A 57,671-nucleotide genomic window follows, 5' to 3' on the forward strand; every position below is an offset into this window, starting at 1 on the left:
GTTTCTGGCCTGTTCTTGCAAAACAAACCTGAAACGGGCGCTGCTACCAGAAATAAATTACACGTCTGTTGGCCTTCTTCTAACACCGTACACCACGGCACCAATCAAGCCAGCAAACAATAAAAGTGAGGAAACCAGCGCCACGGTGTTGCCCAGGCTGTATTCCTGCGGTTCAAACTTGAATTCTACCACGTGGTTACCGGCTGGCAGGTTCATGGCGCGCAGGATGTAGTTAGCCCGGAAATGGTCTACCGGTTTGCCATCCAGGTACGCTTGCCAGCCGTCTTTGTAGTAAATCTCGGAGAAGACAACCACGCTAGGCTGGGCCACCACCGCCGTGTACTTGAGGTAGTTAGGCTGGTACTCAATCAGTTTAATGATAGAACCTGTGATGGTGTAGGTCTGCGGCTTCACGTTGGGGAACTTGGATACGTCCACAATAGCCTCGTGCTTGGCGTCAATGCCTTTAAGGGCAGCCAGTTCCTCGTCTGGGGAGTTCACAGCGCGCACTTCATCCACGTACCAGGCATTACCCAGATACCCCGGGATGATCTGTACTGGCTGTTGCTCCTGCCCGGTGATGGCGTACTTGGCGTTGAGCATGTTCAAAACCTGCACGTTTCCTTGGGCAATGTGCTGCTCAATCACATCCTGATAACGGCGCAGTTTGGCACCGTGGTACCCGCCAATAGACTTGTGGAAGTAAGACGTACGAGCATCGTTGAAGGCATTTGGCACATTGAACACCCGGTAGCTTAGGTCTTTGTCTTGCAGGATGGCTAAGTCAGCGGGGGTTGGCTGGAAGTAGGTCTTGCTGTAGTCTTTCTGGAAATCGTCGTTATTGAGGTACCGTTTGTCCACGGTCCAGAGGTCTACCAGAATAAGCAAGCCAATCACGGCAGTGGCCATGAAAGAAGTTACTTTGCGTTTGGTGTACAGATACAACGTACCGGCAGCAAGCACAATGAAGATCAATGAACGCAAGGCATCGCCACGGAGCATAGAAGCTCTATCGGCGCGGATGGCTTCCAGCGGGTATTGGTACTGGGCTAATTGCTCGTCTACCGGACCTACGTAGTCAAAGGTGCCGCTCAAGAGCACCAGCAGCAGGCAAACGCCCCCGGTAGCCGCCAGCGCAATCATCAGTTTCTTCTGGAGGTTTTCTACCGGTTCATTCTGCAGCACGCGGCCCAAGGCCAAAGCGGCCAGTAATGTCATGGTTACCTGGGCAATCACCAGCGCCATACTTACCGCCCTAAACTTGTTATAGCCCGGGAAGTAGTCAAACATGAAGTAGTTGAAGGCCTCGAAGTTCTTCCCCCAGCTTAATATGAACGACAGGATGGTGGCGCTCAACAGCCAGATCCAGAGGCGGCGCGGGGCTACCAGCAGGCCCAACACAAACAGGAAGCAGACAATGGCGCCCATGTACACGGGCCCGCCCACAAACGACTGATCACCCCAGTAAAACGGCATGGTGGCGTTTTGCAATTGGGCCTCAGGCACACCGCCCTGGGCTAATTGCTTATAGGTTTCAGAGTCTTTTTCCAGTGGCCCTTGCGAAGCCCCACCGTAGAAGTTGGGTACCAACAGGGTCATGGTTTCGCCCACGCCATAGCTCCACTGGAAGGCATATTCGCGGTCCAGACCAGTTCCAACCTCGGCGGCGTCTTTGCCTTGGGTTAACTCAGAAGCACCCCTAATGGAATACTTGCCATACTCGGCAGTGGTGTAGATACGTCCAAAGCTTACCCCAGCAGCCAAGGCCGCTCCTAGGGCCAGAATAAGGGTCCGTTTAAAGAAATCGGCTACGCGACCTTCTTTGGCCCAGGTCACCAACTCTACCAACCCGAAAATAAGCACGATGAAGAGCAGGTAATAGGTGATTTGTAAATGGTTCATCCGGATGTGCATGGTCAACCCGAAGGCAAACAACGCCGCACCCAACCACAGGTTTTTACGGTACGCGTACCACAAACCCGCCAATACCAGCGGCAAATAGGCAATAGCCAGTGATTTAGTGTTGTGCCCGGCTTCCAGAATGGCGAAGTTGTACGACACAAAGGTGTAGGCGATAGCTCCTACCGCTGCCAGCATCGGCCGCAGGCCAAACACCACAAACATGATGTAGGCACACACCAGCGTGATGAAAATGTTAGACGCTACCAACGGCAAACCGGCGGTGAAAAGCGAATGCACGTACTGGAACAAATCGCCGGAGAACTGCACGCTGATCAAGTAAGCGGGCATTCCGCCGAACATGGAGTTGGTCCAGAGGGCTTCATCGCCGGTTTTCTCTCTAAAGTCGGCAATCTCTTTGGCACCGCCCTGGAACTGCACCACATCGTGCTGCATCAGGGTTTTGCCGTCAAAGAAAATGGGCGAGAAATAGGCTACTACCAGCAGCACAAAAAACAGAAGCACCAGCAGGTGCGGCAACACGTGGCGGTTGAAATCGATTTTAGAAGAGGCCATGAGGTTTAATTGCAATAAAAAACCCGACGCGGAGGCATCGGGCTTGAAAGATACTCAGTTTATTTCACTTCTTCATAATCTACGTACTCGCCACCGGGGAAGTCTTTTCGCGGTCGCTTGTCATCGGGCACGTAGGCGACCTTCACCTTGCCGCCACCGGAAGAAGTCTGGCTTCTGTTCTGCTGCTGGTATTGCTGGTTGTACGATTGCTGCGCGTGCGGCTGGCCCTGGAAAGCTGCGTACTCCTGGGCCTTGCGCATTTGTTTCTGGACAAACGTTTTGAGTAAGAAGCGGATGATGTACGGCATCAGGTACCGCAACAACAACATCACCGCCAGCATGATCAAGAAAAATTTCACTAGGCGTTGGGGTTTGGTTTAAAATAAAAATCGCCGCCCTGGTATTGGTTTATCTCCTGCGGGCTACAGGCAGATAACGTCTGTTTATCGGTTAGCGTGTACACGCCGTAGTTTAAACGGGTTAAAGTTTCCACCACGGCGCGGCGGTTTTCTGTCCCGTTCAACTCTGTCTGAATCAACGGCCTATACTTCTTTATAGTTTCCTGCAGGTGGGCAAACACTTGGTGTTCATAGCCTTCTACGTCGCATTTGATAAAGTCCAGGCGGTCCAGATCTGCAAACAGCTCATCTGGTACGCGCATTTCTACCTGGTAAGTCTGGGCATATTCCTCTTTGGCTGAGCTGGCAATTTTGGTCATGCCGTGGTGCACCAACCCGTCTCTTACCGGCGTGCCCATCTCAATGGTGGTGTTTTCGCCACCTAATGCAAAGGGCAACAGCGTGAGGTTGTCCACGCCACTGGCCCGCACGTTGTCTCGCCAGATCCGCCCGAAAAGCGGTACCGGCTCCACGGCCAACACTTTGCCGTTAGGTCCCGCCAACCGAGACAGAAAGGTGGAGTAGTAGCCCAGGTTCGCACCGATGTCAATACAGGTAGCTCCCGGACGGATGATTTTGCGCAGGAAGAACAACTCTGGGTACTTTTCACGGCCCCGGCCCGAGCCCACCATGATGATGTACATCCGGCTGACCAGCCTGAGATAGCCCTCAAACCCGAGCGCCTTGACCAATAATTTGCGGAGAAGTTTCACGCGGTAAAGTTCTGCAATCTGGGGGGAGAAAACAAAGGGGTGCGTTTTAGAGGTGTTTACACAACCAATAAATCTCAAAAATATTTAAATAAAATATACACCTAACTATACTTACAATTCAAATACACCTAATTCAAATTGCAATAAATCTTTAAAACTTTTGAAAGAATTAATATACAAAATAAATTATAAACAAATAATATTTATAAAGTACTTAAACTTAGCCTTCAACAATTTCCTTCATTCTAGTCTTTTTATAGTTGTTTCCATTATTGATACTAGTGAATATTGTTGAATAGAATTCTATATCTACTAGCCTCCAACTTATCCATCCTTTTTCTGCATTACCGTTATTTATATCTGTATACAAAATACATTTATTTTTTTCATCATTACCAAATTGAATAATACAAAAATCTCTATTATTATATGCCAAACCATTATCATCATTTATCAATATAATTTCAAAATCTGCTTGGACTAGGAAGTTCTTATCTTCATTAGATAAGTTGTTATAAAATGCATTAAATTCTCTATTCCTATTATCAATTATAATATACCTTTTTTCTACACTTATACCTAAGGCATCTTGGAGTTTATTTTTTTTATGAAGATTTTTTAAAAACTCTAAACTACATAAAGCATTTACATTACTACTCCCATATAGTTTTTCAATAATCTCCAAATTATTTTCAAAAACAAATTTTCTATTATCATAAGAAACAAACTTGTGATAAAAATCTTTAATTTTTGGCACCTTATTCAAGAAATCCTTAATTTCATCTTGGCTTTCATTTTTTTGATCTAGATCAATAACCAAAGTACCTTCTTCACTTTTAAGAATATGGTTTTTCAATATATTATTTATGTAAGGATTACTAGCAGAGGAATTCCAAAAAAGTACAGTATGTTGTAAATCATCTTTCCCATTAAGCCAAAGAACTTCAACCAAGCCTACTTGTGAATTGTCAGAAGCCTTATTCACTTCCCAAACTTCAACTGCTTTTAAGTTTTGATCTTTTCTAATACTTAAATCAAAAACTTTCCTAAAATCAATTTGGGTTCCATACTCCTTTGTTTTTGTAGATTGGAATTGATTATTGCCAGAAGCTTCAATTTGGCCAATAGGGATTACCTTTGTGCTTATAGCCCATGCAACACCTTCTGCTCTTACATTTTGAGATTGTAATGTAGTCTTAATTGAATGACTAATTGTTACATTGTCATGTCCAGGCCAACCAACAACTTTCCTATCCACTCTTTTTAATTTATACAATCTACTTGCATTGACAACTCTAGGTTTATAGGCATTTCTTACAAAAAATATTACAAGGAATATAGCCGACAATATAGTAATAGTACCAAGAACAATATTCTTTATATTTAAATAACTTTTATCATGCACACTATCAATTAAAAAATCTATACATATGATATAATCTTTTTGATTTACTGAAAATTTAAACCAGAACGTCCTAACAAGATTTACAACTTTTGTCTCGACATTTATATCTGTATAAATACCTGTCAAACCGGAAGTATTATTTAAACCAGATGTATTATTTGTATATTCAGACGGGAAAGACTCTTCTATTGTTGTACCATAAGCCGCTTTCCACCAAGGTCTATCCTGAGGAATAAGACTAGGGAAGCTTTGCCTATGACAAGGAAAAATAACCATGCTGCTATCACTGCTAGCCATAAATATTCTTGCAGCTTTCAGGTTTGGAAAAATTTCACTTACATCTTCCAATTCAAATAGATTTCCGAAAACTTTATAAGAATACTCATCAAATTTCGCGTCTTTTTCAAGATTTATTCTACTTCTAATAAATCCAATAAACTCATTAAAAAGTTTTTTAGTATTTAAAAGATCTCTTCTAATTTGATTTGGATTATTATTAATAAATTGGCCATATTCATAATTTACTGGCGGTTCGAAATTGGGAGCAATACGCCAAGGTGTCCAATCTTTCACTTTATTGAATTTGAAATTTTCAGCGACAATGTTTACTGTATCAGCAAAACTAGGGTTAGTTGATACAATAGTGGTCTGAATACCTGTAAGCTTAGTTGATATTTGCGACCACATTTTTTCAATTTGCTGAGATTTTATTGACTGCAAATTAGAATTATACCATTGTTTATTAATTTCACTTAAAGAATTTTGCTTATTAGCAGAATAATTATCGTACCAAATAGTAGAAGTACAAATTACTATCAGGACAATTAGAATTAGTGGATAAATGAGATTTTTCATATTCCCTATTTTATAACACAGTTTTAATAACCCCAGCCTATCTTGACAATTTATTTATAACCTGAACCAAAATAGTAATATTTTATAACCTATCAAAATATTTTGTATGGTATTTAAGTTCCTAGTTTTCTTGGCACAAGAGCTTTCATGATACATACTCTTCATTTTATAATTAAAATTTACCTAGTTTCTACTCAACTTATTAAATTGATAGTGAATCAGGAAAGTTAAAGAAATAATATATTATTGAATTAAAGTAAGCTTCACCGATGTTAATGGCAAGCAATTTTAAACAGACAAGGATTAAGTTTAATTTGCTTTTAAACATTAGCACAATTTGCCAAATGAAAAAAGAAAGCTACTGATTTAATCCATTCAATAACGCTTTATAAAAAATAAGTGTTAGATATTAATTGGCCTGCATGAAAACTTCCTCTACCTTCTACTTGCCCTCACCATTTCCGCTGCTTCCACGCAGCAGGCTTCCACCGGTGCTACCGCCGCCAACTATCCGGCGTCCATTAACATCACTCCCGAACAGGATTATCAACTCACGGTAAAGCAGATAAGTATTAAAGCGTCTTCAACCGGAACCCAGTGGGGACGAGAAAGCGTCTAGTCATAATCTTTGGAGTAAGATTGCTACAGAGCATTCACTTTGGGGCGCTTTGTCTATATGAAACGCTTATCTCTGCTTTTATAATGCTTGAAGGCAAAGCATCTCATCTTCTATAACTAAATACAACAAAAAAACTTGCGCAACCAAATAGTTGCACGTATATTCGCAACCATATGGTAGCAAATTAAGAATAGATGGAGACAAGACGAGATGTATTTCAAGCCATAGCTGACCCTACCCGGAGAGCCATTATTCTGCTGCTGGCCGTTAGTGCCATGACCCCTAACGCCATTGCCGAGCACTTCAACAGTAGCAGACAGGCCATCTCTAAGCACATCCAGGTTTTGACGGAGTGTGAGATTTTAAAACAGGAGCAGAAAGGCAGAGAGATTCACTATCACCTGAATGCCAGCAAAATGAACGAAATTGAGAAATGGCTAGAGCAGTTCAAACAGTTACTGGCTAAGCGGTTTGATCAGTTAGACGATGTATTAAAACAACTTAAATCAGATAAGAAATGAACAAGGCTATTTTATTCAACTTTCTGGTAGACAAGGAAAACAACCAGATCAACGTAGAAAGATCATTTGAGGCACCCCTTGACTTGGTGTGGGCCGCCTGGACAGAAGCCGCCATCCTGGACCAATGGTGGGCCCCCAAACCTTACAGATCTGTCACCAAAAGCATGGACTTTACAGAAGGAGGCCGCTGGCATTACTACATGTTAAGCCCTGAGGGAGACAAACATTGGTGCCTGTTTGACTTTGACGTGATAAAACCCCAACTCTCTTTCTCTGGCTCAGATGCTTTCTGTGACGAATATGCGGTGATAAACAAATCCCAACCGCAGATAAAGTGGGAGAATACATTTAAAGCCCAGGAAGAGAACACGCTCGTAACCATCCAACTTTCTTTTGAGAAACTGGAAGATCTAGAAACCATTGTTCAAATGGGCTTCAAAGAAGGGTTTACCGCCGGCTTAGAAAACCTGGACAAGTATTTCCGGTCCGTTCTGCCACAAAAAGCATAACAACAGAGAGACCAATTCACCAAACACCTAAAACAAAACACGTATGAAGCAGAAGATCTTAACCGGATTTTGCATCCTCTTGGGGTTATTACTCATCAACGGAGGCTTAAACAAATTCTTCCATTACATGCCGGTCCCAAATGATTTGCCAGAAGCAATCATGAAGGATTCTGTTGCCTTGATGGAAGTTTCCTGGCTCATGCCCTTGATTGGCTTAGCTGAAGTTTTGGGAGGAATACTTATCATCTTTCCCAGAACAAGAGCATTAGGGGCATTGATAATCTTCCCGGTCATGGTAGGCATTCTGCTCACGCATCTATTGGTGGACACCAGCGGACTACCCATTGCCATCGTAATCTGGCTGATTCTGCTCTGGATCCTTTTTGAGAACAGAAAAAGATACCTTCCCTTGATCAACCAGGCATAAACAACCTCCAAGAACACAAGAACCTGATAACGCCTTTAACTAATGCCATTTCGGAAGAAGGCATCATTTCAGGAATTCAGAATGGATTGTCTTTTCACAAAACGATTAGAAATCGATTACCTACTTCTCTGATAATCAAGAGTCCTTTATAACTTGTCAGACAGAAATAGCCAGGATGGTAGAAGAGAATATCTACCATCCTGGTTTAGATTTTATAAGTATCTTGAGGCAACAAAGAGCCCTCATGAAAAAACTCTTCTACCTCCTATTTGCCTTCACGGTTTCTTCTGCCTCGGCGCAGCAGGCTACTACGGGAACTGCCGCTAACTATCCCGCTCCGGTGAACTTCACCGCCGAGCAGGACCACCAGCTCATGATGAGGCAGCTGGGCATTAAGGCGCTTCGGCCAGGGCCCAGCGGAGACGAGAAATCCCCGAATGCGGCCAACTACGATGAAGCGAAAGCCAATCCTTACCCCAACCTGCCGGAACTACTCACCCTCAAAAACGGCAAAAAGGTAACTACCCCAGCCCAATGGTGGAACCAGCGGCGGCCCGAAATAGTGGAAGACTTTGAGCGGGAGATTTTCGGCCGAATTCCTAAAAACGTGCCTAAAATAACCTGGAAAACCCTGATCTCGGAACGGGAGATGGTGGGCTGGATCCCGGTGAACGCCAAGCAACTGGTAGGCCAGGTAGATAACTCCCAGTACCCCTTACTGGAGGTGAACATCAACATGACGGTGGTCACGCCCGCTAACGCCAAAGGTCCGGTGCCGGTCTTGATGATGTTCGGGCGTAGCGCCTTGCCTGCCCCGGCGCAGCCGCCCAAAGAAAGCCTGGAGAAAATTAACGCCGCCATGAAGAAACTGCTGGTAGAGGCAGATCCTTCGTTGAAAGCCGTCTTTGAGCAGTACCCGGCCTATACGCCCATTGCGCCACAAGGACCTCCTTCCTTCGGACCGCCCACGGCCGGAGATCCGCCTCCCACGCACCAGTTGCTGGCTGCCGGTTGGGGCTACGTCCTGATTGAACCCGGCAGCATCCAAGCCGATAACGGCGCAGGACTGACAAAAGGCATCATTGGGCTGGTAAACAAAGGGCAGCCACGTAAGCCCGAGGACTGGGGTGCTCTGCGCGCTTGGGCCTGGGGTGCCTCCCGCGGCCTGGATTACCTGGAGACCGACCCCATGGTAGACGCCAAACGGGTGGGCATTGAAGGCGTGTCACGATTTGGGAAGGCGGCGTTGGTGGCGCAGGCGTTCGACCAGCGTTTTGCCGTAGGCCTGATTGGCTCCTCCGGTGAGGGCGGGGCCAAGCTGCACCGGCGCAACTTCGGCGAAGCCGTGGAAAGTCTCACCAGCAGCTACGAGTACCACTGGATGGCAGGCAATTTCCTGAAATACGGTGCCTCTGAGGCTACTTTCGGTTCTAAAACCGCCAACGACTTGCCGGTAGACGCGCACCAACTCATCGCCCTGTGCGCTCCCCGGCCCACGTTCATCAGCTACGGCATTCCTGAGCAGGGCGACGCTAAATGGCTGGACCAGCAGGGCAGTTACATGGCTACCGTGGCGGCCGGACCGGCCTTCAAGCTGTTAGGCGCCCGCGACCTGGGCGTAGAGCATGACTATAAAACGGCCAAAATGCCAGGGGTGAACGTGAGCCTGCTAGACGGGGAATTGGCCTGGCGCCAGCATGACGGCGGCCACACCGATGCTCCTAACTTTAAATTCTTCATTCCATGGGCTAATACCATGCTAAAGCAAAACAGCGCCGCTTCTTCCAAACGTTGACAAAGATTCTGAGCGACAGCCCCGCTCATCGCTATGAAAAGTTTCCGTCTTTGTCTTATCTTTAGAACTGGTTTTTTGTGTTGGTAATTTCAGGTATGGCCTTTCTCAAAGCAAAATTTCTATTGGGCAGATGTCTTACAGCCTCTGTTTGCTGTTTACTCCTCCTTGGTTGTCAGAAATCGGGGAAAGAGACCAAACTATGGGGAGGCGATGAGGAAGAAAAGCAAACAGTGGCCATTCCGGCCTCTTTCACGGCAGACAGCATCCAGAAACTGACCGTGAAGCTAGACTCAGTGTTCAAGCACTTCCATAAGCGGCGCGGTTTTAACGGCACGGTGCTGGTGACCAAATATGACAAGGTCATCTACAAAAACGCCTTCGGCCTAGCCGATTTCTTTAAGAAAGATTCGCTTACCGTGGAAACGGCTTTTCAGTTGGCCTCGGTGTCTAAGCAGTTTACGGCCATGGCCATCATGATGCTGAAAGAAGAAGGCGAGCTCAGTTATGAAGATAGCGTGCAGCAATACCTCCCTGATTTCCCGTATCATGGCATCACCATCCGGCAGTTGCTCACGCACCAGAGCGGTTTGTCTAATTACACGTACTTTAGTGACAAACTGTGGCCAGACCGCAACAAGAACCTCACGAACGAAGATGTCATCAACCTGATGGTGACGCATCAGCCCCGCCCCTACTACCCGCCCAATACTCATTTTGATTACAGCAACACCGGGTACAGCCTTTTGGCCTCTATTGTGGAAAAGGTGTCAGAAAAGCCTTTTGCTACGTTCCTGCGGGAGAAAATCTTTGAGCCGCTGGAGATGAAGCACACCTTCACCTACAGCCCAGACGTGGCCACGCTCACCGGCAAGATTGCCACCGGGCATACCCGTTTCCGGCAGAAGAGAACCTCTGATTACCTGGACACTGTGCTGGGCGATAAGGGCATTTACTCTACCGTGGAAGACCTCTACAAATGGGACCAAGCGCTGTACACCCAGAAATTGGTGAAGCACGAGACCCTGGAAGAAGCGTTTACCGGCGGTATTCTCCATAAAAAGAAAAACCAAACCGAGGACTATGGCTTTGGCTGGCGCATCCGCCCGCTGGAAAACGGGGACACCGCCGTGTACCATGGGGGCCTTTGGCACGGCTTCTCTACCTACTTCCTCCGCAACCCCAAAGAACACAGCGCCCTCATTATCCTCAGCAACCTGCCCAATGGCAGCTTCAGCTACCTGCAGGAACTCCGGAAATTCTTGTACCCAATTCACCCAGACAGCCTTGCTCAACAAAATGGGCAGAAGATTGCAACCCGCACCCGGCGGTAACTTATTTGTGTAATTGGATTTGAGAAACAAGGCGTTACCTGACTTCTACAAGGGATTTAAGGTATTTCCCTTCTCTCCTACTGCTTTCTTCACCGCTGGGGCTACTACGGTTCCCAATAACTCTATGGCGTGCATCACCTGCGCATGCGGCATCGTGCCTACGCTGATGTGCAGCAGGAAACGGGTATTGCCGAATAGTTCATGCTCCCACAAGATCTTGTCTATTACCTGCTGCGGACTGCCCACCAGCAAGGAGCCTTCGGGCCCGCGCATGAAGTCGTACTGCTCGCGATTCATCCCAGACCAACCCCGCTCCTGCCCTATTTTACCCATCAGGTAGGCGTACGGCCCATAGAATTCATTAGCGGCTTTCTGCGAATCATCTGCAATGTAGCCGTGCGAGTTAATGGCGAGTTGCAGTTTGTCTATGTTGTAGCCAGCCTGCAGGTAGGTTTTCTTGTACAGGTCAGTGAAGGGTACAAACCGCTCGGGCATGCCCCCAATAATAGCGAGCGCCATGGGCAAACCATGTTGGGCCGCCCGTATGACAGATGCCGGCGTGCCACCTACCGCCACCCAAATAGGCAGTTCCTTCTGGTACGGCCTGGGGGACACGCCCAGATCATCAATGGCGGGCCGGTGCTTCCCAGACCAGGTGACCTTCTCGCTTTTATTCAGTTGAATAAGCAAATCCAGCTTCTCAGAAAAAAGGGTGTTGTAGTCTTGCAGATCATAGCCGAAAAGCGGAAAAGACTCAATAAACGATCCTCGACCTGCAATAATCTCAGCGCGCCCTTCTGAAAGCAGATCCACGTGCGCGAAATCCTGGAACACCCGCACGGGGTCATCTGAGCTTAACACCGTCACCGCGCTGGACAGCTTGATCTTCTTCGTTTTCACCGCAGCAGCGGCCAACACGACTGCTGGTGAGGAGACTATGAAATCTGGGCGGTGGTGTTCGCCAATGGAAAAGACATCCAGCCCTACCTGATCGGCGAGCTCAATTTCTTCCATCAGGTTGCGCATCCGCTCATGCGGCGCTAACAGTTTTCCGGTGGCTGGGTCTGGGGTGTTCTCTACGAAGGTGGTGATGCCTATTTCCATAATCTCATGTTAAACATCTGTCTAAAACGACAAAAGCCCAAAGGAGTTGAACGGGATTCATCTTCCTGGTGCCCCTTGGGTTTGCAGAGGCGCTCTTGGCAACTTCCTGTTTTAACGCTATCTTCATCAAAACACTTCCAAAACAGGAAATGTGATTTAACGCACCTGCCCCCACAGAGATTACCCCGACGCGGAAATAAGAAGATTCATTCAACTAACGGCAAACAGGTATGACCTACATCACCACTGGGGTGAACCAACCCGGCATTGTGGAACTGCTTTTTTACAAAGGCCCAACAGGCAAAGCCTTGTCCAACTTGGCCCACACCCTGCTGCACGGCCCCTCTACCCTTACCTCGGCGGAGCGGGAACTCATTGCGGCGTACGTGTCTAAGCTGAACAATTGTGAGTACTGCCATCAATCCCACTCAGCGGCGGCAAACGTGCATTTTAAGGACTCTGGCGAAACCGTGAGCTGTGCGGTGGAGAACAAAGATAACGCTCCCATCTCTGAGAAGATGAAGGCCCTGCTGACCATTGCCGGAAAGGTGCAGCAAAGCGGCAAAGCGGTGCAACAAGAAGACATAGACCGGGCCAAAGCCAAAGGTGCCTCAGACGAAGAAATCCATGATACCGTGCTCATTGCCGCCGCGTTCTGCATGTACAACCGTTATGTAGATGGCTTGGGCACGAACGTGGCCGCTCCGCACGAGTACCCCCAGATGGGAATACGGCTGGCAAAGAAGGGGTATAAGTACCCGCCTTTATTTTTACGCAAGGCTATTGTCTGGGTGATGAATAGGAAAAGCAAAAAGTAGCCCCCTTACCTATAGATAGAATATGCTAGATATTGTCATAGAAGCCCGCAAAGCCTCCCTGGCCCCCGGAATGGATGTGCGCAGGATCCTACCTTTTCGTATGCGCCGGATGGTGGGCCCTTTCATTTTCATGGACCACGCCGGCCCCGTAGACGTGCAACCGCCCTTGGTGACCAACCTTGATGTGTTGCCGCATCCGCACATCGGGTTATCTACGGTCAGTTATTTGTTTGGGGGCTCAGTTATGCACCGCGATAGTCTGGGGGTGGAGCAAATCATCAGGCCCGGCGAGGTGAATTGGATGACGGCCGGCAGCGGTATTGCCCACTCAGAACGGTTTGAAGACCCGGCGGCACTGGCAGGCGGAGATTTGGAGATGATTCAGACCTGGGTAGCCCTGCCCGAGAAAGACGAAGAAGCCGCCCCGGCCTTTGACAATTACAAACCAGAGCAGCTCCCCATCTATACCGATGCCGGTGTCTGGATGCGCCTGATTGCCGGTGATGCGTATGGCCTGAGAAACGGCGTGAAAACGCACTCGCCTCTCTTCTACCTGCACGTGGTGCTGGACCAAGGAGCCTGTTTCGGTTTGCCCAAAGAGCATTCAGAGCGGGGCCTGTACATTGCCAAAGGCAGCCTAGAGGTTTCGGGGCGCACCTACACCGCGGGTCAGATGCTGGTATTCACGAAGGGAGTAGATCCAATCCTGCTGGCCAAAGAACCCACCACGCTCATGCTATTGGGCGGCGAGCCGCTGGGCGAACGGTTTATCTGGTGGAACTTTGTGTCTAGCCGGAAAGAACGCATTGAACAAGCCAAAGCTGACTGGAAAGAGGGCCGCATCTTATTACCGCCCACGGATAACCAGGAGTTTGTTCCGCTTCCCGAAGACAAATCCAGACCTGCTGGAAGTCCTTCACCGCAGGCACTTTCTTAGGGTGACTCCTTCTTTGTCTCTTTTCTATAAAATGGCTGAAAACGGATAACCTTTATACCGGCCAATTCCTTCTACTCTTCTCCTACTTTATGGGCAACTTTTCTTTGCTGTAGTTGCTCATTTAACTGGCTAATAAAAGGCAGATGATCTTCCATTTCATTGGGCGTGAGTAGCCTACCGTTTATGTAAAACTTGGGCCTTCTGTCTCCTATCACTACCAATTTGAACTGGGTACTGTCTGGGCCAATGGTCGTCACGGTGTTCAGGTAATTCTCCTCATCTTCTTTGCTCACCTCTTGGAAAGGCACGCTCAATTCTTCTTTGGGTTGCACAGCGTTCATTTGATTCTTAGAGAACTTCCCCTGGTCTGCGAAAAGCAGAAAACCTGTCAATAAAAGTACCAAGCATCCCGCCAAAGACCAGACCCAAGCTTTGTTCTCCCTCTTTTCAACTGGCCGCACTACAGGTTCTTCTGCAGGTTGGGTAATACTCGCGTGCAAGACGTATCCTTTTTTAGGAATGGTCTCAATCATCTTTTTCTCACCATCCAGCAGCACCTTTCTTAGCACCGAAACAGATTGGGTTAAACCATCATCGGCACTGCCGTAGTCATTCCAGATTTCCTTTACCAGCTTCTCTCTAAACACCAGTTCTCCTACCTGGTCAGACAGAATACACAGCAACTGCATGAGCCGTGGTTCAAGTCTGGTTTCTTTCTCCAGCGCTGTATCCTGTACCAGATTGAGGGCAGGATTTATTTTAAATCTCCCATTGATAGTGAATAGCTGCTTCATGTGGTGTCTGTAAAAGCTGATTGCTCCTTAAAGATAAGTACCTAGCCAGCATCCCGCCACATATAAAACCTGAAGAATACCTAAAGCTTTTCTTCATGCATGAACCCAGCACTAAGCAGTAGGTTAGCTTCAGCATTTCACCCTTGATCTACACCTGCTATGAACCACAAGATACTGCTTAGTCTAGTCCTCGTTTCTTTCCTTATGGGGTTCAACACATCAGCCCAACACGCGCCAGTTCTGCTAGACCAGCCTTCCAAAAAACAAGTAGTAGACAGCGTATGTCGGGCCTTGAGCGCCTACTACGTTTTTCCAGAACAGGCCAAACGCATGCAGGCGCATCTGCAAACCAGGGCAAAAAAAGGAGTTTACAAATCCGTTGCTCAAGCTGCTGAACTTGCCAATACCTTAACCAAAGATTTGCGCTCAGTTCACCCAGACCCACACCTCTCTATTCGGTTTGATCCCGATCTAGAGAAAAGAATCCTGAGCTTTACCCAAACTTCAACGCCAGATAAAAACGATTTTATGAAGGAGCAACAGCAGAATTTCTTCTTTCAGAAATCTGAGATATTGCCTGGCAATATTGGATATGTGGTGTTCAACGGCTTCTCTGACACAAGTGCTTCGGCTAGGAATACCATGCGGGCCGCTTTCCAGTTTGTGGCGCACACGGATGCCCTGATTCTGGATTTACGCAATAACTTTGGCGGCACAGGTGTCATGGGGCAGGAAATAACCAGTTATTTCTTCTCTCAACGCACCCTCACTGGCCGAAGCTATAGCCGGCTTACTGATTCCTGGACCGAGAGTTGGGTTGAAAACAAACCTGTCATCACCAACGGGCTGGTACTATCCATGCCGATTTACCTGTTAACCAGTTCCCGCACCTATTCTGCGGCTGAAAGCCTAGCTTACACCTTGCAGCATCTGAAAAACGCCGTGGTAGTGGGCGACACTACCAGAGGCGGGGCCCACCTTACCAGAAGCTTTGCGCTGGGCAACGGCTTTGTGGGTTTTATTCCCTATACGCGCGGTGAAAACGCCGTCACCAAAACCGATTGGGAAGGAGTTGGGGTGCTGCCTACGCTTCCGGTGCCTGAAACCCTGGCCTTACCTACAGCGCAGGAACACTTCTTGAACCAGAGACTCACAAGAACCCAGGATGAGGTAGAGAAGCGTAAGATCACTTGGCTCTTACATCACATAAAAGCCAAAACTGCTGCCCTTGTGGTACCTGCTACTGAACTGCAACCGTATGCCGGGCAGTTTGAAGAATTTGTCTTTACCGTAAAAGATGGGCAACTCATCTGTACCAATACGCACCAGCAAGGTAAAGCAGATAAATTAACTCCTGTAACCAATACCTTATTTCAGATTGACCAACAAGCGCAGGTTGAATTTGTAAAAGACAGCACGGGCCAATTTTCTTCCATTCAATTGCGCTGGAACGATGGCTGGGTAGATACCATTCAAAAGACCAAATAAAGGTCTTTTGACTTCCTCTGTTCTGCGACTGTTTTCTACAAAACAACCCTAAAACAAAACAGACGCAAGTTTGCACCTGCGTCTGTTCTAAAAAAGATCTTAAGAAAATTGATTACAGCACCAGCGTAGCGATGGAGTGCGGCAGACTCTTGGCATCGGCGGCTTTGCCGTTGATCCAAAGTTTGTAGTCCAGCGGTTTGTCGGTGGTGTTGAGCACGATCACGGCTACCTTTCCGTCTGGGTTCAGGAAAGCGGTGGTTTGCAGGGCATCGCGGTTAGACGAGCTGATGATGCGCTTGGCGCCCGGCTTCACGAACTTGGAGAAATGGCCCAGGTAGTAGTAGCTGTTGGTGTAGTACACTTTGCCGTTGCGGGTATCGGCGTGGATAGGCGCGAAGCAGAAATTGCCCACGTGGTTAGGGCCGCCTTTCTCGTCCAGCACCATGTTCCAGTCGGTCCAGGCCACAGTTCCGGCGTTGAAGTCGTTCACCATGGAGTAACCGTAACGCTCGCCCAAAGACCAGTCGTTGATGCGGTTGAAATCGAATTTCTCAATGCAGCCCTCGGTGAAGATGAGGTTGGTCTCTGGGAAGGTTTCTTTTACTTTGCGCAGGTTGTCAAACAGCATGTCAGAGCCGGTCCAGGTCTCATACCAGTGGTAGCCAATGCCCCACACGTATTTAGCAGCCTCCGGGTCGTTCAAGACGGTGCTGGCGCGTTGGTAGATCAGGTCGCGGTTGTGGTCCCAGGCAATCAGCTTTTTGTCTTTCATGCCGCTTTTGTGCAACGTAGGTCCTAAATACTCCTTGATGAAATCGCGCTCTTCCTCACCGGTGAAAATGCAGGACTCCCAGGTTTGTTTCGCCATTGGCTCGTTTTGCACACTCAAGCCCCAGATAGGAATGCCCGCCTGCTCATACGAGTTGATGAACTTGATGTAGTAGTTCGCCCAGTTCTGACGATACTCGGGCAACAGTTTCCCGCCGCGCAGCATGGTTTTGGTGTCTTTCATCCAGGCCGGAGGGCTCCACGGGCTCACGTACATCGTCAGTTTTCCGCCCGCAGCCTGAATAGCCTGCTTGATGAACGGAATGCGGTACTGCTCATCGTGCTTCACGCTGAAGGTCTTCAGCTCTTTGTCGTTGTCCTCCACGTAGGTGTACGAGCCACTAGAAAAGTCTGAGCTGTGAATGGTGGTTCTGCCCAAGGTGTACCCAATGCCGTTGGTTGGGTCATAGTAGGCTTTCATGATCTCCTGCTGCTTGTCCTTCGGCATTTTGGCGAAGGTCTCGGCCGTGGCATCCGTAATGGCGCCGCCAATACCCACCATCGTCTGGAAAGTTTTGTTCGGGTCCACAAACACGCACACCTGCGTCTCCAGCGGCTGCCCAAAATCCTGGAACCGCAGCGTTCCGTTCTGCGACAAACGCAGATCAGTGTCTTTGGCGGTGGTGTACACCGTTACCGAGCGGTTGTCTACCTGAAAGTTGTTATTGCTGATTTTGCTTTGGCTTGTTTTCACCTGCGAGCAGGAAAACGCTACACCCGCGGCCAGCAGGGTAAGGGATGCTAAGGATTGTATTTTCTTCATTTTTGGAATGAGTGATTGAATGATTGAGAGAATGAGTGAATAGAAGCGGTTGTACTGCTAAGGTAAAGCTGTTTGGGGCATGTTTTTCTTAAATCAACCCGAAAACAGTTTTACTCCAGCCGCTGCTCACTCCTTCCAGAAATTTACCACACGTAAGTACCTACTGCGCCGGCGTTCAAGGTCGCCGAAATGGTTTTGCCTTTGTGCCGGATGTTGAACGTTTGAGCTGCATCGCTGTTGTTCAGGACAATGACCACGCGCTCGCCTTTGGGCGTTTTGAACGCCACGTTTGGCAAGTTAGTTGGTACGTTGGAAGCGATTCTCACCGAGCCCGGACGCACGAACTTGGAGGCGTGCGCGATGACGTAGTAGGCCGGGTTGCGGATCACCTTGTCGCCGTCAATGGTCAGGGCACCTAAACACTCGGTGCAACCGCCGGGGGTATGAGGCTTCTGCTGTGGATCAGCGGCCAGGTTCCACTCCAGCACGTTGCGCGCCCAGTTGCGGGGAGCGCCTATAATCAGCTCGCGCACGTGCCATTTGAGGTCGCCGGGGAAGTTGCCAGGGGCGCCAATCCACTGCTCGGTGAAGTACACGTTCTTGTCAGGATGCGCATTGTGCACCTCAGACATCGCCTCAATCTTGCCACCGTACAGGTGGAAGGCCGAGCCGTCAATGTATTTCTTCGCCTCGGGATCGTTCAGGATAGAGATAGGGTAATCCGGACGGTCCAGGTTGTGGTCGTAGATGATGATCTTGGTTTTTACGTTCGCTTTCTGAAAAGCAGGCCCTAAATGGTTCTTCACGAATACTGCCTGATCAGGCGCCAGCATAAGCAAACTAGGGTTGTTGCCAGGGTGCAAGGGCTCATTCTGTACCGTAATGGCGTCTATCTTGATGCCTTCTTTGGCCATCTCCTGCACGTACTTCACGAAGTACTTTGCGTAGGCATCGTACCACTCCGGCTTCAGGGAACCGCCTTTGGAGTTGTTGTTCGTCTTCATCCAGGTAGGCGGTGACCACGGCGAGCCCAGGATCATGATTTTGGGGTTGATGGCCAGAATCTCCTTCAAAACGGGAATGAGGAACTCGCGGTCCGGCGCCAGGCTGAACTTCTCCAGGTTGGGATCAGTCTGCCCCTCGGGCAGGTCATTGTAAGAGAATACTTTCTCGTCCAGGTCAGACGCGCCAATGCTCACGCGTAGGTAACTCACGCCAATGTTGTTTCCGTCCGTCGCGAAGAGCTCTTTCAGGATCGCCGCCCGCGCCGCCGGAGTCATTTTGTGCAGGTGGTACGCACTGCCGCCTGTTAAGGTATAGCCAAAACCATCGATGGTCTGGAAGGTCTGCTGGTCATCAATGTCAATGACTGCTGAAGTGGCAGCCGCCGCATCTGTGAACGTCAAGGGCTGCGCCTGCTTTTGGAACAGCGAAGATTTATCAGCATTGGTCAGCCATAGGTCAGCCTCGTTCTTGGATAAAAGGCCTTTGTTAGAGGTACAGCCCACCGCACCGCCCAGGCAAAGCCCACTGATGAGGAGGGTGTGTACCCACTGTTTTTTGAGGGAATGAATCATGAATTAGAAATCAATAAGGTTCTAACTTCTGAGCAACTGCTTGGTTAGAACAGCCATCAGGAAGAAGTAGAAGTTCAAAAAGTTGATGTTCCTGCTTACTGCAGAATAGAATTCTGCTTTGCGGCTGCTTAAAGTAAAACAGCCGCAAAGCAGAAAATTGATTTACCACACGTAGGTACCTGTCGCGCCGCCTCTTAGGGTAGTAGAGACAATCTGGCCCCGGTACCGGATGTTGAAGGATTGATCAGCCCCAGTTTCGTTCAGGACCAAAAGTACCTTTTTGCCTGCCGGGTTTTTGAACGCCACGTGCTGTAGGGTGTTGAACATCTCGGTGTTCTGGGCATTCAGCAGCGTGGATTTCACCCGCACAGAGCCGGGCCGCACAAACTTAGACGCGTGCGCGATGATGTAGTAGGCCACATTGCGGGTAGGATTGTTCCCGTTGATTGTCACTGCTGGCAAACAAGTGCTGCAACCACCTGGAGTGAACGGTTGGTTGTTGGGATCAGCCGTCAGGTTCCACTCCAAAGCGTTCTTGCTCCAGTTGCGCATGCTCCCGATGATCACGTTGGTCATGTGCCATTTCAGGTCCTCAGAGAAGTTACCCGGTGCGCCTACCCATTGCTCGGTAAAGTACACGTTCTTGTCCGGGTGCGCATTGTGCACGGTGGTCATGGCGCTGATGTTCCCGGCGTACAGGTGGAAGGCCGATCCGTCTACATACTGTTTCGCTTCTGGGTCGTTAAGGATGCTGATCGGGTAATCCGGGCGGTCCAGGTTGTGGTCATACAAAATGATCTTAGTAGCTAAGTTCGCTGCGCGTAAGGCTGGCCCGATGTTGTTCTTCACGAAAGTGGCCTGATCCTGCGCGGACATGTACATGCTGGGGTTGTTGCCGTCGTGCAGGGGCTCGTTCTGAATCGTGATAGCGTCTATGGTGATGCCAGCCGCTTTCATGCCCTGGATGTAATTCACCAGGTACTCGGCGTAATCATCGTAGAACTCGAGCTTCAGAGAACCGCCTTTAGGGCTGTTGTTTGTTTTCATCCAAGCCGGTGCCGACCACGGCGAAGCTAATAGTTTGATGCTTGGGTTAATGGCCAGAATCTCCTTGAGCACCGGAATGTAATAGGTTTGGTCCGGGGCCAGGCTGAAGGCGGTGCCCATCACATCCTGGTACGAATACACCGTTGGGCTCAGGTCAGAGGCACCCACGTTCAGGCGCAGGTAACTCACGCCAATGGTACCTTCCTCTTCATCAACCGCAAACAACTCTCTTAACAGATCGGCGCGGCTGGTAGCGGCCATTTGGTTAAGCACATAGGCGCTGCCCGTGGTTAAGGTGTAGCCAAAACCATCTACGGTCTGGTAAGTTTGGGTAGTATCCAGGTCAATGGTGAGGCTGTTATTTGTCTCGGTCTTGAAGTTCAAAGCCACGTTCTGCTTTTTGAACAACACCGATTTGTCTGGGTTGGTGAGCCAGAACGCCACCTGACTCACTCCGGTACCGCCTGGGGGGGGCGGGGGGGACGGAGTTGGATCAGAGTCGCTGCCACAACTGGTGGCCCAACCAGCTACCAGCGTCAGCATGAGGATTTTTGATATTCTTTTCAGGATGGGGTTTCCCATGGTTACTTTAAGTAAGTAGACGTTTCCAAGCCAAACGGGGGAGCTTAGAAAGCCCTATGATACATTCTACTTCAGGAGCTGGATACCCAACTCCTCTCAGCTTCACACTACTATCAGACTCATTCTGGTTTTTAGGTAGCTTTTGCAAAAAGAGCCTAAAATCTGTTTCTCAATAAAGTCTGCACTGCTTAAGAAAAGAGCGGGCGCTTCTTCCTTGCTTTGAAGGCGAAGCGCCCATTTCTTTTATTGTTTCACAAATGAATACTCAGCGGTTTTGTAGTCATTGGCCACGGTGATGGTGGCTTTGTAATTACCTGCCTGTGTGATGCCTTTGAAGTTAGGGCCTTTGTGGGTCATGGTACCGGTAAGAGCCGTGCTATTGGTACCAAACTCTACATCCCAGGGCGAGTTAAACTTAACGTCAAAGTTGGCCTTCAGGGCAAACGTTCCTTCAAAGGTGTAAGGGTGCTTGTAGGTCATCAGGAACTCATTGCGGGCATCCCATCCTCCTTCATTATTCCAGTGGAAGAGTTTGATGTTGTAGTACTTCCAGGTAAGCTTCCCAGTCTGGAAGTTCAGGGTGAGTTGGTACGCCTGGTCACGGGCCACCGCGATGGCAGCGTTCCCGGTCCCGAAATCAACCGGCACCGACACGGCATCATTGTCTGGCGTGGTGGTTTCCCCAATTTTAGACGAGATGGTGTACGAAGTACCAGAGCCGTCTCTGGCAGAGTTCAGCTTGTATTCTTTGCTTGCCTCCAGCGCCAGGAACACGTCTGACTTGAACGTGTTTCCGTCTTTGGTTAGCTCCGCTACCACGGTGTTGCCCTGCAGCAGGAACAGCTTGTCAGGGGCTGATGTGGGCGGTGGCACAGAAGTATCTTTCTGCAACGAATACGTGTACTGATCGCCAGAGAGATTCATCGTAATAATATACTTACCTGTTGCCGTAGCCGGGATATCTTCAACTGTACCGGCGGGAGCCTGAGACTCCATGACCAGCTGGTTGGTGGTGCCTTTCACACGTTTCATGAGGTAACCCCAATCACCGTTGGCTCTGAAAACGAAACCTGTTGCATTTTTGATGTCAAGAGAAGTCTGCCATACCCCGTTGCCTTTATACTCAAGGGGGAAGTCTCCACCCCAGTCTGATGGGTTATCGGCAAACGCGCCTCCTACGGCACTCCATCTCTCAATCTTCACGAAGCTGAACTCGTTTGTGTTCAGGTTTACGGTAACGCGGTAGGTTCCAGCGCCCGGTGCGGCAATAGGGGTTCCTTTTTTACGCAATTTGCCGTCTGCCGACGCGCCGTACACCAAAGAGGTGGCGTTCTGTTGGCTGTAGAATTTAAAAGTACCACCCTCGGTTAAACGGGTGTACACCTCAAACACGTTGGTCCGGTTTCCGTTGGCATCTTTTAACGGACGCATGGCAATGGCTTGACTTACATCGGTACCTTTCTCAGTGGCGGAACCTGAAATAAACAGGCGGTCTGGGTGTGTCTCGTTCATGAAACGCTTAATAGCAATAGCCTTGGCTTCAGAAACAGTTTCCTTGCTCAGGGACTGGGCCACCACAGCCCATTTCAGTTGCGCCACTGTGTTGGCATCGTAACCGGCCATAGACAAGGCCTGGTCAATCTGCACCGCGGTAGGCGTGATGAATAAGTTTTTACCTCCGTTACCGGTAGGCATGCTCAGGATGGGCGTGCTGAAATCTGCGTTGGCGACAGAGTCTATCACCAATCTGTAGGTAACTCCATAGTTCTTGCTGGAGACTGCCGGAGCCCACTCAAAACGGGTAGTGGCATTAGGTGCCGTCTGGTCCAGGGTGATGGTGGCATTCTCTGCCGGGTTAGCCAGCGCGGGGGCACTCAGCTCCCAATTGCCTACGGGCTCAATATTGTCTTGCTCCTCGCAGGCGCCCACTACAAACAGCAGGGCCAGGAGCTGAAATAACATGTTTATCTTTTTCATGAGGACTATTTTTTAGACATGAATTCTTGTAGGAAATCTTTGGCTAGCACCAGCATCCCTCCTTCCTGGCCCCGCAAATGACTTGCGGAGCCAGTTACTTCAGGGCTGCTTTTAGAAAAACAGTCCTGAAACAGAACCACGGGGGGAAGGTTCTGAGACGGGTGCCTTGCGGCCAAAGGATTTAGTTGTACCCCGGGGTTTGCACCAATTGCGGGTTACGGTTGATTTCAGACTGCGGAATAGGCAGGAACAGCTCATGCGGCGCCACGTTGTACTCCTTGCGGGTATTGGTGCGCAGGTCAATCTCATTGAGGTTGTTCATCACCTGGGCAGCCACGCCGTAACGGCGCAGATCATCCCAACGGTGACCTTCCTGGGCCAGCTCCAGACGGCGCTCTTTCAGGATGGCCATTCTCATATCCTCTTTGGTAGTGGAGGTATTCGCACCCAGGTTTACTCTTCTGCGCACGGTGTTCAGCACGGTTCTGGCTTCTTCTAGGCGGCCTAGTTCGTTCAGGGCTTCGGCTTTCAGGAGCATGATATCAGCCAATCTGAAGAGGTACTGGCGGTTGGTACTGGCCCAACCGTTGGCGCTTTTCCAGCGGTACGCGAACGGAACGCTTCCGCCGGTGCTCACTGACCAGAACTCATCTGACCAAGGTGCATTTTCAAACAAGATGGTGGTGTTTCTCCGGACGTTGTCGTTCTCAGAATTGTAGGCATTCACCAAATCATGCGACGGCGTCATGAATTTACGCCAGGTGTCACCACTCAAAGAAGGTGGAAGCAGCATCTGAGGACCCCAGTTGGCTTCGTTTCCGCCAATGAACTGCACCTCCATGATGGACTCGGCATTGTTGTAGTGCGCACCGTCAAACAGATCGTTGAAGTTGCCCAGCAACTGGTAACCAGCCGGGCTGTTGATCACGGCATCGGCGTGCTGCAGCACTTTGTTGTAGTCGCGGTCGGGGCGTTGAGCCCAGGCTTTGGCTAAAAGCGCGTTGGCGGCTCCGCGGGTAGCACGGGCTTTGTTCACACTGGCATTCTCTCCGTAGGCATCAGGCAGTCTGTTATCCAAAGCAAAGGTCAGGTCGGTCACAATCTGGTTGTACACCTCTACCTCGGTAGCGCGGGGCTTCTGGGTCACACTTGGATCCAGCGAAGTCACCGGCTCCAGCACCAAAGGCACGCCACCCCACATCTTCACCAATTGGAAGTAGTGGTACGCGCGCAAGAAAGCAGCCTCTCCTAAGATCTGGTTCTTGCGGGTTTCAGATAGCTGCGGGTCTGTGATCTGAGGTACCTTCTGCAACACCACGTTGGCTTTGGCAATGGCGTTGTAGATCTGGCTCCAGTTGTTCCAGAGACGGCTGTTGGTAGGCGTGATGGCCACGTTGTCTACCGCGAAGATCTCGGCGTTATCGCCCCCGGCATAGTAGTTATCGGAGAGAATCTCGCTGAACACCAGGTTATCCCAGATGTAGTATTCTGCCTGAAACGACTCATAAACGCCGGTTAACGCGGCTTCGGCATCGCTGGCCGATTTGTAGGCGTTTTCCGTAGTCGCCTCAGAAATGGGCTCCAATTCCAGGAAATCGTCACAGGCGGGGGCTCCCATCAAGAGAGCACCTGCCAAGGTATATATGGCTATTCTGTTCAGTTTCATATATTCTTGATTAGAAAGAAAGATTCAGACCTAAGATTAAGTTGCGCGTCTGCGGATAGGTACCAAAGTCAATGCCTTGGGCCCGGTTGCTGCCGCCAAAGGCGTTCACCTCTGGGTCAAACCCTGAATAGTCTGTAATAGTGAACAAGTTCTCCCCGGTGGCATAGATGCGCAGGGAGCTCATTTTGATTTTAGACAACAGCGTAGAAGGCAGGTTGTAGCTTAGGGTAAGGGTTTTCAGACGCAGGTAAGAACCGTCTTCCACAAACCGGGAAGAGATGCGTGAGTTGTCTGTGCTGGCCCAAACCGCCCTCGGGATATCGGTCACGTCACCTGGGTTTCTCCAACGATCCAATACCGCGATGCCTTGGTTTTTAGGATCTGACATGCCTTCCATTTCAATACGGGTGGCATTGAAGATATCATTGCCCTGAGAGCCTTGCAGGAAGATGCTTAGGCCGAAGTTTTTGTAAGAGAACGTGTTGGTCACCCCGTAGATGAAGTCTGGGTTAGGGTTACCAATGATCACGCGGTCATCCGCCGAAGGCGTGAAAGTGCTTTCGCCGTTTCTGTTGATGTAGTACGCCATACCGGTGGTTGGATCTACCCCGCCCCACTGGTAGCCATAGAACAGACCCAACGGAGAACCTTCTCTTGACAAGCTCACATCACCTCTTCCGGCCACTCCGCCGCCATAGAAGTTCTGACCCAGGATGTTGATTACTTTGTTTCTGTTGAATGACAGGTTCAGGTCTGTAGTCCAGGAGAAATCACCCACCAGGTTCTGCGAGCTCACCAAGAACTCAAGACCTTTGTTTTGCAAGCTTCCTACGTTGGCATCACCACCGTTGAAACCGGTAGATCTTGGCACTTCAATAGGTAACAGCAGGTCAGTGGTTTTCTTTAGGTAAGCATCAACGGTTAACGCGATACGGGAATTCAGGAAAGCCACATCCAAACCTACGTTGGTCTGCTCAGACGCTTCCCAACCCAGTTGGTTATTCCCGATAGAAGAAGGATAGCTACCAGGTTGGGCGGTACCGCCAATAGGGTAGTTAGCGCCGTAGCCTACGCGGGGCAGGTATGCATATGCTCCCAAACCAGTGTCATTTCCTACTAATCCCCAACCTACACGCAGTTTCACGTCATTCAGCACGTTGGTTTTAGGGAAGAAATCCTCTTCAGAGATTCTCCAGCCCAAAGACGCCGACGGGAAATAACCCCAACGCACCTCAGGACCGAACACCGATGAAGCATCTGCCCGGAAGTTGGCGGTTAACAGGTACTTGTTGGCGAAGTCATAGGTCACCCGGCTGATGAACGAGGTGTTGGTTTTCTCAGACTTGTTGGCGTCTGCCGACTGAATCACGGCACCGGCACCTGGGGTAGTCACCGCAGTACCAGAGAACTCCGTACGCTCAATGCTGCTGTTTTCCCATCTGAATTTCTGCTGTACAGAACCCACCATTGCGCTGAAGTTATGTTGTCCCAGGGTCTTGGTGTAAGAAAGGGTGTTGTCCAAAATCCAGAAGTTGGTCAGGTTGGTGCTGTTACGGCCAATCCCTTTTCTGGCGCGACCATAGCTGGTTCTGAACGGATCAAGGAAGTAATCGTTAATGGCGCTGATGTAGTCAATACCAAAGTTGGCGCGGTATTTCAGGCCTTCCAGTAGTTGTACCTCGCCGTACACATTGCCCAAAAGACGCTGGTTGCGGTAGTTGCGGTCAGAGCCGTCGGTGCTGGAGATAGGGTTTTCCCAGTCCTGGAACGGGTTACTGGTGAAGGTTCCGTTAGGGTTGTACACGCCAATCACCGGTGGCGTAGACAGTACGCCCAAAATCACACCGCCCTGGTTTACAGATTGGTTATCGGCTACATCAACGTCATGGTAGCGGGTGTAGCCCATGTTGGTACCCACAGTTAACCAGTTGGAAAGCTTCTGCTCCAGGTTCACCTTAAAGCTGGCGCGGTCCATGGTAGAGCTGCGCACGGCGCCGTTCTGTTTCATCCAACCGCCAGAGATGTAGTAGTTGGTTTTGTCGGTCTTACCGGAAACGGCTAACTGGTAGTTCAAGGAGCTTCCGTTCTGGAAAACTTCTTTCTGCCAGTCGGTATTCTCCTGGTAACGGCTCCAGTCAGTGTTCTGGCCCAGTTCGGTCATCAGGTCACGGTACTGCTCGGCGTTCAGAACATCTAGTGTGTTCCAAACCTGGGAAACCCCGGTGTAAGTGCTGAATTCAAAGGTTGGCTTCTCGGTTCTACCGCGTTTGGTGGTAATCAACACTACCCCGTTGGCACCCTGCGCCCCATAGATGGCGGCAGAAGAAGCATCTTTCAGAATAGAGATGCTTTCAATATCGGCAGGGTTCAGGCTTCTGGTATCACCAGAAGGCACGCCGTCTACCACGTACAATGGATCACTGTTGGCGGTAATAGAGCTGGTCCCTCGGATGCGAATGTTAAAACCTGCCGAGGGCTTACCAGAGTTGGTCAATACCTGTACCCCGGCAGTTTTCCCCTGGATCAGGTTCCCGATCTGGGTGTTAGGGCGGGCGTCAAAGGCTTCGTTGTCAATCACTGATACAGAACCGGTGATGTCTTCTTTTTTCTGGGTACCATACCCAATCACCACTACTTCCTGCAAGGATTTGGTGTCTGGGGCTAGGGCTACGTTGATGGTAGAACGGTTCTCAATGGCGACTTCCTGGGTCATGTACCCAATATAAGAGAGCACCAGGGTGCCGGTTCCGTTTGGGACGTTCAAAGAGAAGCCTCCGTTCACATCAGTAGATGTGGCATTGGTGGTCCCTTTCACCGAAACGGTTACCCCGGGCAATCCGGCTCCGTTCTCATCGGTTACTTTACCAGAAACGCGAAAACCATCTTGCGGCAAGGTTTCTACCGATGCTTTAGGCTGAACCGCTCTTGCGCTTTTGGTCCTTACGTGAATGTTGTTGTTTACCTGTTTGAACTCCAGGTTGGTGGTAGCGGCCACTTTCTCCAGAACCTTATCTAAGGGTTCGTTCTTTGCCTGCACTGTTACTTTAGACCGGCTAGGCACCTCGTTTTCATCAAAGGAGAATTTAAACAAGGTTTCGGCCTCTACCTTCCGGAAGAACTCCTGCAAGGTGCCGTTGGTAATAGAAAGGGTGATTTTTGTCTTTTGAATAGTACTCACCGGGGCTTTGCCGGGCGCGGCATAACCAGATGAGAGGAAAGCCAGATGCAGCACCAGTACCGCCAAAGCTTTCCAGGACATTCCTTTCAGGAAGCCGTATACATTTTTTTCCATATATTGGGAGTGTTTAATAGTAATTAGATTGAATTGCCTCCTGGATTTTGATGCGCCAACATCTTGGTTCCGGAGGTAGTTGACAGGTAGGCCACCCCGTGGTCTACCTGTTAAAAGAACCGGTCATCTTCTCATAAGCTTATGGTCTTTTGAAGGTAATCTGAACTTGATCTTGGTTTACCTGGTAAGTGAAATCTTTCACAAAGCCAATGCCTTCCAGTACTTGCGGCAGACTTTGCTGCCGGTATTCACCGGTATAACTCCACGCTTCTTTGCGGGCGGGCTGCATGCCTTCTATCTTCACATCAACCCCGTACCAGTTCTCAATTTTAGTGACCACCTCATCTAGGCTAGCTTTCTTGAAATGCAGAACGCCGTCTTTCCAACCCAGCACTTCCCTTGCCTCATAAGCTCCCACGGCATGCTGTTGGTTTTTGCGGTTAAATACCAGCTGCTGCCCCGGCACTAGTTTGGCCAGAATGGCTTCTTCTTTTGTCTCCCCTTTGCTGATTTTCACCAAACCGGTAGCCAACGCTACAGAGATAGCGGTGTCTTTTGGCTCATATCTGATGTTGAAAGAGGTGCCCAAGGCCTGCGTGTAGATAGTACCGGATTTCACAACGAAGGGGCGGTTCTTGTCTTTGGCCACCTGGAAGAAGGCCTCGCCCTCCAAAGAAATGTCTCTTCTGTTCTCGGCGAAAGGCTGCGGATAGGTCACTTTACTTCCTGGCCGCAAAACAATGGAGGACCCGTCTTCCAGTTGCACGGTTCTCCACTGACCAGGGATCGTCTGCACTGCCACGATTTGCCTAACGGCAGACTCCTCCTGTAAGTATCTAGAAGCCACAAACCAAATGAACCCTAACGGCAGCAGAATGGCGGCGGCCACCCTTGCCCACTTGCTCCAGCTGTTCTCTGATAGGGACAGCACGTTGGTTTCCTCCTGGATACCTGTTCCCTCTGCTTGGATAAGCGCCTCTAAATTGCGCCATGTCTTATCTGTGTCATGGGCGTACGCGGCTTCGGACTGGTGGGTACCGGCCTGGGCCCACAGCTCCTCCATTTGAAGTTCCTGCTCAGGGGTAAGTTTTTGATTCTTAAACCATTCCAACACCATTTTTACCTCTTCAGGAGTACACTCTCCCTTGTAAAAACGGTCTAGTAAATGTTGATTCATGGGGTAATAAAGATTAGCGCTTTTCCTTATTACACTCAAAGGCGCGGTTGCACCACCTCCCTTTTCAAATATTTTTAACAAAAGTTTCGGTTTTTGTTTTTTCTATAAATTCATCTACATTTATCATAAGTATTTTAGGTTTTTTAAAACTACTTCGTGAAGGAGGTCTGAGGACGTTGGAAGAGAAAAGTTGTAGTAGCATGAAAGTCAGGTACTTTAACCAAGAAACCATGCAAGCAGAAAGCAGGGAAAGTTTGGGGGCAGACATTGAGGCATTGACCACCGGTAACGTGGCTGCCTTTGAGCGCCTGTACCGTACCCTGGAGCCCAAGCTTTTTGCCTTTGCCATGAAACTAGTGAGGAACCGCGAAGACGCAGAAGAGATAGTGCAGGAAGTGTTCCTGAAAGTGTGGGAGCGGAGAAGCACCCTGGACCCTACCCAGAACCTGGATGGGTACCTGTTCACCACCGCCAAAAACCTGGTGTACAACAAAGCCCGCCACCGGACCTACGAATTTGCCTTTGGCCAGTACCTGGCCGATTACGGGGCCGTTTTTGAAAACTCAACCCAAGCCGCGCTGGAGCACAAAGAACTGTTGCAATTGTTTGAAGAGGTTTGCGCCTCCATGCCACCGGTAAGGCGTCAGGTATTTGTCATGAGCCGGGCCGAGGGGCTGAGCAACTCCGAAATTGCCACGGCCTTGAACACCAGCAACAGCAACATTGAGAATCACATGAACAAGGCCTTGAAGATGCTTCGGGACAAATTCAAGAGCTATGACATTGTCTATGGTTTCCTGATGATTTGCGCTTACCTGCTGCGATAAAGGTTTAATAAGGTTTCAAGAAAAACAGCCCATAAAAGCGAAGCCCGTGGCGGATGTCTAGCATCTTCCACGGGCTTCGCTTTTTAGTATGAATATTGAGCACCGTTCTCCTTTCAGGTTGATATCAAGAAAACGGCTTCAAAGGAGAGACTATCTTTTCCCGGCTTTTCCCTGGCCAAACCCTACCTGCAAGCCTATGGAGGGCACAATGGTGATTCCAGAGAAATCTACCAACTCACCTTTCAAGAGCTCATAGGTGCCGTATTTCTGGTAGTACATAGAAAGAGCTGGCAAAACGTAAATACGCTTGGCACCAATTTTGGCGTTCACGAAAAATCCGTAGGAGGGAAAGCTTTCTTTTCTGGTAAGCCCTTCTAGCTGCACGGCTCTTCCACCACCCACTTTCTCATACAGGCGTCCGGGCACCAAGCCGTACTCCACAAAGGTGTGGTTGTAAGCTACCCCGAAAGAAATGTTCCCAAACTCTTCATCTACCCCAAATGACCGGCTGAACACCAAAGGCACCAACACATCTCTGCGGGAGGCCTCAAACTGCAAAACCGGGGCAAGCTTGTCCAGAAAGATTTTAGACAGAATATCTGATTTCTGCCCGGCGTACTGCAAGCCAATGCTGCCGTACCATCTTTCGTTGCTGCTTCTGGAGGCTCCGGCCAACGGGCCCATGAACTGGTACATGGCATCTAGCACGTGCACCCCAGAGGCGTATTTATAGCCAACGTCTACCCTAGGCAACACCCCGTAACGCACATAGAAATCGAAATTGGGGCCTACCGGGTCAAGGGTGTAGGCAATGGCCGCTTTCGTAGCCGATTTCACCAACCCGTCATAGTACACAGAATCACGGTTCGCGAGCGCCACAATGGCGTCTTCAGTCACGTCTTTCAGCTCAGAGATGGGTTCTGTGGCAATGTTTCCGCCAAAGTTGGCGCCAACCTTGAACTCGCCATGCGGGGTCACCCTTCCTGACTGGATCACCGACCGGGGCGCCGTACAGCTTGCCAATGAAATAAGAAAAGAACACGCGAGTAATTGCCAGTGGCGAGGGAAATTCAGGAAGCTACACATACCCATCTTAAGGTGCCGAAAAGAAAAATGAAAAGACTTGATCTGGAGCGAGAAACGGGATTCGAACCCGCGGCCCTCAGCTTGGGAAGCTGATGCTCTACCAACTGAGCTACTCTCGCTTAACGCTTGCAATCTATAAACAAAGATAGCCGGTTTTCTTTTAGTCGCAAGGCTTCTGGGCTCAGCGCTTTTGCTCTTGATTTTCATAAAGCATTAATCCGTATTTATTCTAGTCACGTATGTTAGTTACCGCAGATGAACGCTGCTTACCTAAACACAACCACTATGAAAAAGAGATTGTTAGAAATGATCCGCCCCGGCGGATTTGCCCTGGCGGCGGCTTGCTGCTTTTTAGCCAGCTCCTGTGAGAGCAAGCGCCCTATAGAAACTGAACGCGTCAGCCGCGAGGGTGCCGCAGATACTACCGGCTTCTCGGCTCAGGACTCTGCCGATCAGGTAGAAGCCAGCCTGAAACCCACCGGCGCCAAACCTGTCTGGGCCGATGAGATTACCGGCCCCATGCAAGCCATCACCGATAAACTCGCCAGCTACGGCACTAAACCTATTCCGCAGCTAACCGCGCAAGAGGCCCGCAAGAACCCCACCCCTACCACAGCGGTGATGGACCTGATGAAGGAAAACAACATTCCTATGCCGCCCTCTAAAGTGGATACTGTAGGCAAGAAGATTCCGGTGACCGGCGGGCAGATCCACGCGCGGGTGTACACGCCTAAAACCGGCAAAGCTTCTTACCCCGTCATTGTCTATTACCACGGTGGTGGCTGGGTCATTGCCGATCTGGACACGTATGACGCCTCGGCCAAAGGCTTAGCAGAACAAGCCGATGCTGTGGTCATCTCTGTGGCCTACCGCCAGGCCCCGGAAAATAAATTCCCGACGGCGCACAATGATTCTTTCGCGGCGTACCAGTGGGCATTGAAAAATGCGGCCTCCCTTAAAGGTGATCCTAAGAAAATAGCACTGGTAGGCGAAAGTGCCGGAGGCAACCTGGCCGCTGCCGTGAGCATGATGGCCCGCGACAAGAAAGTGCAGATGCCGGTGCACCAGGTGCTGGTGTACCCCATCGCCGGAACCGATACCACCACGGAGTCTTACCAGAAGTACGCTGCAGCCAAACCCTTGGATAAGCCCATGATGGCTTGGTTCTTCAAACAATACCTGCGTACGCCTGCCGATGGCAAGAACCCTTGGATCAACCTGCTAGGCGCTAATCTGAAAGGTCTGCCTTCTACTACCATCCTCAATGCCCAACTAGACCCGCTTCAAACAGAAGGTCGGCTGTTAGCGGAGAAGTTGGAAGCTGCCGGGGTAGATGTGGACCATAAGCTTTTCAATGGGGTTACCCATGAATTTTTCGGGATGGCCGCAGTGCTGAAAGAAGCCAAGGATGCGCAGAAAATAGCGGTGGATAATTTGAAGACTGCTTTTGGAATGTAAAGTGCTTTTGAGTTAGTTTTTGAAAAGCAGCCTTGAAATGCGTTGGTGTTTTAAGGCTGCTTTTTTGAGGTTGGAGGGTAATGATGTTTCCTGTTGTGGGCTTTTCAGGTTTTAAAGGCTTGCATTGTTGCAACTTTGCTTTGGTGCGCTCAAGGCCGCGAGGCCTCGTCTTCCGGCCTCGCGCTGTTGTTTTAGCCTTGGCCGGTAGGCCTGCCGCATATGCGGCACCAGGTCTAAAACAAAGGCGCTCAACCGAAAGACTGGAATTGGGATCTTCTACCTGTTGCGTTGCATAGTCACCTTTTTCTATGGTTCAAGTTTGCAACTTGGACCTTCCATGTCTGCAGTTTGAAACTGCAGTGAGGCGAGAACCTCAAAAGCGCTCATGATTGATCGCAATCTTCTAATTGTCTTTGGTATCCAATCAGAAACTCTGTCATGCAACTCTGCGTGAGGTTGCCTAATTTTGCGGTTCTTTCTTTAGAACATGATAAAATCTTTTCAGCCGAGGGCTTTGCGGCGGAGTGTGCACCTGGCCATGCTGCTGGCGTTGGGAGTGGCCATGCTCCTTTACACCGTTTGCCGGCTTCTTTTCTATTTTTTCAACAAAGGCTTCTTCGCTGAGACGTCTTTCTCGGACCTGCTGTACCTGATGTGGGGCGGGCTTAAGTTTGACTTGGCGGCTATCATTTATACCAACCTTTTGTTTCTGGTCCTCATGTTGCTGCCCTTCCGGTTCCGGCACCATCCGGTGTACCAAAAGGTGGTGAAATGGGTGTTTCTGGTCTTTAACGGCCTGGGGCTGGCGCTCAACTGTATTGACTTTATTTATTACCGCTTCACCCTGCGACGCACCACCGGGAGCGTGGTGCGGGAGTTTGGGAATGAAGATTGGGGTGGTTTTGCCTCTAGTTTCCTGGTCGATTTCTGGTACATTGCCCTGATCTGGATAGGCTTGGTAGCGTTGATGGCCTGGCTATATAACCGCATCAAGTTGGAGAAAGCGCCTACCTACAACCCTTGGTTTTATTACCCGTGGCACACCGTGGTGCTGGTATTGACCATTGGCTTGAGCATTGCCGCCATGCGTGGGGGTTTTCGGCACAGTACTCGGCCCATCACGCTGAGCAACGCCGGCGAGTATGTGGAGCGGCCGCAGGAAATGTACATCGTGCTCAACACGCCTTTTTCCATCATCCGGACCATCAACAAGACCAGTTACCAAAAGGTAGAGTATTTCCCCGAGGAGCAGGTAGCACAGGTGTACAGCCCTATTCATCAGCCTATAGATTCTGCCAGGTTCCAGAAAAAGAACGTGGTGGTGATTATCCTGGAAAGCTTCGGGAAAGAAGCCATTGGCGGCTACAACAGGCACCTGGAAAACGGCACCTACACTGGCTTCACGCCGTTCTTGGACTCACTTATGGGGCACAGCAAAGTGTACTGGAACTCCTTCGCCAACGGCCGGAAATCTATTGACGCGCTGCCCAGCGTGCTCACCAGCATTCCCAGCATTCAGGAGCCGTTTGTCTTGACGCAGTACGTAAGCAACAACCTGCCCAGCCTGCCGCGGACTTTACGGGCCAAAGGTTATCATACGTCCTTCTTCCACGGGGCACCCAATGGCTCCATGGGTTTTGATGCGTTCATGAATTTGATTGGCATTGAGCAATACTACGGCATGACCGAATACGGCAAACCCGAAGACTTTGACGGCATGTGGGGCATCTGGGACGAAGAGTTCCTGCAGTTCATGGCGGGCAAACTGAACACGTTCCAGGAGCCGTTCTTGAGCGCGGTGTTCACCACGTCTTCGCACCACCCGTACAAGGTGCCGGAGCGGTATCAGGGCAAGTTTAAGAAAGGTCCGTTTGAAATTTTTGAGTGCATCGGGTACTCAGACATGGCTCTGCGCAAGTTCTTCCAGAAAGCGAGCCAGGCCCCCTGGTTCAAGAACACGCTCTTCGTCATCACCGCTGACCACTCCGCCACCCACACCTTCTACCCCGAGTACCAGACCGCGTGGGGCAACTTCGCGGTGCCCATCCTCTTCTACGCCCCCGGTGATCCTTCCTTCAGAGGTGTGGAGCAAGAGCGCGTGGTACAGCAACTGGATATCATGCCTACCGTGCTAGGCTACCTGGGCTACGACCAACCATATTTTTCCTTTGGGAAGAACATGCTGAACCCGCAGGAAGGCAATTTCGCCATCAGCTACCAAGGCGGCTACCAATGGACCGAGGGCGATTACTTCCTGCAGTTTGACGGCACCAACACCCTAGGACTGTTCAACTACAAAGAAGACAAGTTCCTGAAGAACAACCTCAAAGACAAAGAGCCGCTTATCAGGGTAGCCATGGAAAACAAACTGAAGGCGTTCATTCAGCAGTACAACAACCGCATGCTAGAAAATCGGCTTACAGCGAAATAATTGTTGATGGTTAGTTGCTGATTGTTGATATCCCGTTTAGAGGCTGTTTTTGAAGAAACAGCCTCTAAACGGGATTTTTCTTGCCTCATTGAATCTCCTTCTTAATAAGGCTTCACAGGTATTTCGTCCCCCTTTGAAGGGGGTAGGGGGACGACAAGGCTGCATCAATATTGGAAAGCTTTCGCTACGGAGCAGATGCGCTCATTGTGAAAAGGGCAACCACAAGAGATTGCTTCTACCAGGATTTCGAGAATGCTAATATCTGCACGAGTAATCATCCCCCTCCCCCCTTCAAAGGGGGACAATCAGCTACCGTTAACACCCCACTTAAAGGTTTACCAGTAGAAACCAGCCTGAAACATCTTACAAGAGCTAAGCGTCCTACCTTTGCTTCGCTATTTCTGGCTTTGTTTTCTGAAAACAAGCCCAGAATGCATCTGCCGATTACACGTTTCATAAAACTTGATTCAGAACTCATGACTACTGACAATAAGCCTACCCTTTTCTATATCTCTGATGCGCTTTGTGGCTGGTGCTTCGCGATGGGTCCGCAGATTGAGAAGTTGCACGCTGCCTACGCTGATAAATTCCATTTTGAGGTGCTGAGTGGCGGTATGATTCTGGGCGAGCGCATAGGCCCCATCGGGAACATGGCCAGCTATATTAAGCAAGCCATGCCTCGGCTCAACGAGATTACTGGTGTGAAAATGGGCGAGCCGTATTTCACAGAAGTACTTGAAAAAGGCACGTACATCTCTAACTCAGAGCCACCAGCCATTGCCCTAAGCATCTTCAAAGAAGGGCAACCAGACCAGCAGGTGAAGTACGCCAAAGCCATCCAGGACCTGCAGTTTAAAGAGGGCAAAGACTTCAACCAGATAGAAACCTATTTTCCCTTGGCGCAGGAAGCCGGCCTTACGGAAGAACAATTCCGGATGCGTTTTTCCAATGAAAAATACCGCCTCATGGCCCAGCAGGAGTTTGCGCAGGTGCAGGCCTGGGGCATCCAGGGGTTCCCATCTATGGTGGCGCAGAACGGCGATAACCTGTATTTGGTCACCCGTGGGTACGCCAAGTTTGAAGACTTGACTCCGGCACTTGAACAGGTATTGGCGCAGTAAAACAGCATCTAATCTTCTGCGAGCAGCTCATCTTGGATTGGCTGCTCGCTTTCTTTTGGCAGTTTCTCCGAATTTTCCGTAGAGTAGAAAAACTTACGTACCTACCACTATGAAAAAGGAATCTATGCTACAGCCATCTCGCTCCTTCTGGAGAACAGGAATCTTTGCCGCTCTTACCAGCCTGTTTCTGCTGGGCGCCTGCGAAGCCAAAAAGCCCGCTGACCAGGAAGCAAAGGACCGCGATGATGCCACCACTGACATTACCGAAGACGCAGACCCAGACAGCACCGTTGAGTCACCAGCCACCACGGGTTATATAGCTCCACCGGCCGGACCCAACCTGGTGTAGGTCCGGAAACCAGGTTACCCTAAGAACACCTACAAACGAACAAAGCAGAGTGTCTGACAGAAGACAAAAATAGCTTTTATAACCATTGTAGGGCCATTTTACCAGAATAAAGCCCTAAAACACTTAGGCTGTTTTACCCCTGTAAATACAGCTCGATTTTGGGTATTCTTGAAACTATATTCATACAATAGTTGTATATACAATAGAGCAACGTACATTTGCCGCATGAACGGCAGAAAGCCCATGAAATTAGAGGACGAATTGAAGCAGAAGACATTTGGCAGCCCTTACCGCCGCATGGTAGTGAACGTGATGTTCACGGGCAATTGGCTGCAAAAAGAGCTTTCCTGCCAGTTGAAGCAGTATGGGGTATCGTTGCAGCAGAATAACGTGCTGGGTATTCTACGGGGACAGTATCCTAATCCAGCTACGTTAGGCTTGGTGCAAGAACGTATGTTGGACCGTGATTCTAACGCCACTCGTCTGGTAGACAAGCTACTGGAAAAAGGCTTGGTAACCCGTTGCCAATGTTCTGATAACCGCCGCAAGGTGGACATCATGATTACCGAGAAAGGCCTTGAACTGCTGAAGCAAACCGATACCATTATGCAGAACCTGGAGGAAAAATACAGCCAGATTAGCGAAGAAGAAGCCATTAAGATTGGCGAGCTGATGGACAAATTAAGAGAACGAGAAGGTTAATATTTTTTTACCCATATAGTTGTATATACAACTTATGTTTTAACAACAAAATAAAAGATGAGTCAAATAGAAAAACAACCGCTGTTACAACCTTACCACAAAGGCGCTTTACAACTAAATAACCGTTTGGTGATGGCTCCTATGACCCGTAGCCGGTCTAACAATCCCGAGAACGTTCCTACTGAGTTGAACGCCCACTACTACGCCCAACGCGCCAGTGCTGGTTTGGTCATCTCAGAAGGCACGCCGGTAAGTCCGCAGGGCGTGGGCTACATCAACATTCCGGGCATTTACTCTGCCGCGCAGGTAGAAGGCTGGAAATTAGTGACCAACGCCGTGCATGAGAAAGGCGGAAAAATCTATGCGCAGTTGTGGCACGTGGGCCGTATGTCGCACCCAGATTTCCACAATGGTGAATTACCTGTGGCCCCATCGGCTATCAACCCTAATGACCAGGCGTTTACCGAGGAAGGCTTCAAACCAACCGTGACGCCACGCGCTTTGGAGACCGAAGAAATCAAAGGTATTGTGGAAGACTTCAAAAAAGCTGCTGCCAACGCGGTAGAAGCAGGTTTTGACGGCGTAGAGATTCACTCTTCCAATGGTTACCTGTTCCACCAGTTCTTCAGCCGCTGCTCTAACCAGCGCACCGATGAATACGGCGGAACCATTGAAAACCGCGCCCGCTTCTTCTTTGAGGTGCTGGATGCCGTGAAAGAAGTCATTGACCTGAGCCGCGTGGGAGTTCGTCTGAACCCTTCCATGCACGAGCAGTTCGGCATCACCGTTGACGAGGAAACTGCGCCTACGTTTGAGTACATCGTGAAGCGCTTGAACGACTACAACCTGGCCTACCTGCACCTGACCGAGGCTTCGCCGAAAGTAGCCGAGTTACCGTACGCCATCAAGGAGATTGCCAAACACTTCCGTCCGTTGTACAACGGCACCTTAATTATCAACGGCGGCTTTACGCAGGTAACCGGGAATAAAGTGTTAGAAGACGGCCTTGCCGATTTAGTTGCCTACGGCCGTCCGTTCATCGCAAACCCAGACTTGGTAGAGCGTTTCGCGGAGCAAGCCGAGCTGAACGCCCCGGACTACAACACGTTCTACAGCAACACCGGCGAAGTAGGCTACACCGACTACCCTACCCTGGCCGAAGTTTCTGCCGCGTAATTTTAGGAACAACACACAACTGCATATATAGAAAAGGGCCGCACAAATGGTGCGGCTTTTTTCGTTTTAGGGGTGTTTTGCAGAAATGAGGCTTGAAATGAATAGTGTTTCTGGCGCAAGTGAGGCCTGACAAATAAGAAATGCGTGCGGACACGAGCTAGAAGCTCGCGCCAGCGAAGGAGAGTTTTAATCAAAAAAAGCCCAAAACACACCTTCTCTAAACAGCTTAGCATCAACCACTATTTTACTGCAAATTCCTTAGCATAACGTACCTTTGTAGTTCTGCTTAGACGAGTGAACGAGGTCCTGATGAAAGCTGATTCCCCAACCTTTGCCATCCTGCATTTATTTGCCACCGGCCCTTATGGTTCCAAACATGGGTTGCTGCAGGTGGGCATATTGTCTTTGCAGAAGGGGAATGCGGGGCTGAAGGAATGGTTTATCAACCCCGAGGCGGAGTTTGGCCGCAGCGTGCAGAAACAGTCTAGAATCAGCAAGGAGCAGGCAAAAGGCGCCCCCACCTGGCAAGAGCAGAAAGCCGAGGTGCAGGCCTACCTGAGTTCTTTCACGCATGTGTTTTTCTTCCACGAACGGCACGAGCAAACCTGGCTGAAGCATTATATCCTGGCAGGCATGACCTCGCCGCCCGTCTGCGCCGATTTGGCCGTGCTGTCCTCGTTCTTTCTGCCGCACCTCAACCTCATGGAGATAGGCGATGTGGTGGCCCGCTCCACCGCCGCCCAGAAGAAACCGGCCTCCCAGCCCATGCACGTGGCGCTAGCGGCGCTGCACACGCACCTGTTTCAACTCCTAGAAGTGTTGTTGCAGAAAATTCCCAGCACGCCCGAGAATGAGCCCGGCGAACCTACTTTGTTCATGCAGCTCCTTCGGCAGGTGCTGGACTTAGGCGCCATCTTCATGGGCACCGCTTGGCGCACCTTGCTGCACGCCGCCGAGCACATCGAAACCTTGGAGCCGCTGGATTTGCACTGGCTTACGCCACCTGCCACCACCCAGGTACCCGTGTTGCCCTTTCACCTGCGGGAACTGCTCACTTCTTGGCTCCCTACCGTACCTGATGCGCCCACGGTAAAGCCCCGCGTAGACATCGCCCAACCATCTGACCAACTCATCCACGATGCCCTGCACGCCTGGTACAAGAAACACGGCCTCCCCGAGCGGTACGCTCAGATGCAGTATTCCAAATTCTGCAACAAAGCTCTCACCGACAAAGGGACCTTTGTGGCCGAGGCCGGTACGGGCACCGGGAAAACCATGGGCTACCTCATGGCTGCCGCCGAGCTGCTGCGCCTAAATCCCGGCCGCAAAGTAGTGGTGGCCACGGCTACCAAAAACCTGCAGGAACAGGTCATGCAGGGCGAGATTCCGCGCCTGCGGTTCAAGGGTGGTTTACACGCGCATTTGCGGCCTGCCATCGTGAAAGGCAAGAACAACTACCTGTGCATCTCGGCGCTGCTAGATTTGTATGACGAGCTGGTGGTACAGGAGAAAGGCACCATTCGGGAAGGGCTGAGCTGGCTCTACCTGGTACTGCGCGTGCACCATACCCAAGGCGAGGTGGAAGAGATTCCGCACAACATCAGGGCCATCTTACCGGACACCTACCGACTGCTTTCTGAGGCGAACGCCCAGGAAGTCTGTGTGCCTAAACTGTGCTTGGAACCCGCCAAGTGCACGTATGCCCGCCACATGGAGCAGGCCTACGCCGCCGATATCATCGTCACGAACCACCACAAACTGCTGCAGTTGCCGCCCAAGCTTACGGATTTGATCAAGCACTGCATCATTGACGAGGCCGACCAGTTCCCTGATTTCGCCCGCAGTGCCCTGAGTATGAACTTCAGTTTGGCCGTGATGGAAGCCCGGCTTCTGCGTCCGTTACTGGGCAAAGACTACCGCAAAGGTTTTCTGGACATTGTGGCGGAAAAGGTGGCCAACCAGGCAGACACCGAAACCGCCCAACTGGTGCTAGCCGAAATTGACTCCATCCACCGCGACTGCGCCACCATCAGAGCCAGCGGCGAACTGATTCAGGCCCTCCCTATTCAAGGGGAGCTGCGGTGGCAGGAGGAAGTCGCGTTGGTAGAAAACGGCCGCTGGACTAAAAGAGAATTCAGCGCCGACATTGAACAAGCCCTGCAGGAACTCTTGACGGCTGTGCAGTTTGTGGCCGGCAAGATAGACCGCATCCTTAAGCTCCTTAAAAAGCCCGAGGACAAGACCTACAGCCGCCTGGAAACCTACAAAGAAAAAGCCGCCGAGTTCGCTGATTCGCTCTTGAAAATCACCAGCGATTTCCCGGCCCGCAAGTGGATACATGTGCTGGAGAAAAACGGCCAGAACTGGTCAGTGAGCAAGATGCCGTACTACCTCCAAGACGAGATGGACAAACTGCAGAACGTGTATCCTAGTCTGCTGTTCACCTCAGCCACGCTGTACGTGGGCGGCAACACGCAATATTTTAGAAACCAACTGGGCCGCCAAGAGCCGTTTGAGCAGGAAGTGCGTTACCTCTCTCCGTTTAACTATGAGCAGCAGGAAAAGGTACACGCAGTGGTGCCCGCGTTTATTCCCTGCTACGAGCATAAAATGCCCCAAGACCAGAAACAGGCTTGGCTGCAGACCTCTATGGAAACGCTGCTCAAGTGCATTGTGGCCCTTAATGGCCGAACCTTGGTGCTCTTCACCAGCCGCCGCGACATGGAAGATGCCTACCGTTGGCTGCACCCACGCCTGCCCGCCTATGATATTGAACTGCTCAAGCAGGAAGGCACCAGTTTGTGGGAAATCAGAAGGTTCCGGCAAGAAGAGCATTCCGTTTTGCTGGGCCTTGACCGCATGTGGTCTGGGGTGGATTTCCCGGGTGTCACGCTCTCGCAGGTAATTGTGTTTCGGCTGCCAAATCCATCCTTAGGGAATCCGCTGGTGGCGCACCGTAGAGAAGTGGAAGGCGGTTATTTCTGGAGTAAGTTTTACTATCCGGCCAGTCAGCACAAACTTAGACAAGGCTTCGGGCGGCTGGTGCGGCGCGAGAAAGACAAAGGCGCTTTTGTGATTCTGGATTCCCGGGTACACCACACGGCCCGCATGCAACACCTCAAAGACGAACTACCCGTGGACATCACGCCTTTCCACGCCGGGGAAGAAATGGAAAACTGGCTCCTAAAAACCCTTTTGCCCAAGCTGGAGTTGGCCTCTGAGTGGGAGCGCCGTGGAGTATCGTTTTCACAGTCTTAATCGTTTTGGGCCTGCTTTCCGGAAAACTGGCCTGAAATTACATTTATTCTCCATCTATAGCGCGGAAGTTACTTCCGTGCCTTATGATACCTCTAATAGAAGTCATAGAAGTTACTTCTTCCCTATAGTGGATTTCTATTACGATTGACTACTTAGTAAAAGCAGACATAGGAAAGTATTCCTCCGTCCTCTTAGAATTTAATACGTCTTTATAGTCTTCCGGCGGATTTCTTCGGTTTTCAAGGCCTAATCTGTACCTGCTTATAAAATCTGCATACTCAGAAGATGCGCCATAGGAACCTTCGTAATACTCCTCTTTCAGAGGTTTGATCCGCCCTATTAAGACAAACTTCGCTTTGTTGCTATAAATACAAGAATCAAGAATAAACTCTCCATCAAGTCCTATCTCATACCCTTTTGTGTTTAGACTAGAGAGTATTTTCCTACCAAAAACTCTTGAACTCCTAAATTCCTCAATGTTAGGAACTGTCTTTCTTTGTAAATCGGAGAAGATAAGCTTGTACCATATCCCTCCTTCATCCTTTGTAATCTCATCAACGAATCCAGAGCCATACCTAGTGGAATCATAACGGAATGCAACTACATCTCCTTCTTTAAAAATCAATGAGTCAGCTTGTGTGATGGAATATCCATCGCCAGATTTTATTACCTCTGTACTTCCTTCTCTAACCACACAAGCTGCATTGGATATTATTATTACAGCTAAAAGAATTGATTTCTTCATTCCTATATATCCGGTGAACTATCGCCGGCTGTCTTGATGTTCAAAATCGGCTTCTGATTACTAATTGATTTCCAATTAGTTTGAACAAAAAAGTTGAATAATTCACCCGCCCAAGGCAGTTTATTAGTTGATTTTAAACTTTCTGCTTTAACTTTGGGCAATTTATACATACCGCTTTACTAATGCCGAAAGATAATTCCATTAAGTCAGTCTTAATCATTGGTTCCGGTCCCATCGTTATTGGGCAAGCCTGCGAATTCGACTACTCTGGCTCCCAAGCCGCCCGCTCCCTGCGCGAGGAGGGGATTGAGGTTACCCTCATCAACTCAAATCCCGCCACCATCATGACCGACTCCATCACCGCGGACAATGTGTACTTGAAGCCGCTGGAGAAGAAGTCAATCATTGAGATTCTGGAGAAGCACCAAATTGATGCGGTACTGCCTACCATGGGCGGACAGACCGCGTTGAACCTGGCGATTGACTGCGAGAAAGCTGGTATTTGGAAAAAATACGGCGTGAAAATCATTGGCGTAGACATCAAAGCCATTGAGACCACAGAAGACCGCGAGAAATTCCGCTTGTTAATGATTGAGCTAGGCGTGAACGTCTGCAAAGGCAACACCGCTACCTCTTTCTTAGAAGGCAAGGAAATTGCTCAGGAAATTGGCTTCCCGCTGGTAATCCGTCCGTCGTTCACCTTGGGTGGAACCGGGGGTGGTTTCGTGAACACGCCGGAAGAATTTGACCAGGCCTTGACCCGCGGTCTGCACGCCAGCCCTACCCACGAGGTTCTGGTAGAGCAAAGCATCTTGGGTTGGAAAGAGTACGAATTGGAGCTGTTGCGTGACAACATCGGCAACGTGATCATCATTTGCTCTATTGAGAACTTTGACCCAATGGGCATCCACACCGGCGACTCCATCACGGTAGCCCCGGCCATGACCCTGCCAGACACCATCTACCAACAGATGCGTGACTTGGCCATTAAAATGATGGCGGGCATCGGGCAATTTGCCGGTGGCTGTAACGTGCAATTTTCGGTGAACCCCGAGGACGACACCATCATTGCCATTGAGATTAACCCACGCGTGAGCCGCTCTTCGGCGCTGGCCTCTAAAGCGACCGGATACCCTATTGCCAAAGTGGCCGCGAAACTGGCGATTGGCTATAACTTAGATGAACTGAAAAACTCCATCACCAAGACTACCTCGGCGTTCTTTGAGCCCGCGCTGGACTACGTGATTGTGAAAATACCGCGCTGGAACTTTGACAAGTTCAAAGGCGCTAACAAGAAACTGGGCTTGCAGATGAAATCTGTGGGTGAGGTAATGGGCATTGGCCGTACCTTCCAGGAGGCACTACAGAAGGCTTGCCAAAGCTTAGAAATTAAGCGCAATGGACTGGGTGCTGATGGCAAGGAGAAAACCAACTACGACCAGTTGATGGACAGCCTGGCGAACCCAAGCTGGGACCGCCTGTTCACCATCAAAGACGCCATGAAGTTCGGCGTAGCTACCAGCACCATCCAAAAAGTAACCAAAATCGATCCTTGGTTCCTGCAGCAGATTGAAGAGCTGGAGCTGACCGAGCGTGAGATTCTGAAATACACCCTTGATACCATTCCGGTGGACTTGATGCGCAGCGCCAAAGTGAAAGGCTTCGCTGATAGACAGCTGGCGTACCTGCTACGTTGCAAGGAAAGCGAAGTGCACGAGAAGCGCACGAGTATGGGCATCAAGCGCGTGTTCAAGATGGTTGATACCTGCGCCGCCGAGTTTGAGGCCGTGACGCCTTACTACTACAGCACCTTTGATGGCGAGAACGAAAGTGTTGTCTCTGACCGCAAAAAGGTAGTGGTGTTGGGTTCAGGCCCTAACCGCATCGGGCAAGGCATTGAGTTTGACTACTCTTGTGTACACGGTGTACTAGCCGCCAGCGAGTGCGGGTACGAGACCATCATGATCAACTGTAACCCTGAGACGGTAAGTACAGATTCAGACATCTCAGACAAACTATACTTTGAGCCGGTGTTCTGGGAGCATATTTACGACATCATCCTGCACGAGAAACCGGAAGGCGTGATTGTGCAGTTGGGTGGACAAACTGCGCTGAAGCTAGCGGAGAAACTGACCCGCTTCGGCATCAAGATCATGGGTACTACCTACGAAAGCCTTGACTTGGCCGAGGACCGCGGTGCCTTCTCTACCCTGCTGAAAGAAAACGATATTCCGTATCCTCCGTTCGCAAGCGTAACTTCTGCTGAGGAGGCCCTGGAGGTGTGCAAAGATCTGAAGTTCCCGCTGCTGGTGCGTCCTAGCTACGTATTGGGTGGCCAGAACATGAAGATCGTGATCAACGAAAAAGAGCTGGAAGCACAGGTACTGGACATCCTGAAAGACAGCCCGGGCAACCACGTACTCCTGGATCATTTCCTAGACCGTGCCATTGAGGCCGAGGCCGATGCGATCTGTGACGGCGAGAACGTGCACATCCTGGGCATCATGGAGCACATTGAGCCGGCCGGTATTCACTCCGGTGACTCGTACGCCGTGCTGCCTCCGTTTGACTTAAGCGAAGATGTGATTCGTCAGATTGAGGAGTACACGAAGAAAATCGCGTTGGCCCTGAACACAGTTGGTTTGATCAACATCCAGTTCGCCATCAAAAAAGGCGTGGTGTACATCATTGAGGCGAACCCTCGGGCCAGCCGTACCGTGCCGTTCATTGCCAAAGCCTACCAGGAGCCGTATGTGAACTACGCCACCAAAGTAATGCTGGGTGAGAAAAAAGTAACTGATTTCACCTTCAATCCGGTGAAAAAGGGCTATGCCATCAAGGTACCAGTATTCTCGCACAGCAAGTTCCCGGAAGTGAACAAAGAGCTCGGGCCAGAAATGAAGTCAACCGGCGAAGCCATCTACTTCATTGATGACCTGGAAGACGATTACTTCACCAAGGTGTACTCAGAGCGTAACCTGTACCTGAGTAAGTAATTTCAAGTAGTGCGAATCAAGTAGCACGATGTAATACAAAGGGCTGTTCCAATGGAGCAGCCCTTTTCTTTTTGGCCTATTTTCAGAAAGTAGGCATTGAAACGTCTCCCGCTGGCGCGAGCTTGTAGCTCGCGCCAGCGGGAGTATTTGTAAAAAGAAACCGTTTCAAGGCTGCTTTTATAAAAACAGCCCTGAAACGGTTTGTTAAATACTACTTAGTTCTTTTTAGAATTGCTGGATCTTACCAGCCCTTAGCCTCGCCAGGTAATCCTTAGAAGCCGCCAGCACTTTGGGGGATAGCAACAGGGCGCATGTCATGGTAGGAACAGCCATAAGGGCGAAGGCGGTATCTATCAAGTTGATGACGGACGTAATGGTGACAATTGCGCCGATGATGATGGTGAGAATATAGAAGTAGTCATACACACGGCGGTACTTGAACCCAAACAGGTAGGTGAAGCACTTGGAGCCGTAGTAGCAGTAGGAGAACAAGGAGGTGAAAGCGAAGATGAATACGCAGATCACCAGCAGGTACTTGCCCACCTGCGGCATGGCTACTCCAAACGCCTGAGCCGTCATAGAGACCCCGTTGCCAGAATTGGTTTCCCAAACGCCGGTCACCAGAATGGCTAAACCGGTCATGGTGCAGACCACAATAGTATCAATAAACGGCTCCCACATGGCTACTAGTCCTTCGCGCACCGGCTCATTGTTCTGCGACTCGCCGTGCATCATGGCGGCGGTGCCAATCCCGGCTTCGTTGGAGAAGGAGGCGCGGCGGGCACCCATGATGATTACCTGCATCACGGCTCCACCCATTACGGCATTCCCGGTGAAGGCATCCTCAAAAATAAGCGCGAACATATCAGGCACGGCGGTTATATTGGAGAAGATGATGTAGAGCACCGAACCAGTGTAAAGCACCACCATGAAAGGTACCAGTTTGGTAGCCACGGCGGCAATCCGTTTCAGGCCACCAAACAAAATGATGGACACCAACAATGCCATAGCCATACCCATGAACAGATTAGAGATAAAGGTATCATCGCCTACTACGCCGCTGGGTTTTAGGACAACATCAGTGATGATTTGGGTAAGTTGATTGGCTTGAAATAGTGGCAGGGTACCAATCAAACCAGCGGCGGCAAATAGGATAGACAAAGGCTTCCACTTTTTACCTAGTCCTTCAGTGACCATGTACATGGGTCCGCCTTCCACGGCACCTAATTCGTTGCGGCCACGATACATGATGGAAAGCGTACAGGTGAAGAACTTGGTAGCCATGCCCACAAAGGCACTCACCCACATCCAGAACAACACGCCTGGTCCGCCCATGGCAATCCCTACGGCTACCCCACTGATGTTGCCCATGCCAATGGTAGAGGCCAGGGCGCTGGCCATCGCTTGAAACGGAGTGATTTGCCCGGGAGCGTTGGGGTCCTGGTATTTTCCCTGTATGATGCTGATGGAGTGTCCCATCATCCGGAAGGGGATTAGGCGGCAGAAGAGCATGAGGAACAAGCCACCACCCATCAACAATATCAACAAAGGCATGCCCCAGGCCAAACTACTGGCCTCGGCAAGAAAAGCATCTATTTTTTCCACTACGTTTTAATAAAGTACACGCACCTGTTTGTGTAAAGTAGGGCGCAAAAGTAATGGCTGTTTCTGGGTTATTTTAACAAACCAAGGCAAAAACCTTAAATTCTATAGATCAAGTAGAGAAATGTAGCTGTTACCGTGTTTAGAAGGAAGAAGAGATAACTCTGTTTACAGCCTGTTTTGGAAGAATGAAGGTGAAACAGGTATGCGTTTACTTACCCTTCTTAGATTCTGCTTATGCTAGATTGCAATGGGAGCATTGACAAAGAATGACACACAAGTAGGCGACAAAATGCACCTTGGCTTTTGCTGATTCGCTTATGTGACAGACTTTGCCTTAATCCGTTACACAAATACAGACACTTAGGAAAGGAAACGGGTTTTCAAGGCAGGGGTAGGTAACATGCAGCTTTCCTGTTGCCCAAACCATCGATACCGGTTCCGGGAGACATAATCGTACAAAGGGTCAAGGATAAACTTGGGCACTAGCACGAAAGCATACAACAAAGACCAGCCGCCACTTAATTGCCGCACCACCCTGAGGGCGGCAGAAGATCGGGTGTAAAGCTTTCCGTTTTCAATTACCAGAACACTTTTGAACTGCTCAGTGGGCAAACCGTACGTTCTCAGCACTTCCTGCCCCATTTCTGACTGCAAAGAAGCAAACCTGAAGTATTCTTTTGCATCATTTCTGATCACAAACTGTACAAATCCGTTACAAAGATTACAGACACCATCAAAAAGAATGGTTGGCGAGGAAGGGAGCATAGGCGTTTAGGTTAGGTAGAATTGCCAGTATTTATACGTAAAAAGCTAGAAAACAGGCACTCTTCCAACCCATGTATGAATAAATTTTGATGAAATATGGCACCTTTCTAAGAAGCGTGCGTAAAAGATGAACTTGAAAAGGGAAACCAATTAGTAAAACCATTCATTAACCTGTCAAAACTATGAAAAAGACATTTGTAAACCTGTTCGCAGTTGCCGCTATGACCGCAGCTTCGGCATTGACGTCGTGCTCTGGCACCGGTGAAACGACCACAGACACCACTTCAACTGACATGAGCACTGAAAGTGGCACCACCACCGGTACTACTTCTGGTACTACTGGCACCACTTCTGGAACCACTGGTACTACTTACGGCACCACCGGAACCACTACTGGTACTACCACCGGTACCACTACTGGAACCACCACCGGTACCACTACTGGAACCACCACTGGTACTACCGGAACAACAGGTACCACTACCGGAACTACCACTGGAACAACCGGCACCACCGGTACTACTGGCACAACTGGTACTACCACCGGCACCACTACTGGTACTACTACCGGAACTACCGGCACAACTGGTTCTACTACCGGAACTACTACTGGCAGCACTACCAGCCGCTAATAAGCTTGTTTAACGTTCTTAAGAACGTTCCTGTATTGCAGAAAAGGCAAGGCCCGTTGGTTTTGCCTTTTCTGTTTTCCCTCTCATCCTCTCAACTCTATGCATCTACTTAGACAGTATCTGCATCGCGTATTCTATACAGATACCCGGGCACTCTCTTTTATGCGAATTTGGGTGGCCAGCGTCTTACTGCTAGACATTGGCATCAGGGCTTCTGACATGGAGGCGCATTATTCCAACATGGGCGTTCTGCCCCTGCACGTGCTGCACGCCAACGCCTGGAACCAGTACTTCTTTTCTTTCCATGCCCTCAGTGGTTTGTGGCAGTTTCAGCTGATTCTGTTTGTCATTGCCGCGATAGCCGCCATTTGCCTTCTGCTGGGGTATCACACCCGGTGGGCCACCTTTGTCTCCTGGATCTTGCTGCTTTCCTTGCAGAACCGAAACCCGCTCATTACTCAATCCGGCGATAGTCTGTTACGAATGCTGCTTTTTTGGGGCATGTTCCTGCCTTGGCACCGGCATTACTCCATAGACGCCCGGCGCTCGCTCAGCTCAGAAACTTCTCCTCATTACCTAAGCGTAGCCACGGCGGCTTACATTCTGCAGGTAGCGTGGGTCTATGTGTTCACGGCTTTACTTAAAAGCGGTCCAGACTGGACCACAGACGGCACCGCTTTGTACTACGCCCTCAGCATAGACCAAATCCTGATGCCTGGCGGACGCATTCTTTACCAGTTTCCGCTGCTCATGAAGCAACTCACGCATGCCACGTATTTCCTGGAGCTGTACCTTCCGTTTATTCTGCTCATCCCGTGGCGTACCACTTGGTTCAGGATGATTTTCTTTGTGGCCATTGTGGGGCTGCACATAGGCATCAGTCTCTCGTTGTTTGTTGGCCTGTTCTACCTCATCAGCATCTCGGCAGTGATTGGTCTGCTGCCCACTCCGGTCATGGACACGGTAGACCGCTACCTACGGGCCGGGTACAACAAACTGCATAGACGTTGGGCCAGGTTGGGCAGCGGCATGCGCTCACCCGTGGAGCTTCAAGTCAACCTTAAATGGAACCAGCCCAAATGGGCCGATGAGTTTCAACTTAAATACATGCGGGAAGGCTTGGTGTTGGTGGCGCTGGTGTTGGCCCTCTGGTGGAACCTGAGCACCCTGGGCAAACCTTATTTCAAGGTACCGGAAAGGCTACACTGGGCAGCCCTCATCCCCAGGTTAGACCAGAACTGGAGCATGTTTGCTCCCAATGTTTTCAAAGAAGACGGATGGTACGTTTTGGAAGGAATCACCAACAGCCAGACCAAAGTGGACCTGAACCAGCAAGGGAAAGAGCCAGACACGGTCAAGCCGGCCTCGGTGGTGAGCCTCTTCAAGAACGACCGCTGGCGTAAGTACTCAGAAAACTACCTGTTTGTCCCCAATGAGTACATGCGACCTTACTACTGCTTTTACCTGATGCGCCGCTGGAATGAGGATCACCCGAAGCAGGAACAAATCAATGAGCTGTCGGTGATCTATATGAAGGAGGTCACGCTGCCAGACTATAAAACTGAGCCGATCAGGCGCGAGGTGCTCTGCCACTGCAAACCTTAAGCCTACTCCTTTTCGGCTTGCTCGTATTAATCGTATAAAAAACTTGTTTCAGTAAACCCCAAGCAAGACGTTATGCCACAAGGAGACAAATCTGCCTATACTGACAAACAGAAGCGGCAAGCCCAACACATAGAGGAAAGCTACGAGAAACGAGGCCTCAGCGAAGAAGAGGCGGAGAAACGGGCGTGGGCCACCATCAACAAACAAGACGGCGGCGGCAAAAAAAGCGGCTCGGGCCGAAAGAAATAAGCACTTCCTGCACAAAAAGAAAAGCCGTTTGGGTCCTGTTTTTCACGAACAGACCCCAAACGGCTTTTTTGTAGTAGATTAAAGGAGTTATACCTTCACCTTCCGCAGCCACTTAGCCACACCACCGGCCACAACCCCGGCCAGCAGATAATACCCAATCGTAAGCGCTTGGGTCTGCTTGGTTCTGGCGCTGGGGGCAACCCCTAACCCCATGGGGCCGGGCAAAATCACGCCGCCCACTCCGGCAATGGCACCTAGCACAGAACCACGCCACCAAGCCTTTTTCCCTGCTCCGGTTAAGCTGTAGTATAGGCCGTTAGAGACAATATCTCCTACCAACGACCAGGTGTGCAGTTTATCATCGTTGGGCGGGGTCTTGCCGGCGTAGCGCAGTCCTTTCGCAATGGCCCGCATGCCCAAAATGTCCATGCGAGGCGCATTGGGGTAAAAGCGGCGAACACTTTCGTGCACAATGGTTACGGCTACGGCACCAGCCAACCCTGAAATACCCGACCGAAGCCATTTGTTTAATCTTTTCTTAGAAGCTTTTTTAGTGGTTTTATCGCGTTTGTAAGTCTTTTCCGGTTCCATACGTTTCTTGTAGTTAAGCTAATTCTAATCCCTTCCTGTTTGCTCTTGGGAACTAGTTTAAACCGATTTTGCCGCCGAAGGTTGCCTTTGCCCTAGCGCTGGGTAAAAGCAGCCATCCGTTTCTGACCTGGTTTGCCCTAAATCGGCTAAAAACTGAGACTGAATCTTTTTACCTATCTTTGTGTCTTCTAGGGATAGGCGCCATTTGCTGCGTCTTTTTTTGTGCTTGGCCATAAACAATCGGGCCGTTACTTTTCAGAATGACATTTTCAGACCTTAATTTGATAGAACCTCTGCTGCGCGCCTTGCAGGAAGAGGGATACACCACCCCTACTCCCATCCAGGAACAAGCCATTCCGCCGGTTTTAAACGGTGATGACCTCTTGGGTTGTGCCCAGACTGGTACGGGGAAAACTGCTGCGTTCAGCTTACCGCTGTTGCAGCGCTTGCACGAGGCTGGTCCGGCGCATCCGGCAAAAGCCATCAGGGCCCTTATCTTGACCCCTACACGTGAACTGGCGCTGCAGATTGGCGACAGCATCACCGCGTATGGCCGTTACACCAAATTAAAGCACACCGTGGTATTTGGCGGCGTAGGCCAGGTGCCGCAGGTAGAGCAGATCAGACGCGGCGTAGACATTGTGGTAGCCACCCCAGGCCGTTTGCTGGATTTGATGAACCAAGGACTGTTGTCCCTGAAGCACATTGAGACGTTCATCCTGGATGAGGCCGACCGCATGCTGGACATGGGCTTTATCCATGATGTTCGCAAGGTTATTGCACAAATCCCAACTCAACGGCAGACGCTTCTTTTCTCGGCCACCATGCCGCAGGAGATTCAGAAACTTTCCAGCAGCATTTTGCGGGACCCGGTGTACGTAGAGGTAACCCCGGTTTCCAGCACCGCTGAGAAGATTGCCCAGAAAGTGTATTTCGTGGATAAAACCACCAAAAGAGCCCTGTTGAAGCACCTTCTCAAAGGAGATGAGATACAACGGGCACTGGTTTTCTCCCGCACCAAACACGGAGCCGACCGCATTGCCAAAGAGCTTTCTAAGGTAGGGATCTCGGCGCAGTCCATCCACGGAGACAAGGCCCAAAGTACCCGCGTGAAGGCATTGACGCAGTTCAAGAACAACGAGTTGAAGGCACTGGTGGCTACTGATATTGCCGCCCGCGGTATTGACGTAGACGATTTAACCCACGTAATCAACGTAGACCTACCCAACGAGCCAGAGACGTACGTGCACCGCATTGGTCGTACAGGTCGGGCGGGCGCCGAGGGCATGGCTCTTTCCTTCTGCGATGACACCGAGCTTCCGTACCTGCGCGACATTGAAAAACTCACCAAGCAGGTGATTCCGGTGGAAGAAGACCAGCCGTTTCACGTAGATTACGCTAAACTGCCTTTAGGTGGCGGAAAAGCCACCGACAAAGCAGCCAGAAGAAGCGCTAGCGGAGGCGGGAATCAAGGCCAGAACCGCGGCCCCAGAAGCGGCGGACAAGGCAGTGGTCAGGGAGGCAACAGACGCCCAGACCAGCGCCGCGCAGGTAGCCAGGGAGGCAAACCTGAGCAGCGCCAAGGCAACAGCCAAGGCGGAGGCGGTCGTCATTCTGGAAACAGAGGCTCCAGATAACCAGAAACAGAAAAGCCGGTCACGTAAAGTAACCGGCTTTTCTGTTTCTTAGTGTTTCTACGTAGGAGCTGTTTTTGAAACAGCCTACTTTAACATACTAAAAATTAATAGTCGTAGTTACCAGAAGTGTTCTGGTCTGTAGAAGAATACTGGTTTTTAGCGCCTTTCTGCTTTTTGCCTAATTTACCTAAGTTGGCTTTTGATTTGGCTTGTCCAATCCAACCTTGATTGCTGGCTACCCAGTAAGAGGCGCCTAACAAAGCTGCACCGCCCAATACTTTCTGGGTAGTGCTCATGCCGCTGTAAGAACGGGAAACGGTAGTTCCTAGATCTTTCACTGCCTGTGGCACCTGAATGTTGCTGATGTTACCTAAAATTCCACCTTGTCCTGAGCTTTGGCCTTGGCTTCTAGATGAGCTTTGAGCTGAATCTTGTGAATACGAAGTAGCGTCTTGTGCGGCAGAACCGGTCTGGTTGTTAAATTGATTTTCCATAATTTTAAAAAAGTTAGTGGTATAGATCATTTTTTTGCCCAGAGCAACTTGCCCTGGCCCGCCGATTTCATCTATCGGCGAATCCATTTTATCGAAATTGCGCCCGAATAGTTGCGTTCCCTTCTGACTTTTCTCCAATTATTTTGAAATTCCACTATCCGTAAGAAACACGGCCCACTTCCAAAACATACCTTCAATAATATATAGCAATTATCAGCTTATTTACTTAAAAGCACTCTAAATCAATACTCTGCTCTTCCGTTTACACTTGGTACTTTTCTTGTCTTCTTCAGCTCTGGCAGCTTCATGCGCCCATAAGCACATCTTTGTAAAGTTTTACTTTATCCCTAAACTTCAACCCCAAACTTCCGGTCGCTTACTGGAACAAATCTGATGTCAACCGAGGTATAGGAGCGCTTACCAGTCTTCTAGTTGGTACTCTGTCCACCAACGTTCTTTCAATGGAACTGTAAGGCTGGTTACCCGTTCTTCTTTATGCCTACTTTAGGGAAAACAGCCTTGAACAAGCCTCTGGGTTGCACTTGAAACAGACAAAGCCATCCTGAGAAAGCAAACCCTTACTTCTTCTTTGACTTACAGACACCCTTAGGACTTATTTTGCTTTAGGGCAAAGTTCTTGCAGCCCAGGTGTAAGAAAACCCTCCATCGCCTGACCAATAAGCGGTAGTATGAGAGAAGAGAGTATATTTACCACAATCTAGTTGCCATCTTACCTTCGCCAAACCTATGATTCTTAAACGAACGCTTACCCTCTGCCTTGGCCTTCTTCCTTTCACGGGAGCTTTTGCGCAGAAAGATATTCAACAGAAAGACGTAGCCCGGATCATCCGTACGCTGGCTGCCGATGACATGATGGGTCGCCAGACGTTTACGCCCGGCATTGAGAAAGCCGCTGATTTTATCTCCAGTGAGTTCAAGAGCATTGGCCTGCAGCCGCTGGCCGGTGACACAGACTTCAAGCAGGAGTTTAAAATGTACGCCCTCAAACCCGAGAAAACCGATATTGAGCTTAACGGCTCCAGATTGAAAGACGAAGAGTTCTTCTACAGCACCGTGCACCGCAAGGTAGAATGGGAAGAGAAAGCGCCTACCCCCATCTTCATTGGCGAGAACGATGATTTTAGACAAGGCATCAATAGCGCCCGCAAGCTAGGCAAAGACGTGTTGGTGATGGTGCATCCCAAGCACCAGGAAATGTTCCGGCGCTACGCCGCGTCTTTCCGGCAGAGCCGCCCGGTAATGGAACTGGGCAAAGGCAACACGCTCATCTTTGTGCTTTCGCCTCTCACCCAGGTAACCTCCTTTGACATTGAGATTAAAAATGAGGTGCAGGAGATGCCCCTGACCAACGTGGCCGGCATGATCCCGGGCAAGCGGGCTAATGAGTTCGTGGTCTTCTCGGGCCACTATGACCACATCGGCACTATGAAACCAGTGGCCGGTGACTCCATCGCCAACGGCGCCGATGACGATGCCTCCGGCACTACTGCCGTGATCACCCTGGCCCGGCATTTCAAGAAGCAACCAAAGCCAGAGCGTTCCATCATCTTTGTGGCCTTCACGGCCGAGGAGATTGGCGGCTTTGGGTCGCAGTACTTCTCCCAGCAACTGAACCCCGATGAGATTGTGGCCATGTTCAACATTGAGATGATTGGCAAGGGCTCTAAGTTTGGCCCTAACAGCGCCTACATCACCGGTTTTGAGAAATCAAACTTCGGGACGTTGCTGCAGCAGGCCGTGAAAGGCACCCCATACAGTTTCCATCCAGACCCTTACCCTAGCCAAAACCTGTTTTACCGTTCAGACAACGCCACGCTGGCCCGTTTAGGCGTTCCGGCGCACACCATCTCCTCGGTACAGATAGACAAGGACAAACTCTACCACTCCGTGGATGATGAAGTGGAAAGCCTAGACCTGGCCCATATGACCAACATGATCAAAGCCGTGGCCATGGGCGCCAAAGATTTTGTGCAGGGAAAAAAGACCCCAACACGCGTAGACAAAACCCAGGTGCAATAAGCCAACCATGAGCCTGGGACGCCTTTTAGCGGGAACATTCTTGCTCTCTCTTGCCTTTGCCGCCTCTGCGCACGCACAGCAAAAGGAGAAGCCTGACGTTATTGACACTGAATTAGCAAAATGCCTTAACAAAGCAGAAAACCAAACCACGGCCGGCATGTGCGACTGCACCTACAGTGCGCTCCAGCAATGGGACAAAAGGTTGAACTCAACGTACAAAACCCTTCTGCCAAAGTTAAACGCATCAGCCAAGGCCAATCTGGTTGCCGCCCAAAGGCAATGGGTGCTCTTCAAAGAAAAAGAGATTGCCTTGATTGATGCCACTTACGGCAAAGCCGAGGGCACTATGTGGCAACCGGTCAGGGCAAACAAAGTGCTTGGCTTAACGAAACAAAGAGCGCTGGAACTAGGATCACTGCTGGAAACGCTAGAAGTCCTTTAATTTACTAGCGCCTAAAAAGCGAATCGGGCCTGTTTTCAAAGAAACAGGCCCGATTCGCTTTTTAGGCGTTTTTCGTTTTTTGACTGATTTCTAAAAATTGCCCCGCAACGTGAGCACCAGGTTTCTGCCCGGGGCACTTACCCCAGAGGCATACACGCGGTAGAAATGATCTAGAATGTTTTCCAAAGCCGCCTGGAACTGAAGCCGTGGGTGGAACTGGTAGGCCGTTCTCAGGTTCAACGTGTACCAGGCAGGTACGCCCTGCGGTGTGGCATACTGCAGGTTGTCCTCGCCCACAGGATTGTAGTCTTCCAGGCGCTTCCAACCGTTGTACTGCACGAAGAACTCAGACCGGAACTTAGGCAAGGTCAGAAACAAGCTCGTTTTCCCGAAAACAGGCGGAATATGGTCTAAGGGTGTCTCGTTAGGAGAAGATTGGATACGGCCCCGCGTGTAGGTGAGCGTGGAGGCCAACCGGAAAGCCTGCGTAATATCGGCGTTAAGGGAACCGGTGAAGCCGTAGACATACGCCTTATTCGCGTTCACGTTAGCCACAACCCGGCTCAACTGACCATTGTACTCAATCTCAGGTTGGCCCTGGAACAAGAAAGGCTGCGTAGTGATGGCATCGCGGTACCAAGTGTAGAAACCGGTTCCGTCTACCCGCACACTCCGGGCAATGGTTTTCCCGATGGACAGCTCGGCGTTGTACGTGTACTCAGGCTTCAAATTAGGGTTAGGCACCACCAATTGCCCAGCCACTGACTCAAACACCTTGGCCAGATCATCTACATTGGGTGCCCTAAAGCCAGAGGAAGCTACGGCCGCAAACCGCCACTCCTGCCCGGGCTGATATACCAACCCGAGGTTTCCGTTCACGGCCGTGTTTTTCTGGGTCACGTCATCAAACGGGAACGGGAAGAAAGTTTTGTCTCCGGAAAAATCAGCATTGAGTTTTACCCGGCTCACCCGTACGCCATTAGAAAGAATCCACTGCGGGCTAATTTCCCAGGTATGGGTGAAGTAAGCCGCGGCGGTACGCATGTCTGATCCGCCGCTAGGGTATCGGGTATCTAAAGGCGTTCGCTCCCCGGTGGCAAGGTTTGACCCATAAGCGCGAGAAGAAACCTCATTGTACGTTCCTTCTACCCCATAGCGGAGTTCATGCTCACCCAGCAAACGACTCACATCGGCGTTGAGGGTATAGACATCTACGTGCTCAAAGCGGTTCTGCAAAGGGCCACGGTTGAAACGGCGGTTGTGGCGGCTTTCCTCTACGCTCTGGTAAGCCGCCGTGATTCGGATGTTCTCCAGCCAACCCCGGCCCTTAGTGGCAAAGGTATAGGCAGCAAGCCAGCGTTCCTGCGGCCCGTAGTACCACTCGCCGTGGTTAAGACGGCCTTGGGCATCTACCTCGGTGAGGCGGTCATAGCGCGGAATGTCTGAGGAAGTGGAGAACTGCACGTTCAGCAGGTGCGAGGTGTTGGCCGAGGGCTGGAACAGCACCTTCTGCAGCACATCATACTGCTTGTAGCCCGAGAACTTCTGAACGTTGATATTGGCATTCGGCACCATTACATCTTCGCCGTTCACGCGCTGGGCATAGAAAGGCCGAAGCCCCCAATTACCGTAGAACGGATTACGCTTCTTGCCTTGGCGCAAGTCATCAAAATCTGAGTAGGTGAAGCTGGTGAAACTACCCCATTTTTGCCCGCCCACGGAGAAGTCCACGTGGCCGGTTTTCTCCTGATTGGCCGTGGCGTAGCGGGCGAAAGCGCCACCGGTGACACGGGTTCCGGCAGAGTCGGCTAACAGCGGGTTCTTGGTGTAGAAATGGACCACACCGCCCAAGGCATCGGAACCATACACCACTGAACCCGGACCGAACACCACTTCCACTTTCTCTAAAGAGGCGTTGTCTACGGTGATAACGTTCTGCAGGTGACCGCCGCGGTAAATGGCGTTGTTCAGCCGCACGCCGTCAATAACCATGAGCACCTTGTTGGCTTCAAAGCCGCGCAAGATAGGGCTTCCGCCGCCCGCCTGGCTTTTCTGCACCAATACCTGCCCGGTTTGCTGCAGCACATCGGCGGTGGTCTGGTTGCTCTGGAAAGCTAAGTCACGGGCTTTCAACACCTGAATCTGCTGCGGCACATCAGCACGCTTCTCCTCAAACTTACTGGCAGAGACTACGACTTCCTCCAGGGAGTAACTGCGCTCGGCGAGGAGCACCCGGTATTGCATGGTTCTCAGCTGACTTACGGCCAAGGTACGGGACTGGTAATCTGCCCGTTCAAACCTAAGGCTGTCGGTCTCCTGCAAACCGCGGGTGCTGAACCTTCCTTTGGCATCGGTGAGGAGTGC

The 57,671-nt window shown here is 50.3% G+C and carries 43 protein-coding genes and 1 tRNA gene (1 of these 44 running past the window's edge); 23 read left to right on the plus strand and 21 right to left on the minus strand.

The window, feature by feature from the left end:
- Positions 1–57 precede the first annotated feature (57 nt).
- The 4 genes from ACW9SV_RS05915 to ACW9SV_RS05930 all read right to left on the minus strand — a co-directional run bounded on the left by ACW9SV_RS05915 (position 58) and on the right by ACW9SV_RS05930 (position 5,846).
- Entirely contained in the window at positions 58–2,475 is a 2,418-nt protein-coding gene (locus ACW9SV_RS05915) for a YfhO family protein (protein ID WP_479555816.1), read from the minus strand.
- 59 nt (positions 2,476–2,534) lie between these two features.
- Positions 2,535–2,834: a DUF4834 family protein gene (locus ACW9SV_RS05920; RefSeq protein WP_479555817.1), complete on the minus strand. Its 300-nt coding sequence runs from the start codon at positions 2,832–2,834 to the stop codon at positions 2,535–2,537.
- Entirely contained in the window at positions 2,834–3,586 is a 753-nt protein-coding gene (locus ACW9SV_RS05925; RefSeq protein WP_479555818.1) for an FkbM family methyltransferase, read from the minus strand. The genes ACW9SV_RS05920 and ACW9SV_RS05925 overlap by 1 nt, the downstream gene beginning before the upstream one ends.
- Positions 3,587–3,806: 220 nt before the next feature.
- Complete coding sequence (locus ACW9SV_RS05930; protein WP_479555819.1) at positions 3,807–5,846, minus strand: hypothetical protein; 2,040 nt, start codon at positions 5,844–5,846, stop codon at positions 3,807–3,809.
- A gap of 813 nt (positions 5,847–6,659) precedes the next feature.
- On the opposite strand from ACW9SV_RS05930, the gene ACW9SV_RS05935 reads away from it, so the two are divergent.
- The 5 genes from ACW9SV_RS05935 (at position 6,660) to ACW9SV_RS05955 (ending at position 11,048) form a co-directional block, all read left to right on the plus strand.
- Positions 6,660–6,986, plus strand: a complete 327-nt coding sequence (locus ACW9SV_RS05935; protein ID WP_210462939.1) for an ArsR/SmtB family transcription factor — start codon at positions 6,660–6,662, stop codon at positions 6,984–6,986.
- A complete protein-coding gene (locus ACW9SV_RS05940; protein ID WP_479555820.1) occupies positions 6,983–7,495 on the plus strand; it encodes an SRPBCC family protein in 513 nt (170 codons plus the stop codon). The genes ACW9SV_RS05935 and ACW9SV_RS05940 overlap by 4 nt, the downstream gene beginning before the upstream one ends.
- Positions 7,496–7,538: 43 nt before the next feature.
- Positions 7,539–7,922, plus strand: coding sequence for a DoxX family protein (locus ACW9SV_RS05945; protein ID WP_479555821.1), 384 nt, complete (start codon positions 7,539–7,541; stop codon positions 7,920–7,922).
- A 244-nt stretch (positions 7,923–8,166) separates the two neighbouring features.
- The gene (locus ACW9SV_RS05950; protein ID WP_479555822.1) at positions 8,167–9,717 is read left to right on the plus strand and encodes a glucuronyl esterase domain-containing protein; all 1,551 of its coding nucleotides are present in this window, start codon (positions 8,167–8,169) and stop codon (positions 9,715–9,717) included.
- Between the two features lie 95 nt (positions 9,718–9,812).
- Complete coding sequence (locus ACW9SV_RS05955) at positions 9,813–11,048, plus strand: serine hydrolase domain-containing protein (RefSeq protein ID WP_479555823.1); 1,236 nt, start codon at positions 9,813–9,815, stop codon at positions 11,046–11,048.
- A gap of 45 nt (positions 11,049–11,093) precedes the next feature.
- On the opposite strand, the gene ACW9SV_RS05960 is transcribed toward ACW9SV_RS05955, so the two are convergent.
- Positions 11,094–12,152 (minus strand): LLM class flavin-dependent oxidoreductase, encoded by a 1,059-nt coding sequence (locus ACW9SV_RS05960; RefSeq protein WP_479555824.1) that lies wholly within the window; start codon positions 12,150–12,152, stop codon positions 11,094–11,096.
- A 230-nt stretch (positions 12,153–12,382) separates the two neighbouring features.
- Between ACW9SV_RS05960 and ACW9SV_RS05965 the strand changes: the two genes are divergently transcribed.
- Both ACW9SV_RS05965 and ACW9SV_RS05970 read left to right on the plus strand, forming a co-directional pair.
- Positions 12,383–12,970 carry a carboxymuconolactone decarboxylase family protein gene (locus ACW9SV_RS05965; protein WP_479555825.1) on the plus strand — a complete coding sequence of 196 codons (588 nt, stop codon included), beginning with the start codon at positions 12,383–12,385 and terminating at the stop codon, positions 12,968–12,970.
- A 22-nt stretch (positions 12,971–12,992) separates the two neighbouring features.
- The gene (locus tag ACW9SV_RS05970) at positions 12,993–13,907 is read left to right on the plus strand and encodes a pirin family protein (protein WP_479555826.1); all 915 of its coding nucleotides are present in this window, start codon (positions 12,993–12,995) and stop codon (positions 13,905–13,907) included.
- A 71-nt stretch (positions 13,908–13,978) separates the two neighbouring features.
- On the opposite strand, the gene ACW9SV_RS05975 is transcribed toward ACW9SV_RS05970, so the two are convergent.
- Positions 13,979–14,701: a winged helix-turn-helix domain-containing protein gene (locus ACW9SV_RS05975; protein WP_479555827.1), complete on the minus strand. Its 723-nt coding sequence runs from the start codon at positions 14,699–14,701 to the stop codon at positions 13,979–13,981.
- A gap of 159 nt (positions 14,702–14,860) precedes the next feature.
- On the opposite strand from ACW9SV_RS05975, the gene ACW9SV_RS05980 reads away from it, so the two are divergent.
- Positions 14,861–16,189, plus strand: coding sequence for a S41 family peptidase (locus ACW9SV_RS05980; RefSeq protein WP_479555828.1), 1,329 nt, complete (start codon positions 14,861–14,863; stop codon positions 16,187–16,189).
- 112 nt (positions 16,190–16,301) lie between these two features.
- Here the strand turns inward: ACW9SV_RS05980 and ACW9SV_RS05985 are convergent, their stop codons facing one another.
- From ACW9SV_RS05985 to ACW9SV_RS06015, 7 genes are all read right to left on the minus strand, one after another.
- Positions 16,302–17,780, minus strand: a complete 1,479-nt coding sequence (locus tag ACW9SV_RS05985; protein WP_479555829.1) for a glycoside hydrolase family 30 protein — start codon at positions 17,778–17,780, stop codon at positions 16,302–16,304.
- A 143-nt stretch (positions 17,781–17,923) separates the two neighbouring features.
- Positions 17,924–19,357, minus strand: coding sequence for a glycoside hydrolase family 30 protein (locus ACW9SV_RS05990; protein ID WP_479555830.1), 1,434 nt, complete (start codon positions 19,355–19,357; stop codon positions 17,924–17,926).
- 162 nt (positions 19,358–19,519) lie between these two features.
- A complete protein-coding gene (locus tag ACW9SV_RS05995) occupies positions 19,520–20,986 on the minus strand; it encodes a glycoside hydrolase family 30 protein (RefSeq protein WP_479555831.1) in 1,467 nt (488 codons plus the stop codon).
- A 243-nt stretch (positions 20,987–21,229) separates the two neighbouring features.
- On the minus strand, positions 21,230–22,963 hold the full coding sequence (locus tag ACW9SV_RS06000; RefSeq protein ID WP_479555832.1) for a SusE domain-containing protein: 1,734 nt from the start codon (positions 22,961–22,963) through the stop codon (positions 21,230–21,232).
- A 181-nt stretch (positions 22,964–23,144) separates the two neighbouring features.
- The gene (locus ACW9SV_RS06005) at positions 23,145–24,629 is read right to left on the minus strand and encodes a RagB/SusD family nutrient uptake outer membrane protein (RefSeq protein ID WP_479555833.1); all 1,485 of its coding nucleotides are present in this window, start codon (positions 24,627–24,629) and stop codon (positions 23,145–23,147) included.
- Between the two features lie 10 nt (positions 24,630–24,639).
- Positions 24,640–27,921: a TonB-dependent receptor gene (locus tag ACW9SV_RS06010; protein ID WP_479555834.1), complete on the minus strand. Its 3,282-nt coding sequence runs from the start codon at positions 27,919–27,921 to the stop codon at positions 24,640–24,642.
- A gap of 139 nt (positions 27,922–28,060) precedes the next feature.
- Positions 28,061–29,098 (minus strand): FecR family protein, encoded by a 1,038-nt coding sequence (locus tag ACW9SV_RS06015; RefSeq protein ID WP_479555835.1) that lies wholly within the window; start codon positions 29,096–29,098, stop codon positions 28,061–28,063.
- Positions 29,099–29,328: 230 nt separating this feature from the next.
- On the opposite strand from ACW9SV_RS06015, the gene ACW9SV_RS06020 reads away from it, so the two are divergent.
- Positions 29,329–29,925 carry an RNA polymerase sigma-70 factor gene (locus ACW9SV_RS06020; RefSeq protein WP_479555836.1) on the plus strand — a complete coding sequence of 199 codons (597 nt, stop codon included), beginning with the start codon at positions 29,329–29,331 and terminating at the stop codon, positions 29,923–29,925.
- Between the two features lie 150 nt (positions 29,926–30,075).
- Here the strand turns inward: ACW9SV_RS06020 and ACW9SV_RS06025 are convergent, their stop codons facing one another.
- Positions 30,076–30,948: a hypothetical protein gene (locus ACW9SV_RS06025; protein WP_479555837.1), complete on the minus strand. Its 873-nt coding sequence runs from the start codon at positions 30,946–30,948 to the stop codon at positions 30,076–30,078.
- A gap of 106 nt (positions 30,949–31,054) precedes the next feature.
- Positions 31,055–31,130 (minus strand) — tRNA-Gly (locus ACW9SV_RS06030).
- Between the two features lie 166 nt (positions 31,131–31,296).
- Between ACW9SV_RS06030 and ACW9SV_RS06035 the strand changes: the two genes are divergently transcribed.
- The 7 genes from ACW9SV_RS06035 to ACW9SV_RS06065 all read left to right on the plus strand — a co-directional run bounded on the left by ACW9SV_RS06035 (position 31,297) and on the right by ACW9SV_RS06065 (position 41,506).
- Entirely contained in the window at positions 31,297–32,469 is a 1,173-nt protein-coding gene (locus ACW9SV_RS06035) for an alpha/beta hydrolase (protein ID WP_479555838.1), read from the plus strand.
- 487 nt (positions 32,470–32,956) lie between these two features.
- Positions 32,957–34,900, plus strand: a complete 1,944-nt coding sequence (locus ACW9SV_RS06040; protein WP_479555839.1) for an LTA synthase family protein — start codon at positions 32,957–32,959, stop codon at positions 34,898–34,900.
- 476 nt (positions 34,901–35,376) lie between these two features.
- Entirely contained in the window at positions 35,377–36,021 is a 645-nt protein-coding gene (locus ACW9SV_RS06045; protein WP_479555840.1) for a DsbA family protein, read from the plus strand.
- A 109-nt stretch (positions 36,022–36,130) separates the two neighbouring features.
- A complete protein-coding gene (locus tag ACW9SV_RS06050; RefSeq protein WP_479555841.1) occupies positions 36,131–36,370 on the plus strand; it encodes a hypothetical protein in 240 nt (79 codons plus the stop codon).
- Between the two features lie 243 nt (positions 36,371–36,613).
- A complete protein-coding gene (locus ACW9SV_RS06055; protein WP_479555842.1) occupies positions 36,614–37,072 on the plus strand; it encodes a MarR family winged helix-turn-helix transcriptional regulator in 459 nt (152 codons plus the stop codon).
- 57 nt (positions 37,073–37,129) lie between these two features.
- Positions 37,130–38,248, plus strand: coding sequence for an alkene reductase (locus ACW9SV_RS06060; protein ID WP_479555843.1), 1,119 nt, complete (start codon positions 37,130–37,132; stop codon positions 38,246–38,248).
- Between the two features lie 309 nt (positions 38,249–38,557).
- Complete coding sequence (locus ACW9SV_RS06065) at positions 38,558–41,506, plus strand: helicase C-terminal domain-containing protein (protein WP_479555844.1); 2,949 nt, start codon at positions 38,558–38,560, stop codon at positions 41,504–41,506.
- A gap of 148 nt (positions 41,507–41,654) precedes the next feature.
- On the opposite strand, the gene ACW9SV_RS06070 is transcribed toward ACW9SV_RS06065, so the two are convergent.
- Complete coding sequence (locus ACW9SV_RS06070; protein ID WP_479555845.1) at positions 41,655–42,251, minus strand: hypothetical protein; 597 nt, start codon at positions 42,249–42,251, stop codon at positions 41,655–41,657.
- Between the two features lie 182 nt (positions 42,252–42,433).
- On the opposite strand from ACW9SV_RS06070, the gene carB reads away from it, so the two are divergent.
- Complete coding sequence (carB, locus tag ACW9SV_RS06075; RefSeq protein ID WP_479555846.1) at positions 42,434–45,247, plus strand: carbamoyl-phosphate synthase large subunit; 2,814 nt, start codon at positions 42,434–42,436, stop codon at positions 45,245–45,247.
- A gap of 225 nt (positions 45,248–45,472) precedes the next feature.
- Here carB and ACW9SV_RS06080 read toward each other — a convergent pair whose 3' ends face one another.
- Both ACW9SV_RS06080 and ACW9SV_RS06085 read right to left on the minus strand, forming a co-directional pair.
- Entirely contained in the window at positions 45,473–46,852 is a 1,380-nt protein-coding gene (locus ACW9SV_RS06080; protein ID WP_479555847.1) for an alanine/glycine:cation symporter family protein, read from the minus strand.
- 360 nt (positions 46,853–47,212) lie between these two features.
- A complete protein-coding gene (locus ACW9SV_RS06085; protein WP_479555848.1) occupies positions 47,213–47,617 on the minus strand; it encodes a thiol-disulfide oxidoreductase DCC family protein in 405 nt (134 codons plus the stop codon).
- A gap of 182 nt (positions 47,618–47,799) precedes the next feature.
- On the opposite strand from ACW9SV_RS06085, the gene ACW9SV_RS06090 reads away from it, so the two are divergent.
- The 3 genes from ACW9SV_RS06090 (at position 47,800) to ACW9SV_RS06100 (ending at position 50,103) form a co-directional block, all read left to right on the plus strand.
- Positions 47,800–48,249 (plus strand): hypothetical protein, encoded by a 450-nt coding sequence (locus ACW9SV_RS06090; RefSeq protein ID WP_479555849.1) that lies wholly within the window; start codon positions 47,800–47,802, stop codon positions 48,247–48,249.
- A gap of 162 nt (positions 48,250–48,411) precedes the next feature.
- Positions 48,412–49,854: an HTTM domain-containing protein gene (locus ACW9SV_RS06095; RefSeq protein ID WP_479555850.1), complete on the plus strand. Its 1,443-nt coding sequence runs from the start codon at positions 48,412–48,414 to the stop codon at positions 49,852–49,854.
- Positions 49,855–49,926: 72 nt separating this feature from the next.
- Positions 49,927–50,103: a hypothetical protein gene (locus tag ACW9SV_RS06100; RefSeq protein ID WP_479555851.1), complete on the plus strand. Its 177-nt coding sequence runs from the start codon at positions 49,927–49,929 to the stop codon at positions 50,101–50,103.
- Between the two features lie 87 nt (positions 50,104–50,190).
- On the opposite strand, the gene ACW9SV_RS06105 is transcribed toward ACW9SV_RS06100, so the two are convergent.
- Positions 50,191–50,694 carry a hypothetical protein gene (locus ACW9SV_RS06105; RefSeq protein ID WP_479555852.1) on the minus strand — a complete coding sequence of 168 codons (504 nt, stop codon included), beginning with the start codon at positions 50,692–50,694 and terminating at the stop codon, positions 50,191–50,193.
- Positions 50,695–50,975: 281 nt separating this feature from the next.
- Between ACW9SV_RS06105 and ACW9SV_RS06110 the strand changes: the two genes are divergently transcribed.
- On the plus strand, positions 50,976–52,331 hold the full coding sequence (locus ACW9SV_RS06110) for a DEAD/DEAH box helicase (protein ID WP_479555853.1): 1,356 nt from the start codon (positions 50,976–50,978) through the stop codon (positions 52,329–52,331).
- A gap of 104 nt (positions 52,332–52,435) precedes the next feature.
- Here ACW9SV_RS06110 and ACW9SV_RS06115 read toward each other — a convergent pair whose 3' ends face one another.
- Entirely contained in the window at positions 52,436–52,825 is a 390-nt protein-coding gene (locus ACW9SV_RS06115) for a hypothetical protein (RefSeq protein WP_479555854.1), read from the minus strand.
- A 747-nt stretch (positions 52,826–53,572) separates the two neighbouring features.
- Here ACW9SV_RS06115 and ACW9SV_RS06120 point away from each other — a divergent pair.
- Both ACW9SV_RS06120 and ACW9SV_RS06125 read left to right on the plus strand, forming a co-directional pair.
- On the plus strand, positions 53,573–54,865 hold the full coding sequence (locus ACW9SV_RS06120) for a M20/M25/M40 family metallo-hydrolase (protein ID WP_479555855.1): 1,293 nt from the start codon (positions 53,573–53,575) through the stop codon (positions 54,863–54,865).
- A 7-nt stretch (positions 54,866–54,872) separates the two neighbouring features.
- Positions 54,873–55,307, plus strand: coding sequence for a lysozyme inhibitor LprI family protein (locus ACW9SV_RS06125; RefSeq protein WP_479555856.1), 435 nt, complete (start codon positions 54,873–54,875; stop codon positions 55,305–55,307).
- 90 nt (positions 55,308–55,397) lie between these two features.
- Here ACW9SV_RS06125 and ACW9SV_RS06130 read toward each other — a convergent pair whose 3' ends face one another.
- Positions 55,398–57,671, minus strand: partial view of a TonB-dependent receptor gene (locus ACW9SV_RS06130; RefSeq protein WP_479555857.1) — the 3' portion only. The gene runs 132 nt beyond the window's last position; 2,274 of the gene's 2,406 nt are visible here — the last part of the coding sequence; its start codon lies off the right edge, out of view; the stop codon is at positions 55,398–55,400.

It is taken from the genome of Rufibacter sp. JT20002, assembly GCF_056491185.1.

Excerpts from the sequence above, each read along its gene's own strand:
- ACW9SV_RS05915 (WP_479555816.1), bottom strand. The coding sequence starts at position 2,475 with ATGGCCTCTTCTAAAATCGATTTCAACCGCCACGTGTTGCCGCACCTG.
- ACW9SV_RS05930 (WP_479555819.1), bottom strand. The coding sequence starts at position 5,846 with ATGAAAAATCTCATTTATCCACTAATTCTAATTGTCCTGATAGTAATT.
- ACW9SV_RS05935 (WP_210462939.1), top strand. The coding sequence starts at position 6,660 with ATGGAGACAAGACGAGATGTATTTCAAGCCATAGCTGACCCTACCCGG.
- ACW9SV_RS05940 (WP_479555820.1), top strand. The coding sequence starts at position 6,983 with ATGAACAAGGCTATTTTATTCAACTTTCTGGTAGACAAGGAAAACAAC.
- ACW9SV_RS05945 (WP_479555821.1), top strand. The coding sequence starts at position 7,539 with ATGAAGCAGAAGATCTTAACCGGATTTTGCATCCTCTTGGGGTTATTA.
- ACW9SV_RS05950 (WP_479555822.1), top strand. The coding sequence starts at position 8,167 with ATGAAAAAACTCTTCTACCTCCTATTTGCCTTCACGGTTTCTTCTGCC.
- ACW9SV_RS05955 (WP_479555823.1), top strand. The coding sequence starts at position 9,813 with ATGGCCTTTCTCAAAGCAAAATTTCTATTGGGCAGATGTCTTACAGCC.
- ACW9SV_RS05960 (WP_479555824.1), bottom strand. The coding sequence starts at position 12,152 with ATGGAAATAGGCATCACCACCTTCGTAGAGAACACCCCAGACCCAGCC.
- ACW9SV_RS05965 (WP_479555825.1), top strand. The coding sequence starts at position 12,383 with ATGACCTACATCACCACTGGGGTGAACCAACCCGGCATTGTGGAACTG.
- ACW9SV_RS05970 (WP_479555826.1), top strand. The coding sequence starts at position 12,993 with ATGCTAGATATTGTCATAGAAGCCCGCAAAGCCTCCCTGGCCCCCGGA.
- ACW9SV_RS05975 (WP_479555827.1), bottom strand. The coding sequence starts at position 14,701 with ATGAAGCAGCTATTCACTATCAATGGGAGATTTAAAATAAATCCTGCC.
- ACW9SV_RS05980 (WP_479555828.1), top strand. The coding sequence starts at position 14,861 with ATGAACCACAAGATACTGCTTAGTCTAGTCCTCGTTTCTTTCCTTATG.
- ACW9SV_RS05985 (WP_479555829.1), bottom strand. The coding sequence starts at position 17,780 with ATGAAGAAAATACAATCCTTAGCATCCCTTACCCTGCTGGCCGCGGGT.
- ACW9SV_RS05990 (WP_479555830.1), bottom strand. The coding sequence starts at position 19,357 with ATGATTCATTCCCTCAAAAAACAGTGGGTACACACCCTCCTCATCAGT.
- ACW9SV_RS05995 (WP_479555831.1), bottom strand. The coding sequence starts at position 20,986 with ATGGGAAACCCCATCCTGAAAAGAATATCAAAAATCCTCATGCTGACG.
- ACW9SV_RS06000 (WP_479555832.1), bottom strand. The coding sequence starts at position 22,963 with ATGAAAAAGATAAACATGTTATTTCAGCTCCTGGCCCTGCTGTTTGTA.
- ACW9SV_RS06005 (WP_479555833.1), bottom strand. The coding sequence starts at position 24,629 with ATGAAACTGAACAGAATAGCCATATATACCTTGGCAGGTGCTCTCTTG.
- ACW9SV_RS06010 (WP_479555834.1), bottom strand. The coding sequence starts at position 27,921 with ATGGAAAAAAATGTATACGGCTTCCTGAAAGGAATGTCCTGGAAAGCT.
- ACW9SV_RS06015 (WP_479555835.1), bottom strand. The coding sequence starts at position 29,098 with ATGAATCAACATTTACTAGACCGTTTTTACAAGGGAGAGTGTACTCCT.
- ACW9SV_RS06020 (WP_479555836.1), top strand. The coding sequence starts at position 29,329 with ATGCAAGCAGAAAGCAGGGAAAGTTTGGGGGCAGACATTGAGGCATTG.
- ACW9SV_RS06035 (WP_479555838.1), top strand. The coding sequence starts at position 31,297 with ATGAAAAAGAGATTGTTAGAAATGATCCGCCCCGGCGGATTTGCCCTG.
- ACW9SV_RS06040 (WP_479555839.1), top strand. The coding sequence starts at position 32,957 with ATGATAAAATCTTTTCAGCCGAGGGCTTTGCGGCGGAGTGTGCACCTG.
- ACW9SV_RS06045 (WP_479555840.1), top strand. The coding sequence starts at position 35,377 with ATGACTACTGACAATAAGCCTACCCTTTTCTATATCTCTGATGCGCTT.
- ACW9SV_RS06050 (WP_479555841.1), top strand. The coding sequence starts at position 36,131 with ATGAAAAAGGAATCTATGCTACAGCCATCTCGCTCCTTCTGGAGAACA.
- ACW9SV_RS06055 (WP_479555842.1), top strand. The coding sequence starts at position 36,614 with ATGAAATTAGAGGACGAATTGAAGCAGAAGACATTTGGCAGCCCTTAC.
- ACW9SV_RS06060 (WP_479555843.1), top strand. The coding sequence starts at position 37,130 with ATGAGTCAAATAGAAAAACAACCGCTGTTACAACCTTACCACAAAGGC.
- ACW9SV_RS06065 (WP_479555844.1), top strand. The coding sequence starts at position 38,558 with ATGAAAGCTGATTCCCCAACCTTTGCCATCCTGCATTTATTTGCCACC.
- ACW9SV_RS06070 (WP_479555845.1), bottom strand. The coding sequence starts at position 42,251 with ATGAAGAAATCAATTCTTTTAGCTGTAATAATAATATCCAATGCAGCT.
- carB (WP_479555846.1), top strand. The coding sequence starts at position 42,434 with ATGCCGAAAGATAATTCCATTAAGTCAGTCTTAATCATTGGTTCCGGT.
- ACW9SV_RS06085 (WP_479555848.1), bottom strand. The coding sequence starts at position 47,617 with ATGCTCCCTTCCTCGCCAACCATTCTTTTTGATGGTGTCTGTAATCTT.
- ACW9SV_RS06090 (WP_479555849.1), top strand. The coding sequence starts at position 47,800 with ATGAAAAAGACATTTGTAAACCTGTTCGCAGTTGCCGCTATGACCGCA.
- ACW9SV_RS06095 (WP_479555850.1), top strand. The coding sequence starts at position 48,412 with ATGCGAATTTGGGTGGCCAGCGTCTTACTGCTAGACATTGGCATCAGG.
- ACW9SV_RS06100 (WP_479555851.1), top strand. The coding sequence starts at position 49,927 with ATGCCACAAGGAGACAAATCTGCCTATACTGACAAACAGAAGCGGCAA.
- ACW9SV_RS06105 (WP_479555852.1), bottom strand. The coding sequence starts at position 50,694 with ATGGAACCGGAAAAGACTTACAAACGCGATAAAACCACTAAAAAAGCT.
- ACW9SV_RS06115 (WP_479555854.1), bottom strand. The coding sequence starts at position 52,825 with ATGGAAAATCAATTTAACAACCAGACCGGTTCTGCCGCACAAGACGCT.
- ACW9SV_RS06120 (WP_479555855.1), top strand. The coding sequence starts at position 53,573 with ATGATTCTTAAACGAACGCTTACCCTCTGCCTTGGCCTTCTTCCTTTC.
- ACW9SV_RS06125 (WP_479555856.1), top strand. The coding sequence starts at position 54,873 with ATGAGCCTGGGACGCCTTTTAGCGGGAACATTCTTGCTCTCTCTTGCC.